The sequence below is a fragment of the Bradyrhizobium sp. HKCCYLRH3059 genome (assembly GCF_051168035.1).
Taxonomy (GTDB): Bacteria; Pseudomonadota; Alphaproteobacteria; order Rhizobiales; family Xanthobacteraceae; genus Bradyrhizobium.
The window spans coordinates 230,003-283,629 of record NZ_JBNPUF010000008.1; the positions used below are offsets into that span (position 1 = coordinate 230,003).

Below are 53,627 nucleotides of genomic sequence, written 5' to 3' on the forward strand. Positions count from 1 at the left end.
GGCGTCCGCACCCTGTTCCGCATGCCCGATTTGCTCTCGATCGGGCTCGGCGGCGGCAGCCATGTCGAGCAGGATCCGGTCCGCGTCGGCCCGCTCAGCGTCGGATACCGGCTGACATCCGACGCGCTGGTGTTTGGCGGCAACCGCCTGACCGCGACCGACATCGCGGTCGCGGCGGGGCTGATCGACATCGGCGACAGATCGCGCGTCGCGCATCTGCCGAAAAGCCTGATCGACGCCGCGCTCGCCGACGCCCACCGCAAGCTCGAGGGCGACATCGACCGCATGAAGACCGAGGCCGGCGACGTGCCGCTGCTCGCGGTGGGCGGCGGCGCCTTCCTGGTGCCGGAGCGCCTTGCCGGCATCTCCACCATCGTGCGCGTCGACCATGGCGACTGCGCCAACGCGGTCGGCGCCGCCATCGCCCAGGTCTCCGGCGAGGCCGACCAGGTCTTCCGCGACCTGACCCGCGACGAGGCCATCGCGGCGGCGCGGGCCATCGCCGAGGAGCGCGCGGTGCAGGCCGGCGCCGACCGCGACACGCTCAAGACGGTCGATGTCGAGGACATGCCGATCGCCTACCTCCCCGGCAACGCGCTGCGCGTCCGCGTCCGCGTCGCCGGCGCCATCGCCGAGCCGACCATCGGCGCGGCGGCGTAGTCCATCGTCGCTACGCCAGCTCGGCGATCCGCTCGACCCCGGCCTCCGCGCCCTGCGCCTTGGCCGCCGCCATCGAGCCGCCGAGGTCGATGCCGCGGCAGGCGTTGTCGATGACGATGGCCGCGAAGCCGAGCCGCCGCGCATCGACCGCCGAATAGTGCACGCAGAAATCGGTGGCGAGACCGACCAGGAAAACCCGCTTCAGGCCGCGCTCGCGCAGGTAGCCGGCGAGGCCCGTGGGCGTGGTCTTGTCGTTCTCGAAGAACGCCGAGTAGGAATCGATCGCGGCACGAAAGCCCTTGCGGATGATGAGCTGCGCCTTGTCGGTCGCAAGCTCGGCATGGAAGGCGGCGCCCGGCGTGCCCTGGATGCAGTGGTCCGGCCACAAGGTCTGCGGCCCGTAGGGCATCGTGACGCTCTCGAACGGCGCCTTGCCGGGGTGGCTCGAGGCGAACGAGCTGTGTCCCGCCGGGTGCCAGTCCTGGGTCAGGACGACGTGATCGAACATCCCGCTCAGCCGGTTGATCGCCGGCACCACGGCATCGCCGTCGGCCACGGCGAGCGCGCCGCCGGGACAAAAATCGTTCTGCACATCGATGATGAGCAGCAAATCCTCGTTGGCCCTGATCTGCATTCCGGTCTGCATCCGTTTCACTCAAACTCCATCAAGGATGGCCCCAGCGCGCCGCGATCTCAAGCCGGGCCGCCGAATAATCCGCGGCAAGCCAGCCCCTCCATTTTGGAATCCCTGCCCTGCAGGACGGGCCTGGATACGCCAGCCGATTCATGGATTCTCCCGGCGGGAGAGCGTGGCCGATGCAGACTGCCGTCACACACCATTCCGCGAGCCAGCGTCTCGAGCGCTGGGCGGTCGCCACCCTGCGCGAGGCCGGCGCGATCGTCGAATGCGAACAGCACGGCTGGATGCGCGAGCGCGGCGACCCGCATGCGCTGGCGCGGGCGCTTCGCATCGCACGCGACGATCCGCCACGCGGCTTGTGTAGTTCGGACGCGCTCGCGGCGATCGAGGCCGTCCTGGCCGCGACCGGCGACACCTGCCCTGATTGTTCACGGCACGGAGAGCCGGAATATCCGCCGTGATTCAAATAAGTGATTCCGTAGCTACCCCGAGATGCCCTAGCCTGAGGCCTCCACCGGGAGACGCAATCATGCCGAATCATCCGGTCCCGTGGCTGCTGCGCAAGCCATGCCCGACCTGCGGCCGTGCGCTCGCGGTTCGCGAGGGCAAGGGCGGGCGCCGCGAGCTTGCTTGTCCGACCTGCGATGGGCCCGATCCGCTGCACTCGCCCAAGGCGCTCCGCTGGGCGAGGGGATCGCTTCGGCCGCCGGAGCGGCCGAAGCAGCATTGACGTCACTGGCGCGTCAGCTTGCGCTCGACTTTCTTGCGGCTGTTGCCGACCTTCTTGACCGCCTTCTTCACCGCGGACGCCGAGCGGCCGCTCTTCTTGGCTTCGTAGCGGACTTCGTGGTCCTGTCCACCCGCGACGCGGGCGCGATCCTGGTTGCGTCCGCGCGCTGACTTTGCGGTCGAGGCTTTCTTCTTCGTTGCCATGGTGCATCTCCTTATCAGCGCGCAACGCACGACGCAGCGAAGCGGTTCCGCCGATGAGAGAGCCCCATCGCATCGATCAGCCGAGGTCGAACTTGACGCCCTGCGCCAGCGGCAGGCTGCGGCCGTAGTTCACGGTGTTGGTGGCCCGGCGCATATAGGCCTTCCATGAATCCGAGCCGGACTCACGGCCGCCGCCGGTCTCCTTCTCGCCGCCGAACGCGCCGCCGATCTCGGCGCCCGAGGGGCCGATATTGACGTTGGCGATGCCGCAATCGGAGCCGCGCGACGACACGAACAGTTCGGCCTCGCGCAGATCATTGGTGAAGATCGACGACGACAGCCCCTGCGGCACCGCATTGTGCAGCTCGATCGCGGCATCGAGATCGCGATACGGCATCACATAGAGAATCGGCGCGAACGTCTCGCGCTCGACCGGACCGGATTGCGATTCGATCTCGACCAGGGCCGGCCGCACGTAGTACGCCTCCGCAAAGCCGCCGACCGCGACGCGCTCGCCGCCGAACACGCGGCCGCCGTGATCCCGCGCGGCGCTCAGCGCGTCCTGCATGGCGTCGTAGGCGCCGCGATCGATCAGCGGGCCGATCAAGGTGCCCTGCTCCAGCGGATTGCCGATCGCCACCGAGGCGTAGGCCTGCTTCAGCCGCGGCACGAGCTGGGTGTAGACGTCGGCATGCACGAACAGGCGGCGCAGGCTGGTGCAGCGCTGGCCCGCGGTGCCCATCGCCGCGAACGCCACGGCGCGCAGGGTGAGATCGAGGTCGGCCGTGGGCGTGACGATCGCGGCATTGTTGCCGCCGAGCTCGAGGATCGCGCGGGCAAAGCGGCCGGCAAGACAAGCGCCGACGACGCGCCCCATGGCGGTCGATCCGGTCGCCGACACCAGCGGTACCCTGGCATCGTCGACCAGCATCTCGCCGACCGCGCGGCCGCCGAGCAGCAGGCCGGCGAGCCCCTCCGGCGCCTCGCCGCCCTCGCGGCGATAACGCTGCAGCGCACGCGCCAGCAGCGCGTCGGTCGCGAGCGCGGTGAGCGGCGTCTTCTCCGACGGCTTCCAGACGACGCTGTTGCCGCACACCAGCGCCAGCGCCGCATTCCAGGCCCACACCGCCACGGGGAAGTTGAAGGCGGAGATCACGCCGGTGACCCCCAGGGGATGCCAGGTCTCCATCATCCGGTGCTCGGCGCGCTCGGTGGCGATGGTCAGGCCATAGAGCTGGCGTGACAGGCCGACGGCGAAGTCGCAGATGTCGATCATCTCCTGGACCTCGCCGAGCCCCTCGGAGACGATCTTGCCGGCCTCGATCGAGACCAGGCGGCCGAGCGCGGCCTTGTGGGCGCGCAGCTCCTCGCCGAACAGCCGCACCAGTTCGCCGCGCTTCGGTGCCGGCTTGAGCCGCCACTGCAGGAACGCGGCATGCGCGCGCGCGATCACCGCGGTCGCATCCGCCCTGCTGTCGTCATGCACATGGGCCAACACCTCGCCGGTCACCGGCGAACGGGCGGCGCGCGTCCCACCGCGCAGCCGCTCCGGCGCGACGCCGAGCGAGGTCAGGATCTCGGCCGTTTCGACAACGAGTGTCAGGGGCGATGCTTGGCTGGGCGACATATGCAACTCCGGATTGTCCCACGCACCGGTGCACGCGAGACGTCATGAATGGTCCATCGTAAACGCCCCCGTGTAGATCAAATCCGGCTGCGGCGCGAGCACCCGCGCGCTGGGCAAACGGCCACTGGGCAGGTCGCTCGTCGGCGCACGGAGGCGTCCTCCCGCTCGTTCTGTTTCGCGCGCGCCGGCTCAGCCTTCTGGCGCGCATCGGCGAGATCCCGCGACGCAACGCGCCCGGGCTGATGGGATCGACGATCCCTCGCGAAACACGAGGGCGCGGGGAATGCCGGGAGCTGGCCGCCCCCATGGCCCGCCTGCGAAAAAAATGCAGGCGGCAGGAACCACAGGTTCAGCCGAGACATCCCGGCATTCCCCGCGCGATGGTCTTCACGCTTATACCGTGATCTCCCCGGTGTACGGCTCTTTAGCCACCGTCGCCCTCGGACTCATCGCCCGAAAGCTTAGCGCCAGCGTCGCGGCGCCAGGACCACACGACTTCACGTCCGCCAGCTGCCGTTCGTCCGCGTGCAAGCACGCTGCGGCAGATAAGCGGCCATCGCCTCCCCGCCTCACGTGTCGTGACGATCGCGATACGCCCCTCGTGGCGAAGCAGGATGGATGCAGTAGAGCACATTTTCTGGAAAAGCGAAAGCGCTTTCTTTTGGAGCGCCGCAGCGACCGAAGGTCGTTCATGACACGCCTTGCGTTGGCAGACGGATTGTGATCGTCGAGGAAAACAGCAAAGCGGCCCTCGCAACAAAGATCATTGAGGCCCTATCCGCCTCGATATACCAACGTCGCATATGTCCTCGCGAGAGACGATCAGCATGACGATCGAGACCTGGTTCGCGTTTGCGGGAACGTCCATCATCCTCCTGGTGATCCCGGGGCCGACGGTTCTGCTGGTGGTCTCCTATGCGCTGGGCCAGGGATGGCGAACCGCGCTGCCGACGGCCGTCGGCGTCGCGCTGGGCGACTTCACCGCCATGACCTTGTCCATGCTGGGCGTCGGTGCGTTGCTGGCGACCTCGGCGCTGCTGTTCACCGTGCTGAAATGGATCGGCGCGGCCTATCTCGTCTGGCTTGGGATCAAGCTGTGGCAGGCCGGCGGCGCGCTGAACGCCGTGCCGCGGACCGACAGGACCTCGGCGCTGAAGATGCTCGGTCACGCCTGGATCGTCACGGCGCTGAACCCGAAGAGCATCACCTTCTTCGTCGCGTTCCTGCCGCAGTTCCTCAGTCCGAACGGCAGCTTCCTCACGCAGATGGTGGTGTTCGAATCGACCTTCGTCGTGCTCGCCTTCGCCAACGCCGTCGGCTATGCGCTGATCGCCTCGCGCGCCCGCGCGCTCGTACGGAGCGCGAAGGTGATCAGCATCTTCAACAAGGCGGGCGGCACCCTTCTGATCGGTGCGGGCGTCGCCGCCGCGGCGGCGCGGACGGCTCAGAACTGAACGGACTGCGACCTTCGGCGTGGATCGTCGCCGGCCACATCGGATGACGACGCCCGCGAGGCGTCGTCCAGGTTTCTGCAACGCGCAGGTCAGGCTATATTGTCGCCGTCACCTGTTATCGAGCAGGCTTTGCCATGGCCGACACACACCCATCCAGTCCCGAGCTCTGGTCGTCGATCCAGCACGAGGCCCGGCGCATCGCCGCGGCCGATCCCGTGTTCAGCCGCGCCCTGTCGGCTGCAATCCTCGATCATTCTGATCTCGGCAGCGCCGTCGCGCAGCAGATTGGCATCCGCCTCGGCAGCGGCGATGCCGCGCGCGCCCGATTTGCCGCGGTCGCGCGCGAGGCGTATGCCGCCGCGCCTGAGCTCGTCGAGGCGGCGGGTCGCGACCTCGGGGCGATCGCGACGCAGGATCCAGCGACGACGGCGCTGCTGCCGCCGCTGCTGAACTACAAAGGCTACGTCGCGCTGCAGGCGCATCGCGTCGCGCACTGGCTCTGGAGCAACGGGCAACCCGACCTGGCGCTCCTGATGCAGGCGGACTCGTCAACATCCCTGCAGGTGAGCATCCATCCCTCGGCGCGGCTCGGGACCGCGGTGTTTCTCGATCATGCCACCGGCATCGTCATTGGCGCCCACAGCAGCATCGGCCACGACGTCACCATTCTGCAGAACGTTACGATCGGACGACACGACGCGCTGCCCGGCCGCGCCCCACGGATCGGCCGCGGCGTGCTGCTCGCCTCGGGCGCGACCGTGCTGGGCGACGTCGCGATCGGTGATTTTGCCAAGATCGGCGCCGGTGCCGTCGTCACCACCGATGTGCCGTCGGGCTGCACCGCCGTGGGCGCGCCGGCGCGGCTGACGAACTGCCCGGAGCAGCCGGTCCCAGCCTGACCACGACTCCTCGCGACCCCTGGGGCGGCCGGTTCTACAGCAATGTTTCAAGCTTGCCCGCGGTGACGGAGATCAGGTCGCGGATCTTGTCGCACTCGGCCGCAAGCGGTGCGAGGGCCGGATCCGACCTGATGCACCGGTCCAGATTGTCGACCGCGCTTCGCCAAGCCTCCAATTCGCGCCGCAGCCGTCCGACCTCGCCGGTGACCACCGCATCGCGCAGCCGTTCTGCTTTCGCGCCGATGATACGCAACGAGGCCCGGGCGGGAAATGCGAGGATATCAGCCACGGGTCGCCCCGATGAGAAAGGTGGAATTCGGCGAAGACGACAGGCGCATGACGTGCGGGGCGGCGGCATTGCCTGCACGGCGCGGCGGCCTGGATTGACAGGCCGCCGCGCGATCGGTGCTTTCCGATCCGACCTCAAGCCGCGGCGCGCTCGGCCAGAGCCTGAGCCTCGGCCGCGGCGCGCGCCATGCTGGACGACATCTCGCTCGTGACGGTGCTCTGCTCCTCGACGGCGGCGGCCGTCGACGTCACATACTCGCTGACGTTCTGGATCGCCTGCTTGATCGAGCCGAGAGACGTGACGACGCCCCCGGAAATATTGTTGAGACTGTCGATCTCGGTCGCGATCTTGTCGGTGGCGGTCTTTGCCTGGGTGGCAAGGTTCTTGACCTCGGAGGCAACGACGGCAAAGCCCCTGCCAGCTTCGCCGGCCCTGGCGGACTCGATGGTGGCATTCAGCGCCAGCAGATTGATCTGGCCGGTGATGTTGTGGATCATCTCGACGATGCCGCTCATCGACTGAGCGGCATCGGAGAGCCGCTGCGCCTGCGCGTCGGCTGAGGTGACACGGTCCACCGCGCCCATGGCGGTCTCGCGCGACTTCGTCATGGCTTCGGAAATCTCCCGCACGGACGCGTTGAGCTCCTCCGCGCCCGCCGCCACCGATTCCATCATGGCGCGCACGCGCTCGTTGCCCATGCGAACGAAGACCTGCCGGGTGACGTCGGTCGCGTATTTGACCACCTTGAACGGCTTGCCGTTGAGGTCGAGGATCGGATTGTAGGAGGCCTGGATATAGACCTCCCGGCCGCCCTTGCCGATGCGCTTGTATTCGGCCGACTGGTACTGACCACGGTTCAGGCTGGCCCAGAAGTCGCGGTAGGCGGCGCTCTCCCGCTCGGACGGTTCGACGAACATGCTGTGATGCTTGCCCCGGATCTCGGCCAGCGTGTAGCCGAGCGCATGCAGGAAATTGTCGTTCGCGGTGATGACCGTACCGTCCATGTTGAACTCGATCACGGCCTGGGACTTGCCGATGGCCTCGATCTGGCCGGCGAGGTCGGCGTTCGTCAGCTTCTGCGCGGTGACATCGGTTGCGAACTTGACGACCCCGATTGGCCTGCCCGTCGCATCCAGCACCGGATTGTAGGTGGCAAGGATCCACACTTCCTTGCCGCCCTTGCCGATGCGCTTGTATTCGCCGCCCTGATATTCGCCGCGATTGAGAGCTGCCCAGAACTCGCGGTAGGCCGCGCTGTCGCGCAGCGCGGGTTCGACGAACATGCTGTGATGCTTGCCCTGGATCTCGTCGAGGCGATAGCCCAGCGCGTCCAGGAAATTCTTGTTGGCACTGACGATGGTGCCGTCGAGCTTGAATTCGATCATGGCCTGCGCGCGATCGATGGCGGCAAGCTTGGAGCCGTCGGCCATGCTGCGCAGCTTCTTCTCGGTGATGTCGGTCGCGAACTTGACGACCTTCACCGGCTTGCCGGCGCTGTCGAGGACGGGATTATAGGACGCTTCGATCCAGATTTCGCGACCGCCCTTGCCGATGCGCTTGAACTCGGCGGCCTTGAGCTCGCCGCGGCTCAGCGCCGCCCAGAACTCGCGGTAGGCGGCACCGTCGCGTTCGGAAGGCTCCACGAACATGCTGTGATGCCTGCCCTGGATTTCCTCTAGCTGATAGCCGAGTGCGTTCAGGAAGTTCTTGTTCGCGGTGATGATCGTGCCGTCGAGCTGGAATTCGATCACGGCCATCGCGCGACTGATTGCTGCAAGCTGTGCTTCCGCGTCCGAGCGGCTGTTCGATCGAAACAACAAGGTAACCTCCAGATGAATAGTTCGTTTGCAGATGGTCGGCGGCGACGACGATCGTCCCGCGCGCCCGGCGACATGTCTGCGCAAAAATTGATGCAACTTGTTCCACTCTCGTTAAAGCGCGTTGAGAATTCCGGCTTTTCCGTAGTTCTACCGCTGTGACATGACGTCCGACATACAATGACGTCGCGCGGAAGCTGCGCTGCGGCCCCAGGATCGTCGACAATCGGGCGCGTGGCGCGGAGATCGTGGGGCGTCGCCTTGTTGGCGTGCAGCTCCTCTCCGAACAGCCGCACCAGCTCGCAGGACCTCGGCGCCGGGAGCAACCGCCACTGCAAGAACGCCTGATGCGCGCGGGCGATCACCGCGGTCCATCATCCCTGGTGTCGTCATGGACCTGGGCCGGCGATCCTCCGATCAGCGGTGGTCCCGTTGGACGGCAGAGCTACACCGCCTCGACCACCGCCTTCAAAGCGTCAGAGACCTTTGTGGCGAGCGTCGCGAGCGCCGCGTTCTCGATGGCCTGCATCGAGGCGACGGGATTCACGGCGGCGACCTCGACCCTCCCGCCGATCTCCTGGACGATGACGTTGCAGGGAAGCATGGTGCCGATCCGGCTCTCCGCCTGCAATGCCTCATGCGCCAGCTTCGGATTGCAGGCGCCCAGAATGGTGTAGGGCCGAAAGTCGGCGCCGATCTTCTCGCGCAGCGTCGCCTGCACATCGATGCGGGTCAGAACGCCGAAGCCGCGTGCCTTCAGCTCGGCCGTCACCCGCTCGATCGCCGCGTCGAACGATAGATTTACCGCTTTGGCAAAATAGTAGGTCATGCTCGCCTCTTTCCGGCTGGTCTGCCGCCGCGTCGACGCAGTTCGTCGCACGCGGCGATCGGATCTGACGGCGGCACTGTTGCGCGTCCGTGCGGCGGGCACTTGATCGAGATCAGCGAAATGGCCGCACTTGCCGGACTCGCGCCAGCGCAGGCCCGGCCATCACGCCGGTTTGACGCCGGTCATTGCGGCCCGTGCATGAACGCCTGCATCTCTTCCGGGGTCAACTTGCCGTCCTTGTTGCTGTCCATGGCCTTGAAGATGCGCTCATGCGCCGCCTGGAATTCCTGCAGCGAGATCGTGCCGTCGCCGTCGGTGTCGACAAGTGCGAACACCATGCGCATCAATGCCGGGCCCATGACGCCGCCGCCCATCCCGCCGCGTCCCATCGGGCCGGGCATATGCCCCATCATGCCGCCCATCGGCGAGCCGGTTGCCGGGGCCATCGCAGGCGGCTGCGTCTTCTGCTGATCCGGCGTGGTCTGGCTTTGCGCCAGAGCGGCGGCGGTGCCGCAGGCAAAAACCAGGGCTGATATCGTCAGTCGCAACATGGCTCGGCGCATGGAAGCCTCCTCGAATGCGTCATCACGCGCGACAAGTCCGCCGACCGGGCATCGATCCTATGAGGACTCTTCACGATTTCCTGTGTCCGCATGGCGGCACTGACGGCGCCGCGGATCACGCTGCGCTGATCCGCCCTACTCGTTTCGATCTACCGGCCGCAATGACAGTCTCGCGCGCCGCTTTCCTCATATTCATCGTGCAGGCGCACCCAATCGGAGAGATTGCCGCGGCCGGTCTCGTTGCGGCCCTTGGGCGTGAGATCGAGATAGTGATAGGCGCCGATCAGGGGATCGCCGCCGCGGGAGCGGACCTGGAACGTGCAGAAGATGTTGCCGGCGTCGTCCTTGGTGAACACGGTCAGGCCCGGGAGCTCGGGCGACCTGCTCGTCAAGGGTGCGAAATTGTAGGCGGCCTTGCCCGTCGCGATCTGCTCGTCCGAGAACGAGACCTGAAAGTCGAAGTTGAAATCACTGCCCTCGGATGACACCCAGTCGAACGCCCAGCCCATGCGCGCCTTGAACGGCGCGATCTCGGCGAGCGGCGCACGCGACACGACGACCAGGCTGACGTCGTGGTGGCGGAGGTGCTGGTTGGCGCCGTCGATGTGGTCGCACAGAAACGAGCAGCCGGGACAGCGGTGCGGATCGCCCGGCGCCATCATGAAATGATAGACGATCAGCTGGCTCCGTCCCTGAAACAGATCGCCCAGGCTGACGGGTCCGTCCGCCGCCTGGAAGACATAGTCCTTCTCGACCCGGACCCACGGCAGCGCCCGGCGGGCGGCAGCCAGCGCATCGCGCTGCCTGATGAAGGCCTTCTCCTGGGCGAGGTGGGCGCGATGCGCTTCGGTCCATTCGTCCGCGGTGACTATTCTGGGGGTCATGTCTGGAGTCCTCCGTGTCCTTCGCAGAGGACGATGCAAGGCTCGGCGGCCCGACACCGACGCCATCTATTTTCTCGGCGGGTCATCGCAGCGCGGCCGGGTGCGGGGAACCGCGGATCGACCAGAAAAGGCCAGCGTCGGGCGCCCCCACTCCCATCTCAGACCGGCGTGCGCGGTCGACCTGATCCACCGCCCGCTCTCGTCCGTTTCGGGGCAGCCATGGCAGACGTGTCGGATCAGAGCAGTGACTCCCACAGCGGTCGGACCGAGCCGGCGCGCTGCCGCGGCTGCGGCCAACCGGCGCGCGCGGTTCAGAGCATCCTGAACCCACGAACCGGCGAAGCGGCGCGTCTGTTCAATTGTACCGCCTGCGGATCTGTCAATTGGATGGACGACCGGCGGTGAGCACCGGCTCGGTCGCGGCTGGCTGCCGGCAAAAAACTGATCCGCGAGGAACAGACCTCGCATTCGGCCGTTTTCGATGATCGCCTCCGGTCCTGCAGACCCTGCCTCAAGCCGATGGTCTTGAGCTTCGCCATCGCGAGCGGGTCAGGCATCCCATGACGATCCTGACCCGCCGGTTGCGACGGCACGAGCTGAACACCATCGACACCGCGGCACCTCGGCGTTGGCTCGGCAGCGGCACGCGTGGCGCATCTCGTCGCTGAGCTGCGACAACGCCTGGCGGAGGTCGGTCTTGTCGCCGACAACGAGTATCAGTTCCCGATTACGAGCCTGCGCTCGCCGAAGCCCTCCGTCTCAGCACGGTGCATGTGAAGCGGGTGCTTCAGGAGTTCCGCGTTCAGGGTGTTCCGGACATCCGCAGGAACCTTGTCACAATGTTCGATTTTGAGATGGTCGTGGCTGCTGGAGGGTTCGATCCCGCATATCTCCACCAGATCGACGGCTCCCGCCTTCGGGTGACGGCAGATCAGGACGAACGAGATGCGCTTCTATGTGACAAGTCCTGGCGAAATGCGCGGCGATGGCGTCGATTTCGATGATGTCGAGACGGTGCTGATGCAGACGGCGGACACCGCGCTTGCAATCGCGCGCGACCGGCTCGATCCCTCCTCCACGAACGTCCGCCTCAAGGTCAGCTCCGATGACGGCGAGGTCGGGCATGTCACGGTTTCGGTGCTGATCGAGCGCGGTTGATCGCGAACTGGAGAGGTCCAAGGCCGCAGCTCGCTATCAGCAGCTCGCCATCAGCCCCCCGTATCACGAGATGCGCGCCTGCGACCAGACGTTGTCCATCTTCACCGCATCGAGTGCGGTCGCCAGTTCGTCGATGCGATATGGCTTCGACAGGATGCGGACGCCCGCCTCCTTGGCGGCGTGAACGGCAGCGCCCGAATAGCCGCTCGTCAGCAGGATCGGCATGTCGCCGCGCCGTTTCTGAATCTCGCGCGCCAGCTCGACACCGTTCATGCCCCCCGGCATCATGACGTCGGAGAACACGAGATCGACGATTCGTCCGTCGGCCAGCGCACCGAGCGCCGCGGCGGCGCTTGAGGCGCGGGTCACCTCATAGCCAAGCTGCCGGAGCATCTCGCCGACGAGCGCAGCGACCTCATCGTCATCCTCGACCAGCAGCACGCGGCCTTCGTTGCGCTGGCGGGCCTGGGGCCGCTGCAGATCGATCAGATGGTGCGGCTCCCTGGACGCCGCGTGCTCGGACCTCGGAAGGTAGAGCGCAATCGTCGTCCCCTTGCCCGGCTCCGAGTCGATGCGGACGGTGCCGCGTGACTGGGTGACGAATCCATAGACCTGGGCCAGCCCGAGGCCGGACCCTTTGCCGACGTCCTTGGTCGTGAAGAACGGCTCGAACACCCGGACGCGAACCTCCTCCGTCATGCCGGTGCCGGTGTCGATCACCGACAGGCGGACGTAGTCGCCGGCGATCTGATCGTCTTGCACATTGCGGAGGTTCTCGGCCCGAACCACGATCGTGCCGCCGGTCGGCATCGCGTCGCGAGCGTTGACGGCGAGATTCAGCACGACGAGCTCGAGCTCGCCGGGGTCGACCTCGACGGGCCAGAGCGCATCGGGGAAATCGAACTCGACATGCACGTCGCCGCGCAGGCTGCGGTCGAGCAGCTCGCGCATGCCGCCGATCTGGCGGGCGATGTCGACCGGCTCGGGCCGCAGCTCCTGCCGGCGCGAGAACGCGAGCAGCTGGCGGGTCAGGCTGGCGCCCCGCTGCGCCGCCTGGATCATGCCGTCCATCAGGCGGCGACGCCGCGCCGGATCGCTCTGGCGGTCGAGCATGTCGAGCCCGCCGGAGATCACCATCAGCAGATTGTTGAAGTCGTGCGCGACGCCGCCGGTCAGCCGGCCGATGGCCTCGATCTTCTGCGTCTGGCGCAGGGTCTCCTCGACCCGCGCGCGCTCGGCCATCTCGATGCGAAGATGCTCGTTCGACTCCGCGAGCGCCCGCGTCCGCTCGACGACGAGTTGCTCGAGCTGCTGCGCCGCCTGCTCGCGCGCCTGGATGAGAGCGCGAATCTCGTATTGACGACGTCGCGCCCGCAGCGCGGATTGAACGGCGCTGGTGAGCGTGATCGGCTGGATCGGCCGTTCGAGCAGCGAGACATTGCGCAGCGCGCTTACCAGATTGCGCCGCCACGTGACGACGGCACTCTGCTCGCGGTGACTCGTGAGCACGATGAAGGGCAAATCGGACCAGGCCGGCTGCCGCTCGACCCATTGCGTGAGGGCGGCGGTGTCCTTTGCGAACAACCCTTCCTCGGCCACGAAGACCGTGCCCACGCCTGCGCTCAACTCACTGAGCAGCTGCGTGAGGTCAGAGCAGACGGTCGTCTCGATTCTTGCACTGCGGAGCAGCTCTGCCGATGCCGGCCCGTCCCGCCCGATCGGCGCGAAGACGAGGACGCGGTGATCTCGCTCAATGCCCATCCCGCACGTCCATGTCGGGGATATCCGTTCCGGTGAAGCGCGGATTGCCGGAAAATATTCCGCTGAATTCCCTGAGCGGCGGGCCGAGGGTGATGCCGGAGCTGCTCAGGCGAAACTCGCGGATGCTGTGCTCGTGGTGACCGCTGCGCTTCTTGACCACCGACAATGCGCGTCGCACCGCCCCTCCCACCTCGAAATAGCGCAGCATCAGCACGGCATCGCTGAGATAGCTGATGTCCAGCGGCGTATCCATCGGCCCGACCAGACCGTGCTGCGCGAGCACGAGGATGGTCAGCACACCCTGCTGGCCGAGATAGGTCAGCAGCTCATGCATCTGCAGGATGAGAAAGCGCTCGTCGGGCATCGCGTTGAGATAGCCGTTGAGACTGTCGATGACGATCAGGCGGGCGCCGTCCTGCTCGACGCTCTGCCGAACGATGGCGCCGAATTCGCCCGGCGACAGCTCGGCCGGGTCGATCTGCTGGAAATGGATGCGCCCGGATTCCATATGGCGCTCGAGCGGCAGGCCGAGCGTCCGGGCACGGGCTTCCACGGTGCCGCGGCCCTCGTCGAACGCGAAGAAGACGGCGTGCTCGCCGCGCTGGGCCGCCGCGATCGCGTAGATCAGCGCCACCGAGGATTTGCCGACACCGGCCCCACCGATGAGAAGCGCATTGGTGCCGCGCTCCAGCCCGCCGCCCAGAAGCTGATCGAGCTCGGCGTTGCCGCTCGAGGTGAAATCGCCGGCGAAGGATCGGTGATGCTCCGCGGCGACCAGGCGCGGAAAGATCCTGAGCCCGCCCGAGGCGATCGTGAAATCATGGAAGCCGCCCCGAAACGAGATGCCGCGCATCTTGATCACGCGCAGCCGGCGGCGCTCCGCGCCATATTCGATCGCGAGCTGCTCCAGCATCACGACACCATGCGCGACCGAGTGGAGCTGCAGGTCGTCCTGCGAGGATGACAGGTCGTCGAGCAGGACGACGGTGCAGTTGCGCTTGGTGAAGAAGTGCTTCAGCGCGAGTACCTGGCGGCGATAGCGCAGCGGGCTCTGGGCCAGCAGCCGGAGCTCCGACAGGCTGTCGATCACAACACGGCTGGGATTGATGCGCTCGACCTCGTTGAACATCAGACCGGTGGTCTCGCTGAGCTCCACCTCCGCCGGATGGAACACGGTGAGCTCGCGCTCCGGGTCGAGCGTCGTTTCCGGCGGCACCAGCTCGAACATGTCGACGCCGGCGAGCGACCAGCCATGGCGCCGCGCCACGACCTCCAGCTCGCGCCGGGTTTCCGACAGCGTGATGTACAGCACGCGCTCGCCACAACTTGCGCCCTTCAGCAGGAACTGCAGCGCGATGGTGGTTTTCCCGGTGCCGGGACGGCCTTCATACAGATACAGGCGATTGGGATCGAAGCCGCCGCCGAGAATGTCGTCGAGGCCTTCACTTCCGGTGGAAATGCGCGGCAGATCCCTGGGCCCACCCTCGTCGCTTCCGCGAACAGGCTGCTCCGTCATGCATAAGCTCCGTCGTGACAATCGAGACGACGCCGCAGCGAACCCGACAATTCGGGGCTTCGCGACGACCCGATAGGAACACGGCGGATCCGCCTCGGGTTCCCCGGTTCCGTCTCAGGCGGGCGGTTCCACGAGATCGCCGTGGCGCGGGCCCCGTGCGTTGCGATGCCCGTGCGGCATCTCGCACGGCCGAGCCGATCGCACCTGCATTCTCAGCCGACGGCAGATCAGCTCCCACGGCCCACCGTGTCAGCCATCGTGGCGCCGCGGGTGCCAAGTGGCTGTGCGGCGCCGGTGGTGGTGTCGCGCCGGGTCTGATGCTCCAATTCGGCATCGAGCTCGGCACCGATCAGGATCACGATGGCGGAGATCCAGATCCAGGTCATGAAGCCGATGGCGGCGCCGAGCGAGCCGTAGGTCGCGTTGAAGCTGCCGAAATTCGCCGCATACCAGGAAAACAGCGCCGAGCCCGCGAGCCACAGCGCCGCCGCCAGCGCGCTGCCCCAACTGATCCAGCGCCATCTAGGCTCCTCGCGGTCCGGCCCGTAGCGATAGATCAGGGCCAGTCCGAGCGCGACGCAGATGAAGATCGCCGGCCAGCGGCCGATCCGCAGCACCAGGTCGCCGGCCCCGGACATGCCGAGATAGTTCAGCAGCACCGGGAGCACGACGACGGCGCCGATCGCAAGCAGCGCGAACAGGATCGCGCCGCCGGTGAACAGCAGCGAAATCGCGTTCAGCTTGATGAAGCCGCGCCTCTCGGGCTCGCGATAGACGATGTTGAGTGTGTCGAACAGCGACTTCATCGCCGCATTGGCGCTCCACAGCGAGATCGCCAGGCTGACGAGGAAGGTGATGCCGAGCGCCTGACGGCCGTTGGCAGAGACGCGCGTCAACTGGTCGCGCGCGATGTCGATGGCGCCGCCGGGCATCACGCCCTGCAACTGTTCCAGATGTCCGGTGATTTTGGCCGGATCGGAGAACAGGCCGTAGATCGCCACCAACGCGGCCAGCGCCGGAAAGATCGCCAGCAGAGTGTAGAACGTCATGCCTGCGGCGAGCGCAACGATCCTGTGCTCGGTGACGTTTTCATAGACCCGGAACAGGACGTCCTTCCAGCCGCGCGCGGGAAGCTCCGCGGGCGAACGCGCCAGCCGGCCGTGTCCAGCGCCGGACCGGCTCGCGCCTCCCGAGCCTTCCGTCTGTTCGGGCCGCTGATCGAAATAGTGGATCAGGAACGCGAACCCGAGCAGAGCCAGCATCCCGCCGGTGCCAGGTGTGCGCGGGCGGCTCGCGAAAACGCTCGAAGAGTCGCGATGTGCGGCGTCTGACGTCTTGGATCGGCGAAACATGGGATCGGTCCATCACCAGCGGCCAAAAGCAACCGGAGCGGTGGACGAATGTTCCGGCATCACGCCATGACGCGCGTTGCCGAGCTCCGCAATGGTGGGCTCCTCCGATCTTCAAAAGGCCAACTCGGGCAAGCGCCAACATGCCGACAATTTCGTCGGCCTGTGAACGCGTCGCAGCGCCGCCGACACAAAACAGTTGATGTTGCGCGCGAGGAACGGGCCTGCGCCCCCTTGCGTTGCAACGGTACTTTTCAACGCAAGGATAAACGCATGCGCCGCCTGTTATTTGCCTCGCTGTCTGCCACCGCCGTCCTCGCGAGCTTCGCCGCGATCTCACCGGCTTCCGCCGCGCAAGACCGCTTCTGCCTGCAGGGCAGGATGTGGGGCTATCCGGGCAACTGTCAGTTCTCCACCTATCGTCAGTGCCAGGCGGCGGCCTCGGGTACCGATGCGGGCTGCGGCATCAACCCCGCTTACGCCTATGCCCGGCAGCGCGGCTACGACCCACGCTATTGACCGCGGGTCATTGCGTCAGCCCTCGCGCGAGGAATGAGCCGCGCGATCCATCCAAACCTGGCAACAATTGAAACATGGCTGGCGGCGACATCTCTGGCCGCCACGCCCCCCTGGCCCTGCTCTATTGCATCGCGCAACGGCACCATGATCCTCTGGCTCATGATCCGTTAGCTGTTGCGGCAAGTCCCATCTGAGGCCGGCGGCCACGCGTTCTCTCCTCCTCCGCTGATACGTGCACGGAACATTGCGCCTCGCTGTTGCTTATACGGCGACCAATGTCGAACCGGAGGAGGACCATCATGGACGGACTGATTTATCTCGTGGGATTGATCGTGGTCATCATGGCCGTTCTGTCGTTCTTCGGTCTGCGCTGAGACGACATCATGGCCATGGAAACTGCGCCGGTCGTCACCTCACCCCTTTCAAGCGCGACGGCCGATAGCTGGACCCTGCAATGGACGCCGGTCGTTGCAGGAGCCCTGACCGCCGCCGCGGTCTCTTCGATCCTGATCGGCTTTGCCATGTCGGTCGGCCTCGGTGTCAGCTCCACCGCGCCGACATGGCGCGACGCCTCGGTGGCGCTCTGGCTCCTGTCCGGCCTCTATCTGGTGCTGCAGGCGCTGATCAGCTTCGGCTGCGGCGGCTACATGGCGGGCCGCTTGCGCGCAACGCACGGGCTTGCCGAAAGCGAAGAGATCGAAAAGCGCGACGGCCTGCATGGCATCTCAGCCTGGGCGCTGGCCGTCGTGCTCGGCGCTACCCTGGCCGTGCTCGGCGCGTCCGCGGCGACGCGGACCAATCCGCTGACTGCGCCCGCGACGGCCAATGAACCGTCGATCCTGAGCTATGAGCTCGACCATCTGTTCCGCGCGCCCCGGCGAGCACCCAGCCCGGATCTCGCCCCCGCACGCAGCGAGGCCGGCCGCATCCTGCTCACGGCGTCGAGCCACAATGGCGTCAGCCCGGAGGATCGCAGCTATCTCGTGCAGCTCGTCGGCGGCACGACCGGTCTCGCTGCTCCCGATGCCGAGCGGCGGGTGGACAGCGTGATCGCGGAAGCCAAGACCGCCATCTCGCGCACGCGCGCCGGCACCGTCATCCTGGCGTTCTCGGTGGCCACCGCGCTGCTGCTCGGCGCCGTCGCCGCCTGGGCGGCTGCGGAGAGCGGTGGCCGTCACCGCGACGGCAAGCCTGTCACCGGATGGATGCTGCACGCCAACCGCTTCAGCCGGCGGCGCGACATGTGGCGGCGGCCGATGTCGATGCCGGAATAGAGCACGTCAAGAACAGCGAGCGGCCCGGCCCATCGCCGGGCCGCTACGCATTTGTACCCCCGCCGCGAAAGACGCTCGCGCAATTCAGGCGAGCCGCAGGATCATCAGGTTCGCGTCGCTGCCATAGCTGCCGGTCGGATCCGCGGCGGCCGCCTTGTCGACCGCAAATCCTTGCCTCTCCCAGAATGGCGTCGAGCCGTTGACGGCGATCAGCGACAGCGACTCCAGGCCGAGCGCACGCGCGTGTCGGATCAGTTCCTCGACGATCACGGTCGCCGAGCCGCTGCCGCGAACCGCGGGCAGCAAAGCGAGATCGTGGATGTAGTAGGTCGATGCAGCCGACGGAATGCTTCCGATCAGCCGGTTCAAGGCCGGCGGCCGGCCGAGATGCCAGGGATGGCTGAGCACATAGCCGGCGATGCCGGCGCCGGTCCCACGCAGCACGCGGCATCCATCAGGGTGGAGACGCAGACGCTCCGCGAAAACACTCTTGTCCTCGGGATAGTCCGGGTGCACGCGGGCTGCGATTCCATCGACGTCAGCAAGATCGCTTGGCGCCATGGCACGCCAACTCATGCGGTCCGCACCGGTCTGGCTCGTCCTCACTCGCCCTTGCTCACTTGGCAAGCGCCAGCCAGCGTTCGCTGGCCGACAGCGCCGTCGGCCACAGCGCCTCCGTCGGCTGCCCGCGATGCAGTGCCTTGCCGACCTCGCAGATCGACATGAAGGCCGCGGAGCGCGCCTCCTCCACCTCGAGCGACTGCTCCGCGCTCGGGCTGCGGACGAGGCCCATCAGGCCGTTCAACGTCTGCAGTGCCGCTTCCGGCGGGCTCGCCTCCGCCGCCCTCAGCGCAGCCACGATCTGCTGCGCCTTTTCCGATTCGGTCATCACGTCGGTCATCGTCTTATCGCTTGCCCGTGCCTCATGGGAGAACGCTAGCAGCCGGACGAAGGTCGGGCAATGCTGGGGCGGACGACACTCCGATGCCGAACACGCAGTGCCGACGTGCGATTTCCGCCGGTCCCGGCTCGGCCATCTTGCGAGGCTGCTTCGCCAGCGTCTCAGCCAGCGTTGCATTGGCCTCGTGGTCGGCAAACTTGTTCTTCAGATGGCGCTATCATTGGCGATCACGACGCCCGGACAAGGCTGAGGCATCGTGGTCGCTCTGGCCCATGTCATTTCGCCAATGATTTCGCCATGTCGAGGTGCTTCTGCAGCACCGGCACGGTCTGCTGGGCGAAGTCCGACAGCGGTGAGTTTGCCGCGGCCTGCTTCTGATACTTCTTGATATCCTCCTGGTGATCGCGAACCATCGCCTGCGCGAACGCCTGGTCGAACCGACCGCCGGACATGCCTTCCAACCGGCTGTAGATGGCCTTCTGCTTCTTGCTCGGCTCGGACGGCACCTTCATCCCGTTCTGGCTCGCAAGCTGCTGCGCCTTCTGCAGATGCTCGCTATGGTCCTGCTGCAAGGCCTGCCCGAACTGCTTGACCTGATCGCTCTGCCCCTTCTGCTGCGCCAGCTTGCCCATGTTCACCTCGGACATGTCGCCCTCGATCGCCTCGGTCATGAAATGCTGATCCTTGGCGGGCGACTGACCTTTCGGAGCGGCGACCGCGCCGCCGGCCACCAACACGGTCACGGCAGAGGCGGCCATGGCAATTCGGATCGCTTTCGTCTGATGGTTGTGGATCATCCTGCTCATCGTTGATCTCCGAGGGGTTGGCTCTTGATCGTCCCGACGGCAAGAGCCTCGCCCGACGATCGTTCCTAAGCCCCGCGTGGCGGCCCTGCAGAATGCTTCCGCGCGCAACTACGCGGCGGGTTCCAAATGCTGCGGCACAACCGCCCCTGCAGCACGACGTCGATGACTTCTCGGTATCGGACCCGCGCCAGGCAGCGCTCAGTGAGGACCTGCATCCCCTCCGAGCGCCCGAGCCAGCACGCGTCGAAGCAGGCCGGCCTGCGCCGCGCTCCCGCGCCAGGCCACGATCTGATCGGGACGGATCAACGCGAGGTCGGCCTCGTAGAGATCGCGCAGGGCCCGCGGCAAGGTGACGATCTCGACGTCGGCACGCAGCGGCCCCATGGCCTCACGTAGTTGATCCTCATCGAGGCCGCTGCCCTCACACCGCAGCAGCGTCCATTCGAAGCCGAAGCGGTCGTACAGCGAGATACCTTGCTCCAGCCAGGCGTGCGGCGCGCGGCCGCCGGGACAGGCGCTCGGCACGTAGGCGTTGGCCGCATCCGGCGGCGGCCGGGTGCCATCGGGGACGATGATCGGTGAGCCATCATAGCGGCCGCCGAAGGTGACGCCGGGGATGTTGAACTCGGCGCGCGCATGCTGATCGAGATAGGCGCTGGCGATGCGCCGTGCCTCGTCGCCGGCCGCGGTCGCGTCCTCGATCTCGGGCACCGCGGCAAACAGGCCGAGCGAATCCGCAAAGCCGCGCGCGTAGCCGGTGTTGCGCAGCGCCACCGGACGGCGCTCGGCCTCGTAGCTGTCGAGCAGCGAGACGGGGCTCGTTCCCTTGACGACGCTCGCGAGCTTCCAGCCCAGATTGACCGCGTCCTCGATCGCGGTGTTGTAGCCGAGTCCGCCGGTCGGCGTGAACAGATGCGCCGCATCGCCGCCAAGGAAGACCCGGCCGCGCTGCAGGCGCTCGGCGACCAGCGCATGACCCGCGGTCCAGGTGAGGTGCGAAAGCACCTCGCAGGGAATGGGCGCACCGCAGGCGCGCTGGAACGCTGTCCTAGCATCATCGGCAGTGATCGCGCTTTCGTCCTCGCCGGGCCGCAGCTGGGTGTGGAAGGCAAACTCGTCGCGTCCGTTCACTGCGGCCATGAAGGCGCGGCGGTCTCGATTGAAGCAGACATACATCCAGGCCCTCGCATGCGGGACACTGGCGTAGAACTCCGGCGAGCGGAGATAGACCGCGAGCATGCGGCCGCCCATGAAATCGCGCCGGATTCCCGTCGTTCCGCCGTAGGAGATCCCGAGCGATTGTCGCACCGGGGAGCGCGGACCGTCGGCGCCGATCAGGAAATCGGCCGCGACCTCGCAGCGCGCGCCGTCGCTGACACGCTCGATGTCGGCGGCAATGCCGCCGTTATCCGCGACGTAGCCGATCAACCGATGACCGTAGCGCAACTGAATGCCCGCAAGCTGCGCCGCGTGCCTACGCAGGATCGCCTCGACGAATTTCTGCGACACCCGGTGCGGCAGCTCTGCTGCGCTCCACGAGCCGGACAGACCCTTCACCAGTTCCGTCGCGCGTGCAGCGGACGGCAATTGAAAACGTGCCAGCTCATGCGCCGTGTAGCGCGTGAAATAGGCGACGTCGGTCGGGTAGTCCGCGGGCAGGCCGGCGCGCCGGACCTCGTCGGCGAAGCCGAGCCGGCGGAAATGCTCCATCGTCCGCGCCTGCGTCGCGTTGGCCTGCGGGTTGAAGGCCGTTCCCGGCTTCTCGTCGACCAGGATTGCGGACACGCCGCGGCGGCCAAGCTCGTTGGCCAGCATCAGCCCGCACGGACCGCCGCCCACGATCAGCACCGAGGCGCTCAGACGTTCGATCACGGCGCTTCTCCTCGCAACGGAGGAATGCTAGCGCGCCCGGCAAATTAGTCAAGCAACCTGACTATCTGGTGTCGTCGAGCGTATCGAAGCGGGCGCCGTAGGCCGACAGTCCTTGCAGGATCGCGTCCATCACGGCCTTGCCGAGCTCCTTGCGCATCTCGGCTTCGGCCACATCGACGGCATCGCCGAACGCCTCCAGCCATTTCAGTCCGGCCGCCGTGAAGCGGACCAGGCGCGCGCGCCGGTCGCTCGGATCGGCCTCGCGCGACACCAGACCCAGCTCGACGCATTGATCGACCAGCTCGCCCATCGCCTGCTTGCTCATCGAGGCCCGCCGCGCGAGCTCGGTCAGCCGGGTGCCCTCGACATCGAGATTGCGGGTGAGGCTGACATGGGCGATCCGCGTCCCGCCATGACCGCTCTCGGCCATCAATTGGAGGACCCGGGATTCGAACCGGCGCACCGCATTGTTGAGCAGCCGGCCGACATTGGCGTGCCGCCATGCTGTTCCGGTTCGTCGCGCAAGCGGCGCCTCGCGTGGAGATCGCGCTGTCATCTGGAAAACACCTCGTCGAATCCGGCTACGCTGGGCCAGGGTAGCAAGCGCACGCTCGTTTCACCCGATTCGTGGCGATTCGTTGCGGCGTTTCGGTAAGAGCAGCTCCAACTTTTCCGATGATCTCGGCTTGAGGGCATACGCTCGCGAAGCCACCCTGGAGAACAAAGTCGTTCAAGATGGCCGGCCTGGCTGTCTGCTTCTGAAATCGATCGATGCTTCGTCATTACCTGATCAGCGCACCAGCCGCTTGCCGGAGGCCTCGCAGAAAGCCAGCCCGAAGCGGATGCCCTGAACCGCGCCGCGACGATCGAGGCCAAGGGTCCGCGGAGTCCATGCCGTCGTGGCATGCAAATGCACGTCGTCGTGCTTCGGAGCGACCATGCGCGCGGCAGGAACGCCCGATCGAGCAGCGCGACTTCGATCGCTGACGGCGTGCCCGTACGTTAGTCCGGCTGACGCAGGCGGCCCGCACGGCGCGTTCATGCATTGCCGCGCATCGCGTCTTCCGCCGCAAGCAGTTCGTCGAGAAGATCCCATGCACTCGCCGCTTCGGCTTCAGACATCTTCCGGATGGCGTAACCGACATGAACCACGACGTGATCGCCGGGACCGATCGTTTCATGCTGTAGCAAAAACAGACTCACCATGCGCTCGATGCCTTTGGCCTCGCATCGCGCCATGACTCCGTCACACTCCACGACCCGCATCGGGATGCCAAGGCACATGTCGGTTCCACGCAATTACTTGGATGCTAAATCATAGCCCGATCGATGAACTCGATTTGACGTGGATCAAGATAAGGGCATCATATTCGCTGCATAGAATATGAGGCGCCTGATCTCGCAGGAGTTCTCCTATGCGAACGCATGTCGCGGCGACCTACACGCTGGTGCTCGGAATCGGCAACATCCTGCTGAGCGATGACGGCATCGGTGTGCACGTCGTTCGGGCCCTCGATGCACTGGAATGTGCGGGCGAGCTACCGGATCGTGTTGCTCTGCGGGATGGCGGGACGCTCGGGCTGTCCCTGTTTTCGGAGATCGAAGATTTCGGCTCGCTCATCGCCGTCGACGCCGTGGAATTGGGCGCGAAGCCCGGCACCGTAAGAATCTTTCAAGGTCCGGAGATGGACCGGCAGCTGACGGGAAAGAAGCGGACGGCTCATGAGGTCGCGCTTGCCGACCTGATGTCGGCGGCGCGGCTGACCGGCTGCGAGCCGGCGCGTCGGGCGCTCGTCGCGGTTCAACCTGAATCCACGCAATGGGGCCTGTCGCTGACGCCCGCGGTTGGCGCGGCCATTCCCACCGCATGTCAGCAGATCAGAGCGCTACTCAGCAGGTGGCACCATGACAGTTGAAGCGGATGCCGCAGCGGGGTTCCGCACCGGGATGATCGACAGCCTGCTCCGCGAGATCGCCCATCACCTCGATGCGCTTGCCAAAACCGGCGCTTGCGCGGCGATCGATCTGTGCAGCCTGCCTCTCACGGTTGCGGACCGCAGCGAATTGGAGGAGCGGTTGGGCCATGGTGACCTGGAGGCCGTTTTGACCGCAGCCGGCATCAGCGAAATCTGGGAGACGCGCTATGCCGGCGTGTGGTGGGTTCGCCATTTGGGCGCCGGAGACAAACTCGCCGCCGAACGCATCGAAATCACGGCGTCGCCGGAGATCCTGACAAGCCATGCGGCCGACATCGCTGCGGCCAGCAACAAACTGTCTGAAGATCTGATCGACCGCGTCTCTTCAGAGGATGCCGAAGATGCATGAAACCCAGACGATCGGCGAGCTCTTGACGCACCGGGGCGTCTCCCGCCGCGCCCTGCTGAAATATACCGCCTATCTTGCCAGCCTTCTGGCGTTGCCCCCGATGGCCGCGAGGGGCATGGCGGAGGCGTTGGCGAATACGCGGCGCCAATCCGTGATCTGGCTCTCGTTTCAGGAATGCACGGGCTGTACGGAATCGCTGACACGTTCTTTCGGTCCAACCATCGAGGACATGATCTTCAATCTCATCTCGCTCGACTATCACGAAACGCTCATGGCGGTGTCGGGTGCTGCCGCGGAAGCGGCCCGCCTCGCTGCCATGCAGGAGAACAAGGGCAAATATGTCGTCGTGGTCGACGGCTCCGTTTCGACGAAAGATGGCGGGGTCTACTCCACCAACGCCGGCAAGACCAACCTCGAGGTGCTGAAGGAGACGGCCGCAGATGCAGCCGCGGTGATCTCCGTCGGGACCTGCGCGGCCTTTGGCGGCATTCCGCACGCAAATCCCAACCCCACCGGCGCAGTTCCTGTCAGCGACATCATCACCGACAAACCGGTGATCAATGTCTCCGGTTGCCCACCCATTCCGGAAGCCATCGCTGGCACGATTGCGTACTTCGTGACGTTCAACAAGCTTCCCGAGCTCGACGACAAGGGCAGGCCGAAAGCGTTTTTCGGCGATACGATTCATGACCGCTGCTATCGCCGACCGTTCTACGACAAGGGGCAGTTCGCCAAGCAGTTCGACGACGAGGGAGCACGCAAGGGCTGGTGCCTCTATGAAGTCGGTTGCAAGGGGCCCGTGACTTACAATGCGTGCGCGACCGTAAAATGGAATGGTGGCGTCTCCTTCCCGATCCAGTCGGGGCACGGCTGTCTGGGGTGTTCCGAACCGAATTTCTGGGATCGCGGCAGCTTCTACCAGCCGCTTTCCTCAAACACGTTGAATGATCCGGAGATCATCGGCGGCGCCGCGGCTGCGGGCGCGGCGGTCGGGATTGCCAGCGCATGGCTGGCGCGCCGACGCAAACAACGAGCGGAGAGGGAGACCCAGCCATGAGCCTGCTGGATTTCGTGCGCGGGCCCGCGATCGAGATTGCAATCGCGATATTCGTGGGCGGCGTGGTGTGGCGGCTCGCGTCACTGTTGCTCCTGCCCTGGACCAACGACAGATCGGCGAAGCGAGCCGGTGCACCGCACGCCGTGGTTGGCGCGTTCCGGGGCTTCGTGCGTCACCTATGGCCCGCGAACACCTATCTGCGCGCGTCGCTGTTCAGCACGGTGAACGGCTATGTCTTTCACGTCGGCCTTGCCATCGTCGTGTTCGGACTGGCGCAGCACATTCTATTCCTGCGCGGATTGTTCGGCTTTTCATGGCCGAATTTGCCCACCGGCGTGATCTCGGCCGCGTCGGTGCTCACGCTGGCGTCGCTGCTGGCTGCGCTGGCGCGGCGGATGACGAATCCGGTCCTGAGACTGCTTTCGACGCTTGACGACTACTTCAGCTGGCTGGTGACGTTCCTTCCGGTCGTGACAGGGCTGATCGCGGTGAGCCACCTATGGGCGCCGTATGAAACGCTCCTGTCCGTGCACATCCTGACCGTGTGCCTGTTCCTGATCTGGTTCCCGTTCGGAAAGCTCATGCATGCCTTCCTCGTCTTCCTGACCAGAAGCGAGACCGGGATCTTCTACAGCCGCCGGGGAGTTGAGATATGAACCAGCGCATCGTGGTCGATCCCATCACGCGCATCGAAGGGCACCTGCGGATCGAGGCGGAAACAGATCCCCAGGGCGCCATCACCGGTGCGTACAGTTCCGGCACGATGGTGCGCGGCATCGAACTGATCCTCAAAGGACGCGATCCGCGCGAGGCCTGGGCTTTCGCGCAGCGCATATGCGGCGTGTGTACGCTGGTCCACGGCATCGCCAGCGTCCGTGCCGTGGAGAATGCGCTGGGATACGCCATTCCGCCGAACGCGCAACTCATCCGCAACCTGATGATTGCCGCACAATATGTGCACGACCATGTCATGCACTTCTATCATCTGCACGCGCTCGACTGGGTCGACGTGGTGTCGGCGTTGAAGGCCGATCCGGCGGCGACGTCGCAACTGGCGCAATCGATCTCGAGCTTTCCGAAGTCGAGTCCGGGCTATTTCGCAGACACGCAGAAGAGACTGAAAGCCTTCGTCGAAGGCGGCCAGCTCGGCATCTTTGCAGGTGGATTCTGGGGACATCCCGGATTCAAGCTGCCGGCCGAAGCAAACCTGATGGCGGTCGCGCACTATTTGGAAGCGCTCGCCTGGCAGCGCGAGGTGGTGCAGCTCCATACCGTCTTCGGCGGCAAGAATCCGCATCCGAATTTCCTGGTCGGCGGCGCCCCGTCGGCGATCAGCCTGAACACCGGCGGCACCGCCATCGGCATCGACGGTCTGCAGACGGTGAAGACCGTGATCGGCCGAATGAAGGATTTTGTCGAGCAGGTCTATCTGCCGGACACGCTGGCCATCGCATCCTTCTACAAGGACTGGTTCGCGCGCGGCGAAGGCGTGGGCAACTTCCTGACCTACGGCGACTTTCCCGAAAAGGGCATGGACGACCCGGCCAGTTGGCTGATCCCGGCGGGCGCCATCCTCAATCGCGACCTGACCACGATCCATCCCGTCGACATGAACAATTCGGAGGAAATCCAGGAGTTCGTCTCCCATTCCTGGTACGACTATGCAACCGGCAAGGACAAAGGCCTGCATCCCTACGAGGGCGAGACCAATCTGCATTACACCGGTCCCAAGCCTCCCTTCGAGCAGCTCGATGTCGGTGCGAGCTATTCCTGGCTGAAGGCGCCTCGCTGGAAGGGCCATGTCATGGAGGTCGGCCCGCTCGCGCGCGTGCTGATGCTCCATGCCAAAGGTCACGAGCCGACGCGCGAACTGGCCGGTTACGCGCTGGGCAAGCTCGAGCTGCCGCTGACGGCGATGTTCTCGACCATGGGACGCACTGCGGCGCGCGCCCTGGAAAGCAAGATCGTCGTCGACCAGATGTCGACCTGGTACGACCGTCTTCTTTCCAACATCCGCGCGGGTGATCTGAACGTTCACAATTCGAACAAGTGGGATCCCTCAACCTGGCCCGCCGAAGCCAAGGGTGTCGGCTTCATGGAAGCGCCGCGTGGGGCGCTGGCGCATTGGGTGGTGATCAAGAACAAGCGCATCGATAATTATCAGGCCGTGGTGCCCTCGACCTGGAACGCGGGACCGCGCGATTCCAAGGGCCAGCCCGGACCTTACGAAGCGGCATTGATGGATCGCCACACCCTCCACGATCCTCGGCAGCCGCTCGAGATCCAGCGCACGATACACAGCTTCGATCCGTGCATTGCGTGCGCGGTGCATGTGATCGATCCGGAAGGCGAAGAGCTGATACAATTGCGGGTGAGGTAAGGCGATGGGCGGCGAAATCGACGTCGAAGCAGCCAGCAGAACGTTCCTGGCGCGAACCGAGGGACATCTGGTCAGCTATCTCGAGGCCTGCGTCCATTGCGGGAACTGTGCCGAAGCCTGCCACTTCTATCAGGCCTCCGGAGATCCGCGGCACACGCCCGCCTACAAGCTGTTTCCGATTGCCAAGGCCTATCGCCGGCAGAAATTCCCGCTCTCGCTCTTCGCCCCCCGCGTCACGGAAGAGGACCTCAGGGAATGGGAGGAACTGCTGTTCGATACCTGCACCATGTGCGGTCGCTGCACCACGATCTGTCCGATGGGGATCGACATCGCTTCCATCGTGGGCGGCGCACGGCAGGCCTTCGTCAAGGCGGGACTTGGACCGAAAGACCTTCTGCAGGCCGCCGACAATTCGCGCGATCATGGAAGCCCGCTGGGCGTGACGGCCGAAAAGCTGCGCGATCGTATCGAATGGCTCGAAGATGAGCACGACGTGCCCATCGCGCTCGACAAGGACAAGGCCGACATTCTGCTGACGCTCTCGTCCGTCGAGACGATGAAATACCCCGATTCCGTGGTGGCCATGGCCAAGCTGCTCAACCACGCGGGCGTTGACTGGACGCTGAGCACGAAGGGCTATGAAGCCACGAATTTTGGCTATCTGGCCGGCAAGGCGGACGTCGCCAGGATCATGGTTCAGCGGATCACCGAGGCCGCCGAGGCGGTGGGAGCCAAGACGGTGGTGATTCCGGAGTGCGGCCACGCGTTCGGTGCGCTGCGCTGGTCGGGCGCCAACATTCTCGGCCGCCCCCTGCCCTTCGCAGTCGTGCACATTTCGGAATTCATGGCGCAACTCAAGCGGGACGGCAGGCTGAGGCTGAAGCCGATCGAGGAGTCGATCACCTATCACGATCCCTGTCAGATCTCCCGTCGTGGCGGCGCGACCGAAGATGCGCGATTCCTCCTGCAGGATTTCGCGAAGGACTTCCGCGAGATGACCCCGACCGGAAATCTCAACTGGTGCTGCGGTGGCGGGGGCGGCGTGCAGGCGATCGCGCGCGCTGCCGATCTTCGCCACAAGGTATTCAAGATCAAAATGGATCAGGTCGAGAAGACCGGTGCAAAGACGATGGTCTCGGCATGCTCGAACTGCCGGCTGACCATGGACGAGAGCAAGGCCCACTGGAAGTGGGAAGGCGGGCTCGCGAGCCTTGTGGAGATCATTGCGGACCATCTGATCGAGGACGCCCCAGCGAAGACGCAAGGGTGACGTTTCACAGTCGTACGCCTTGCAGCGTGGGCAAACGGCGGCGAAACGCCGGCGGCGGAGCGCGCAGACTGCACCGGTCCCCCTCCGTTGGTTGCGGTTCCGCTCTCGGTCAAACCGAAAGGCACTCCGGCGTGGCAGAGATTGCGTAGCGTCAGGACGTTCGCCTGATCAGGAATTCGAACTGCTTGCCTTCCGACTTGGATTCCAAGAGATCATTTCCGGTCGTGCGACAAAACGCCTCGAAGTCCTTCACAGCGCCGGGATCGGTGGCGAGCACTTGAAGCGTCCCACCGATCGGCACGTCCTTGAGTGCCTTCTTCGCGCGCAAGATCGGCAGCGGGCAGTTCAGTCCCTTGGCATCGAGAACCTGGTCAGCCATCCTGTCTCTCCGTAATTTCTGGTGCTGGCTTCGTGATACATTCAAATGAACAGGTTGATGTCGCTCTTGGTCGCCGTCTCGATGTAGGTCGCAGCGCCGCCGAGCACCGGCCCCTCGATCATGTCGTCCTTAGTGTACTCGAATAGATCCATGGTCATCTGGCAGGCGATCATCTTGACTTCGGCTTCGATGGCCATTGTGCGCAACTCCTCTATCGATGCGACCCCCTTTTTCTTGATCAGGTTCTTCATCATTGTCGTCGCCGCCGCGTCGACGCCGGGGATGGCCGATACGAGATTCGGCATGCCGATGTGCATTCCAAACATCGGCATCTCCATGGCCGGATTGCCGAGCGTCGAAATCTTCAGGTCGAGATTCTTCTTGAGCAGCGTCAAGCCGTAGAAGGTGAAGAACATGGTCACTTCGAGGCCCATGGCCGCCGCTGTCGTGGCCAGGATAAAGGGCGGATAGGCCCAATCCAGCGTGCCCTTGGTGACAATCATCGACATGCGCTTGGTATTGTTATCATCGGCCATTGCATCTCTCCGTTTGGTCTCTCGCAGGCGCAACCGCGCGCATCATTGGATTCCTGCTTTCCAACGCACGACCATCAGCACGAGGACTGCGAGGAACAACGTCTCGGCGACGATCAGCGCGATCGCCCGGCCGCCGACATCGGCCATCGCCTTGAGCGACGTCTTCATCCCGAGCGCTGCGATCGCCGTCACCAGGCACCACCTTGAAACGTCCTTGATGAGGGCAAGCAGGAATGCGGGAATGACGCCGGCGCTGTTGAGCATCACCAGAACGGCGAACACCACCAGGAACCCCGGCAATTGTCGCCCGGCCTTACCGACGTGATGGGCGCGGAACACGTAGGACAGCATCACCACGACAGGCAGCAGCATGGCAACCCGGAGCAGCTTGGTGAAGGTCGCGACGTTTCCGGTCTCCTCCGACACGCTGAAGCCGGCGCCAACCACTTGCGCAACGTCGTGAATGGTGCCGCCAAGAAACATGCCGACTGCAGCGTGATCGAGATGGAATCCTGCGATCACCAGCGGATAGACGATCATCGCGATCGTGCTGAGCGCGGTCACGCCGATCACGGTAAAGACCGTGTCGCGTTCGTGCTGCTCCCCCTTGGGCAACACCGACGAGATCGCGAGCGCCGCCGACGCTCCGCAAATCGCCACAGCCCCGGAGGTGAGGATTCCGAACCGCCGGCTCAAACCCATGGCACGGGAGGCCAGCGCGCCGAACAGGATGGTCAGGATCACCGCGCCGACGACCGTGATCACGGGCGTCGGACCAAGCTTCATGATCTCGGCAATCGTGATCTGCGCCCCGAGCAGGCCGACGGCGACGCGCAGGATGCGCTTCGAGGCGAGTTCGATGCCGGCGACGCAGCGCCCCTCCTGCGACAGGAAATAGAAGGCCATCCCAAGCAGCAAGGCGAACAGCATGACCGGCCCGCCATAGTGCTCGGACAGGAAGGTTGCCGCGATCGCGATGATCAAGCTGGCCAGCACGCCCGGGAAATAGGTCGGCAGCGACATGAAGGCCGCGAGGCCGCGACTTATCATCGATGTCCTGATTGCGACGGTCTCAGTCACGGCCTATCCACTTCCTTACGCGCAGCCAGCGAAATTCTCGGCAGCCATCTTCGCTTCATAAGGGGCGGCGGCCGCCGTGCCCGGCACGAGGCCGGCCTTGGCAGCAGCCCAGTCCTTCGGGCGCACCTTGACCATCCATCCCTCGCCATATGGGTCGGTGTTGGCGAGCTTGGGCGCTGCGCTCATTGCATCGTTGACCTCGACGATCTCCGCATTGAAGGCGACCTTTGCCGGGCCGACCCACTTGCCGGATTCGATCGTGGCGCAGGACTTGCCCGCATCGACCGACCGGCCGGCCTTCTTTGGTGTGAAGGCGACAAGCTGACCGGCCATGGCCGCTGCCACAGCGGTCATCCCGAGCGTCACGGTGCCGTCGGCGTTCTCGCGATACCAGATGTTGTTTTCGACGTCGTAGAGGAGGTCGTCGGGAAGGTTGCAGCCGCGGACGATGGGCATCGTCTTCTCCTTGTCTCAAACAGTTTCGTTGGTCTGCATCGATGCATCGAGTTGACGTAGCGGCCGGGACGCGCAGCAGAAGTCGCCGAGCCCGGCCACCTCCAGCTTGCCTCCGATGAACAGCAAAAGGTGCCGCGCGACCATGGCGCCCAGCCGCAGCCGCCGGGCGACCTCCGCGTGGCCTGGCTCGAGGCGCACCAGATTATAGTGATAGACGAGCTCGCGGCATGTTTCGCGGCAGGCGTTGAAGCTTGCATCGCCGCGCGCACCCTGCCGATGCAGCGCCAGCAGGCGAAACGTCTCGACCTTGCGATCGGTCGCGATCTCGCCGTGCGCAGCGAGCCATGTTTCGAGAATCGTTTCGCCGAGCTGCAGCAACTCCTCGGCAAGTGGCGCGGCGGCCGCCGAGAGTGCAGCATCGGACGCGGCCAACATGCCGTCGAGCCGCATCACGACGTTGTCGAGGCTCGTGATACCGATATCCGCCATCAGCCGAGCCCCCGCGCACGCAACAGACCGGTCGAATCCGAGAAGTTCTCCTGCACGCCGACCCTGCGCGCCGACAGCCCGAGCGCCATGCCGAGGAGCTGGGTGAAGTACAGGATCTTGACGCTCGTCTTGCGGCCGAAGACCTTTTCGGCGCGCACCTGATGCATTTCGAGCCCGGTGTGGCAGGTCGGGCATTCGGTGGCGATCACGTCCGCGCCGCAGGCCTCGGCCGTCGTGAGCAGGTTGAGAACGAGCTTGGTCGAGGTGTCACTGTCGGACAACGTGTGAGCGCCGCCACAGCATGCCGTCTTGAGGGGGTACTCGACATTTTCGGCCCCCGCCGCGGCCAGCAGGTCGTCCATGAAATGGGGCTTGGAGGTCGATTCCGAGCCGGGCCCCTTGTCCTTTTCAGGAAAGATGTGACGCGGCCGCGTGTACATGCAACCATAGTAGTTGGCGACCTTCAAGCCGTTGAGCGAGTTCTTCACGCGTGCCTTGAGGCCTTGTTCGCCGACCGATTCCTTGATCCAGTCGAGCGCGTGAATGGTCGTGACCTTGCCCGCTTCGTAGGTCGCGTGGCCGGCCTTGCGCGACAGTCGGTCCGTCACCTCGCGCGACGCGGGATCCTTGGCGAGGTCGTATTCGGCCTTCTTGAGATTGTGATAGCAGCCATTGCACGGCGCCATCACGGTATCGAACCCCATCGCATCGGCGATCGAGAGGTTGCGGGCCGACAGATAGGTCTGCAGCTTGGGATCGATGTTCTTGACCTCCATGGCCCCGCAGCAGTTCCAGTTCTTGAGCTCGACCAGGTCGAGGCCGAGTGCCTTGCCGACCTCCTTGGTCGAGCGGTTGTAGGCGTGCCCGGTGCCTTCGAGCGCGCAGCCCGGATAGTAGGCGACCTGCTTGTGTTTGTCGCTCATCACTCAGCTCCCTGAACGTCCAGCCGAAGCGCCTTGCGGGCAGCTGCTTCGCACTCACGGACATACTCGTCGATCGCGAGGCTGGCGCCCCGCCATCCGCGCGTGCGGGGACGGATCACGCTGGCAAGTCCCAACTTCACCAGGAGGCCGACCGGCAATCGGCTGGCGAGACTGCGTATCAGTTCGACAAGCCAGCCCTGCGACAGGGACTGCCCGGTCCGCGCGAAGAACCGGCGCAACACGCGGCCTTCCTCGATCTTGCCGGTGGCGAAGACCTGCTCGGAGAAGACCTCATCGAACGCGGTGGACGGCTTCTTCTCCGTATAGCCCTTCAGCTCCAGCCAATGTGCCGTGGCCTTCATCACGCCTTCGGGACTGACGTCGCGCGGACAGGCATAGGTGCACTTGTTGCAGGAGACGCACTGCCAGATGATGTCCTTGTCACGCAGCAGCTCGCTTTCGAAGCCCATGCGGATCAGGTAGATCCAATAGCGCGGGTTGAAGTCGGGATTCACGGCGTTGATCGTGCAGGCGTTGGTGCATGAGCCGCATTGCCAGCAGCGGTGGATGAACTCGCCCCCCGGGAGCGCCGCGATCTCCTCCTGCATCTGCTCGTTGTAGTCGGTGATGGCGCGCGAGGTGATGAACGTGCTCCAGTGCCCGGAGACATCGACGCCATCGATTTCCAGGTGCTCATGCGTGACGAGATTCTCGGGCCGGATCAGCGATTTTTCGTGAATCGGCATGGATGTTCCCTCATTCGCTCAGCAGGCGAGGCTGCCCGAGCACATAGGCCCTGCCATCGATCAGCTTCAGGCGGGTGCGCCCCGACTCGGTATCGACCGCATCGAGTCCCAGGAGACGCCGAGTATGCGCCATCGCGTCTGCTTTGAAGCCGCCGCAGAAGTCCGCGTGCAGGAACTGGCCGCCCTTGTCGTTGATATAGTTTGCATAGGTGTGGGCGCAGAGCAGATCGACGTAGAAGGCCAGATCGCGGAAGACACCGTTCGCCTGCAGGAATCCTTCGAGCTCCTCGCGTAGCATCGTGAAAGTGGCGAGGCCGTCGCCGACGGCGATCGTACCGGCCTCGGCATCCTCGTCGTACCATATCTCGCGCAACACGCCGGTATTGACCCTGGCGTCCCACATCCAGCGCGTCATCAGCGGATAGCGGTCGGGCGCGGTGAAATGAAGGAGCTCGGCGGCAAGATCGCGCGACCAGCGGTGCTCGCGATCGGCTGGAAAGCTCGTGACGAACGCGGCGACGCGCTGGTCGGTGGTGCCGAGATCGGACCATCCGCACAGCAGGACCTCGAGCCTGCTGCGCATCGCCGCGAATCCGTTGCGGCCGAGCCACGCACCCACACGCCGGCGCACCGGCGTGATGAACGTGGCGAGGTCGCAGAATTCGGCCTCCGTCAGCTCGCTGACCCGCCCCTTGCCCAGCACCTCCTCGAACAGCGAGGCCTTGAGCGCGAGCGCTCCGACATAACGCTCGACGCCACCGGCGTCGTCGGCGGATTCCACGAGGTTCTCGAACGCCCGCCGCAGCCTGGGGCCGGACAGATCAAGCACCGGCCGCGTCGGCTCGGCCACCGCCTTGCCTCTATGGCTGGTGATCGGCCACATCACTCGGCCGCTTCCATCATGGCGCCGCGGACCAGGGTCAGCGCGGCCATCGCTGCCGACTGGCCCTGTGCGATGGAATCGTCGATGGTCTCGGGCCCGGTCGCCGCGCCGGCGACGAAGACGCCGGGCCGCGAGGTCGCCGATGTGTTGGAATAGACCGATGCCTTCTGGATATGGCCGTGCTTCTGCAGTTTGACGTCGAACACCGCCGACAACGTCATGTTGTCAACATTGGGATCCATGCCGATGGCGTGCACCACCATGTCGAACGGAATCGAGATCGGCCGCTTCACCAGCGTGTCCTCGCCCTTCACGATCAGCCGCCTGCCGTCCGATGTCACTTCGGCGATCCGCGCCTTGATGTATTTGACCCGATGCTTCTCCTGGCTTTCCCAGTAGTAGAGATCTTCGTAGAGGCCGAAGGTGCGGATATCCATGTAGTAGATATACACGTTGCACCGTGGCACCGCCTCGCGGATCTCCATGGCAATGTTGGCGGAGACCGTGCAGCAGATCTTCGAGCACCACTCGCGACCGATCTGGCGGTCGCGCGAGCCGACGCATAGCAGGATCGCGACCCGCTCCGGCTCGCGTCCGTCGGACGGACGGCGCACGCCCCTGCCGGAGGAGAGCATCTGCTCGACCTGGGTCGTCGTGACCACATCAGGGTAGGTACCGAAACCCCATTCCGGCTTGTTGACGGAATCGAAATGCGTGAAGCCGGTGCACAGGATCGCCGCCCCCGCCTCCAGCACCGTGCCATCCGACAGCGTCACGCGAAAGTCGCCTGGGCTGCCCGAGAAGCCCTTCACCGTGACGCGCCTTCGGATCTCGATACGGCTGTCGGTTTCGACCCGGCGCACCATGCCACCGATGGCGTCCTTGGCCCATTCGCCGGACGGCACCAGCTTGGCATAGCCCGACTGGATCGGCGCGCCGCCGAGCTGCTCCGCCTTCTCGACGAGAACGACGCGCTGGCCGGCCGCGGCCAGCGCATGTGCGGCGGAAAGCCCCGACGGCCCACCGCCAACGATGAGAACGGGACAGGTCATGATGCGGCTCCTGACAAGGTCGCCGTCGGCTTGACATAGCCTGGGCCCGACGTAATCGCGCGTTTGGGGTCGTAGAGCGTCTCGATGCGGCCGGCCTTCACTTCATCGAGGTAGGCCTCGAATTCGGCTTTGGCTTTCTGCCAGTCGATGCCGAGCTTCTCGAGCATCCCCTCGAACGGCGAGGCGTGCCAATGAAGCTGCGCGAGCTTGTATGGATGCGCACCGAGGGCGAGCGCCGCGAACTGGCAATCGGCCATGACTGGCAGCGCGTAGACCTTGTCGACGGCTTTGCCGATCCACTGGTTCTTGTCGAGCGTGGTGATGCAACCCGTATCGTGGCCGATCATGACGTCCGCCCGCGCCTCCTCGACCGCGACCCTGATCTTGCGGTCGATGGCGAAGGAGCGGGTGAACTCACGCTCGCCAATGATATGACGAAAACCGAAGCCGCAGCAGTCGTACCAAGTGGAGTAGTCGATCACCTGTGCACCCAGCGCCTGCATCAGGCCGGTCGATACCGCGACGCGATTGCCATCCATGACGGTGTCGTCATAGATCACGTCTTCCGGAACCATCTTGTAGACGTGACAAGCCGGATGAACGGTGGCGCGAAGGCTGCTCACGTCTATGACCTGCCGCTCCCGGATGCGGTGACGCATGACGTGCAGCCATTCGGAATAGTGCACGATCTCCTCGGGGATCAGCAGCTTGCCGTCGACCAGGCGGCCCAGCTTGCCGAGAATCTTCTTCACCTGCTCGCGCAGTTCAGCCGAATGCATCAAGAAGATGCGCATCTCCTTGTAATTGCCGAACGACGTGCCACAGTGGACCAGCGGGAAGTAGGTTCCGACCGGCAGCCCCTGCGCCTTGGCCGACATGTATGCCTGGTGGAAGTTGCGCAGGAAGACGGCGGCCAGACTGACGACATTGCCGACCCCGGAGCCGTGATAATTCCAGGCGGTGCAAGAGGTTTGATCGGTCTCGTCGAGATAGCGCACGCCGAGCTGGTTCATCAGCCACATCACGCTCGACGGATAGCCGGGGATATTGCCGCACTGTCCGCAGGACTTGTGCTGCCAGAGGTTGGTGGTGGGAATGCGCTTGTCCCAGCCGTACAGCGTGCGCGCCACCACCGGCTCGTGGCGCTCGTCGATCCGATGGACGACGATTTCGCCGTCCTTCTCCAACTCCCACATCGCGTCGCGGATGTCGTGGACACGCTCCTTGTTGGTCAGCATCGAGCGACGGTCGATCCGGGTTTCCACCCAGGCCGTCGCTGTCTGCGCCTCGCCCGGCGTCAGATTGGAAGGGCGCCACTCCGCGCCAAAGCCGGCGTAAGCCGACTGACTGTCACTGCGCTTTTCGTCCATCGTTTCCTCCGTCGTCCACCGCAGCGATTGATCTCGCCGTCTGTTGTGGTCATCTCAGCGGCCTATTCTTCCTGATGCTCTTCTAGCCACTCGTTGTACTCCTCGCGCTTCTCATCCATCACGTCACTGACGACATCGAACAAATTCTCGTCGATCGTCTCGAGCTGATCGAGCACGCCGGTCGCCTCCCAAATGGTGTAGAGTTCGACGGACGTCTTCAGGTTGACCTCCCAGGCCGTGTCCATGGTGTGCATGGTCGGGACCGGAATGGCCTTGCGCAGGATATTGAGCGGGGCGTCGACCTTGGCGACGTTCGGGCCCCAGTCGGGAAACGCATCGCGCGTGATCATGTTCGGCGCGAGCTGGTTTCCCGTGGAAATGACCTTCAGAAGCACCCGCGAGAACGGTCGCAGTACATCCTTCGCCGACTGCATGCCGTGCTTGATCGCGACCTCACGCATGATCATGACGAGCCCGCCCGGCGAATTTTCGAACGGACAGCGGGCCGCACAGGTGTAGCACTGCGCGCAGGACCAGATCTTCTCCTGCATCGCGTCGTAGATGCCTTCGAGATTTTCGGTCCACAGCAGCTGGACGATCTCGCGGGGTGAATAATCGTAGTAGTGCGCCGAGGGACAGGTCGCGGTGCAGATGCCGCAATTGAGACAGCCATGCAGCTCATGATCGTAGAGGACGTGCGAGCGAATGTCGTCGAACACCTCTTCCAGCTTCTCGTAGGGAACGACCGGCGCCTCGGAGACCGGGTCGCCGATAGAGGTCAGCTCCATTGAAGCTCCGCTCGTCATCTGGCGGCTCTCCTCAGTAGGTCAGCACCTTGGCATTATCGTTTTCCATCACCTCTTCGATGACCTTTGCACCCCCGACGATACCCTCGCATTCAGGGATCAGGTCCTGCTCGGTCATGTCGAACAGATCGAGGTTCGGAGAGCAGCAATAGAACTTCACTCCCGCTCCGTGCGCGTCCTTGATGAAGTCATAGACGGTTTTCGGAGACCCGGGCTTGACCACGAGCTTCTCTGCCACGCCCTTTTTCATGAGCTGCCCCGACGTCGCGGTACAGACGACCTCCACCTCGTAGTCCATCGCCGCGGCAACGGTGGCCTGGAAGAACGGCGCGCCCAGTTCCTCGCCGTTGCGAGGATCGGTATTGACCATGATGATGATGAGCTTTTTGGCCATTCTTACGATGTCCTCCCGATCATCTGCTATTGAGCGTGCGCAACGCACATCGACACACGAGCGTGCACAATAAGTTTATCTTGAGGCGCATCACCTTGGAGTTGATGAAGATCAACATGCCCAAGAACCGAAGTCCTGGGTGAACAACAAGCTCACATCGAATTCATCCAATCCGTCGGACGAACGCACAAAACATATTCCATTTTTTGAATGACATCTATAGGCTGAAGAAAATAATTCGTTGCTCGGGAGAACGGTCCTACGGGAGCGGCCGCATCAAATGCGTCGACTCGATCAAACCAATCATCAGCGGTCCGAGCGCCGTAGCGATCTCGCGCTGCACCACGCGCAGGTCGGCGAGCGTTTCCGCCGTGCGATCAGGACATTCTTCGGATTCCATGATCAGATCCTCGATCATGGCCGACTTGATTCCGGGATGGCCGAGGAACCCGAAGCAGTTATCACGAAGCTGAAACACCGCCGGCTCCCCCGCAGCGTCGATCGCGAGAACACGGGCATCGGCCGGCAGCACCGGGCGATCGCGCATGTAGATCGCGACGGGAAAGGATTGCGGCAGATGACCGCCGAGCGCCGCGGGATCGACCCGTCGGGCCGTCTCCACAACGAAGCGGAGCGGAGCTTCCTGAGTGCCGCCGCCGCACGCGGTTGCAACTATGCAGCTGCCAGCTCCGATGCCGATGACGGGCAGGTCGCGCGCCAGGAAATCCTGTACCAACCGCAACTCGGGCCCAAGGCTCGGAAGCAGGTTGCCGCTGACGACTCCGAGCGGTCCGGCGCCAAGAACAACGAGGCCGTCAAAATCCCCGGCCGTCGCAGGTATCGATCCTCCGGCCGTAAACGGCCGGCAATAGCGAAAGCCGACGTTGCGGCCTTCGAACTGGTCTTCCATCAAGCCGAGATAGTCCGCCTCAAAATGCTGCAAGACGCAGAGTGTCTTCATGGCGAACCGCGACAACTGATGAGGCATCAATGACGGCCGAAGCCGACGGCGGACCTACAATATATATGTTTTTTCGCATATGAAAAGCGAGGAACGCAATGGCGTGGTATGAGAAGCTGCAGGAGATCGAACCGCTCGACGACCTGCGTTTTGATCATGGGCTCGTCGATGCACTCGAGGCGGCAGCCCGTGAGCGCGCACTCGGACCGATGCGGTTCTACACGCCGACGTTCCGCGCCTATGCCAGCGAGGAACTCAAGGGCTGCGGCAAGGCGAGTTTTCCCGCCTTTTCCATCACCGGCGGCGCCTGTGCGCTGAATTGCGATCACTGTCAGGCGAAGATCCTCGAACCGATGATCGCGGCAACGACACCGGACGAACTCGACCGCAAGGTGCGCGATCTCATTCTGCTCAAGGATCTGCGCGGGTTCCTGCTCTCAGGCGGATCCAACCGGCGCAACGAGGTTCCGTACGATCGCTTCTATCCGACCATCGAAAGGCTCAAGCGCGACTTTCCCCATCTGCGCATCGCCGTCCATTCCGCGTTGCTCGACGAACGGCGCGCCAGATCCATGGAGGCCGCCGGGGTCGACGTCGCGATGCTCGACGTGATCGGCTCGGAGCAGACGATCCGCGAAGTCTATCACCTCGACCGTCCTGTCGCGGATTTCGAGGCGACGCTCGCCGCGCTCTCAGGCACCAAGATGCAGGTCGTGCCACACATCGTCATCGGTCTGCACTATGGCCGGCTACTCGGCGAAGCAACCGCGCTGGACATCGTTTCGCGCCACCCGGTTGCCGCCTTGATCCTGGTGGTGGTGACCCCGATCTATGCGCCGCCGGATCGGCCCTTCGCCACGATATCCACCGACGACGTGGCGAAGGTGCTGGTCGCCGCGCGGCAACGGATCAATCACGCGCCGGTTCAACTTGGCTGTATCCGCCCCGCGGGCCGCCATAAGCTGATGACCGACGCATACGCCGTCATGGCGGGATTTGACGGTATCGCCTATCCCGCGGACGGCATCGTAGCTCTCGCCCGCGCCATCGGCCGGCCGGTCGAGCAGGAGCATGCCTGCTGCTCGATCGCGCTTGACGGCCTCGCCGGACGGCGGGCTTGCGCAGCCTGAGGTGCACGATGAACGCCGAGGCAGCGGATATCGTCGTCGTCGGACTAGGACCGGCCGGGAGCCGTGCGGCTGCGATTGCCGCGAAAGCCGGCTACCGCGTCGTCGCCGTCGATCGCCGGCTCGAGGCGGGTCGCCCGGTCCAATGTGCCGAGTTCGTGCCCGCCATGATCGAGCGGGACATTCCGAACATCACGGCCGTCGCCGAACAGAAGATCACGCGCATGCTGACCTTCACCGAAGCGACGGATTGCGAGGAAACGCCGGACTTCCGCGGCTGGATGATCGATCGCGCCGCCTTCGATCGAATGCTCGCTGATGAGGCGGCGAATGCGGGAACCGCGTGCCGATACGGCACCTCCGTGGTTGCCATCGATATCGACGGCACAGTTCATACGTCCGATGGTCTTGCCCTGAAACCGCGCGTCCTCATCGGCTGCGACGGCCCTCGCTCGCGGGTCGGCGCGGCCATCGGCCAGACCAATCGCGCGCTTGTCGATACGAGGCAACTGACCGCGCCGCTGATCGTGCCGCACGATGCCACGGATATCTTCCTGAGCGCCGACTACCGCGGCGGCTATGGCTGGCTGTTTCCCAAGGGCGCCGTGGCCAATATCGGCGTCGGCATCATGATAGAGGACCGGCGGCGACTGAAACCGATGCTCGCCGCGCTCTTCGCCTCGCTGTCGGCATCGCGCCGCATCGGAACGCGCCCGTTCGCGTTGACGGGCGGGGCGATACCCGTGGGCGGCAGGGTGGGTTCGACAGGCCGGCTCGGCGCAACCCAGGTGTTGCTGGCCGGCGATGCGGCAGGCCTGACCAACCCCGTGACCGGCGCCGGCATCGCCTCCGCCGTGCAATCGGGGGCACTCGCCGGGCACGCCGCGGCAGACATGCTGTCCGGCCGCAGCGGCGCCCTCGATGACTATGACGAAGAGCTCGGCGACATTTTCGATGCAGCCTTGAGCCGGGCATTGCTGCGACGACGGCAAGTGCTGGCGCACTATGGCGACGGCCGCCGCCCCGACGCGACTGCGCTCGCCGAGGGGTGGATCGGTTCGCCGAACTATTGGGCGTGAAGATGCAGGACCAGGGGAGGACGTCATGAGCTGTCTCGAAGGACCGACGCATCCGGTGCCGGATTTCCTCACCGGGGAGACGCGCACCTTCAACGCGGCCGAAGCCATGCAGCCGCGCGCGCCCGGCGCCGTGCCGGCGGAAGCGCGCAACGGCGGGCGCGTGAGAGCGCAGGATGTGCGGCCGGTCGGCACGTACCTGCCGAACGACAATGTTCTGACGCCGAACATGCGGTCGCCCGAGTACGTGCAAATGTCGACGGCAGCGGCGATCACCCTCGGCGTCATGAACGGCTACATGCATCGCACCAGTTGCACCCGTTGCCTGAACCTGCTGCTGACCTATCCGGAAGGTTGTCGCGCCAACTGCGCCTATTGCGGGCTTGCGCGCCATCGCGAAGCGGAGCGCAACTATGCCGACCGCAACTTCATTCGGGTCGACTGGCCTGCGGTGCCCTACGACCAGGTGATTGACATCGTCGCGTCGGGCGGCGACGGCGGGCGCTTCCATCGCATGTGCATCAGCATGATCACGCATCCGCGGTCGGACCAGGACACCCGCATCGTCCTGCGGAAATGGGTTGAACGCATCAGGCACGTACCCGTGTCCATCCTGTCCAATCCGACGACGATGACCCGACTGGATGTGCAGGAGCTCAAGGATCTCGGCGCCGAGATATTTACGGTCGCGCTCGATGCAGCCAACCCGGTCATCTTTGACCGCACCCGCGGCCACGGGGTTCAATCGCCGCATAGCTGGGACAAATATTGGGAGATCCTGCTCGCCGCCGCCGAGATATTTGGCCCGGAACGTTTCGGCGCCCATCTCATCGTCGGGATGGGCGAGAGCGACCACGACGTTCTCTCGCAGGTGCAGAGAATTCGCGACCTCGGCGGCCACAGCCACCTGTTCGCGTTCTTTCCCGAACAGGGCTCGTTGATGGATCATCTCCCGCCGGCGCCGCGCCCGCAATGGCGACGCATCCAGCTCGCCCGCTATCTCATCGACTATCGAAGCCATTCCCTGCAGCGCATGCGTTTCGACGAGCGCGGTCAGCTCGTCGATTTCGGTCTGCCGCAGGACGAAGTCGACGCGATCATCGACGCGGGCGTGGCCTTCCGCACGTCCGGCTGCCCGGGCAAGGAGGCCGCCGATGTGTCCGCCTGCGACCGCCCCTATGGCGACTCGCCGCCGCGCGACATTGCTTCCTACCCTTTCAAGCTCGATCGCCGCGACATTCGCCACGTGCGCAGCCAACTCCGGCGCGGACTACCCAAATAACCGGGAGGAAGATGCGATGGCCAGCAGCGACAAGTCATTTCGGGTCATCGACACCGGGATTCGCGGCGGACGCGCCAATATCGCCTTCGACCAGGCGCTCATCGACGCTCATAAGGCACGGCAGATTCCCGATACCATCCGCTTCCTGCGGTTTCGTCCGTCGGCGCTGGTCGGATTCCACCAGATCCTGAGCCATGAGGTCCGGCTCGACTATTGCCGGAGCAAGGGAATCGAGATCGGCCGGCGGATCACGGGAGGCGGAGGTCTTTATCTCGACGAGGGTCAGATCGGATGGGAGCTCGTGTTCGGCCGCTCCAGCCTCGGCGCCATGGATCTCACCGAAACGACGCGCCGGATCTGCGAAAGCGTCGCACTCGGGCTCAACAAGCTCGGCGTCCCCGCGCGCTACCGCCCGCGCAACGACATCGACGTCGACGGCCGCAAGATCAGCGGCACCGGCGGCTTCTTTGACGGCGATACGCTGTTCTACCAGGGAACACTGCTGATCGACTTCGACCCCGAGCAGATGATCGCTGCGCTCAAAGTGCCGGTGGAAAAGCTCGCCAAGCGCGACCTCGCCTCGGCCCACCAGCGCGTCGTCAGCATGCGCGAGATCCTCGGCGACAAGCTCCCTGATCTGGCCACCATCCAGCGAGGCTTGCTCGACGGCCTGGCGGAAGGCCTCGGCATTGTTCCGCAATGGGGCCAGGCGTCGATGCACGAAGAAGAGCTCGCCGACCAGTTGTATCGCGACGAGATCGGCCGCGACGACTTCGTCGAGATGGTCGACGCTCCCGAGGTGGACGGCTCGCTGGTCAGTGCCACTCTGACGCGGCGCGGCGGCAGCCTGCGCGCCGATATCCGCCTCGAGGGGCCAGACCGCAGGCGAATTCGCGAAGCCCTGATCACGGGCGATTTCTTCGTTACACCGCCACGCGTCATCTTTGATCTCGAGGCGGCGCTGCGCGGCGCCGAACTGGCCGATGCCGGATCCCTCGTTGAGGACTTCTTCTCGCGCACGTCGGCCGACTTCGTCAATCTCGGCCCGTCGGACATTCGCGACGTGGTCGTCGCGGCGGCGCGGCAGCTGAGCTTCGTTGCGGCCGGCCGGAGGCTTCGCGGCCATTGGCTCGTGGCGACGCGACCGGAACGTCCGCCGATCGTCCTGCTGCATGACGCCTTGGGCTGCGCCCGGCTCTGGCGCGATTTTCCCGAGCGGCTTGCGGCCGCGACCGGCTGCTCCGTCCTGGTGTTCGACCGCTGGGGCTCGGGTGACTCGGAGCCGCTCGAGCCGCCCCATTCGCGGCAATATCTGCTCGCCGAGGCTCTGGATGCCCTGCCCGAAGTGCTACGGACGACCGGAGCGCGGCGCCCGATCCTGGTCGGACACTCCGACGGTGCTGCGATCGCGTTGACGTTTGCCGGCGCGTTTCCCGATGAGGTCAGCGGGGTCGTCGCGATCGCCCCTCACCTCTTCCGCGAACAGCGGACGGTTGACGGCATCGCAGCCCAGATCAGGGACTTCGAGCACGGCGACCTGAGGGCGCGGCTCGCACGGTATCATGGCAGCAGAACCGATCATCTTTTTGGCCGGCTGGTCGATGCTTGGACTGGGGAAGAAGCGCGCGACTGGGGGATCAAGCCCTACGTTGGACGGGTTCGCGCCCCGGTGCTGGCTGTTCAGGGCAGCGAAGACGAGTTCTTCACGCATATTCAGCTTGAGACGCTCCGCGCCCTCGTGCCAGCCCGGATCGAGACCTGCGTGCTGGAAGGCTGTGGACATGCGCCCCACCAACAGGCGACCTCCGCGGTGATAGCCGCGGCAGCCGGGTTCATCGATCGAGTGACCGCAGGAAACACAGTCGCCGCCGTCCCCGGCTCCGCCTGACGGACGATCTCCGCGGGCAGCGAGACTCCATCAGCACCACTTAGCAGAAAGCGCGATAGAGAGCGGACATGACCTCGATCACTTCCGGCCGCGAGACCGAATAATACACGTTCCTGCCGTCCCGGCGCACCTTGACGAGATCGTCCGCGCGCAGCCGGGCAAGTTGCTGCGACACCGTCGGCTGGCGGAGCTGCAGCGAATCCTCAATGCTGCTGACGGACTTCTCTCCGTCAAGCAGCAGACACAGAATGGCAAGCCGCGCTTCGTGCGACAGCGCCTTGAGGAATTCGCTTGCCTTGTGAGCCTTCTCGAGCAACGCGTCAGGCTCGAGCGAAGACCTGCTGCGTGCGCGCTTGGTTGCCATATTCGTCCGCATATTCCTCAATCGACCAATTCGGTCCGTTACATCGGCGGCCACGGCGCCATGCCGCAAGGCCGCCCCGTGTTGCTATCACTTTGGCGAGACGATAACAAACAGGCGGTCGAGCCTGTCCCAGCGCGGTTCGTGCGAGACGGTATCGAGCCGCCGGAGCGATCGTCCCCTGCTCACGCGCCTGCCGCGTCTGACGGGCTGATGAACTACGATCCGGCTTCCAGTTCACCTAACTTGCGATCAAGGGTTCGCAGGCTGATACCGAGGAGCTCGCAAGCTCCTTGCGGCTGCCAGCAAACACGCTTGTCATCTTCAAAGTGGGACCGCCGATGGTCACGAACGTACCGCCAGACACCGGCGCCGGCCGCTGGAACCGACGATTCGAAGGCGATGATTTCGTTTTCGGAACCGAACCCAATCAATGGCTGCGCCGCCATGTCGGCACGTTCCCGTACCGCAGTCGCATTCTCTGCGTCGCCGACGGAGAAGGCCGCAGCAGCGTCTGGCTCGCCCGGCAGGGATTCAGGTCGACGCCTTCGACATCTCGGAGGTGGGTCTGGCGAAAGCGAGCAAACTTGCCGCGTCAGCCGGAGTCAGCGTGAACTACCAGCTTGCCGATTGCGACGGCTTCGCGTGGCCAAGTGCGGCGTATGACGGCATCGCAGCGATTTTTGTGCAGTTCGCCGCCCCAGATTTGAGGAAACGGCTGTTCGCGCGCATGATCGCAAGCCTGAAGCCGGGCGGGACGCTGATCCTGCAGGGCTATACGCCCAAGCAGTTGGAGTACAAGACGGGCGGCCCTTCCGCCCTCTCGCACCTCTATACGGAAACCATGCTCCGAGAGGCGTTCCGTGAGTTGGAGATCATCGAACTGCGCGAATACGAGACGGAGCTCAGCGAAGGCAGCGGCCATCACGGCCGCTCTGCGCTGATCGGAATGGTCGCGCACCGGCCTTCCTGATCGCGCTCTGCTGGTCCACGGAATTGATCGCGCGCATGCGTCGCGCATTGTCGAGAAACGATCTCTACGACCGACTGTCGACCTTTCCGATCCTTCTGCCGGCATTGCGCGAGCGCGCCGCTGATCTACCGCTTCTCGCCGCAGCGCTGCTTGCCCGCGTGGCGCCGGAGAAGGCCCACCTTGTCCCAGCCGGCACTCGAGCGGCTCGAGGGCTACGCCTTTCCGGGCAATGTTCGCGAGTTGCGCAACGTGTTGGAGCGCGCGGCCCTGCTCTGCGATGACGATGTCATCTCAGCCGCGACGATCGAGCGTGCTCTGACGCTGCGATCGCCGGACATTGAGGGACGCGACCGGGTGCAGCGAACCGCAACAAAGCTGGCGCCTGCTGACGGTGAGAACCCGCCGTCATCGAAGGAGCGCGAGGCGCGAGCGCTTCGGACCGCCCTGTTGACGCATCGCGGCAATCGAGAATCGCTTGCAGAATCCCTCGGCATCAGCCTGCGCACGCTTTACCGGAAGCTGAAGGAATTGGACGCTTGATGAAGCGCTGTCGCCTGCCGCGGCGAAATGCTCACGAATAGCCGGATGGTGCAGGGTGGCGCCGTGTGATTTCGTTGCGCTTCTCGGGAGATGAAAAGCTAGGCGCCTGAAAAAATGGTCGGAGCGGCAGGATTCGAACCTGCGACCCCTGCGTCCCGAACGCAGTGCTCTACCGGGCTGAGCCACGCTCCGACTTGGGAAGCCGGCTTATAGCGTCGGGTTTCCGTCTTCGCAAGGACACAAGGCAGGAAATCGCATCGAAATCGTCGATCGTCGGCGGAGGGGTTAACTGCTTGAGGCCGTGGGGCTTTGTCCGGCGGCCATGGCGCGAGCGCAAGGCGACAGGCGATTTGCGCGCTTCATTCGGACGTCCGCGCCCGCTATAGCCGAGCGCGGAAGCCACCGCCGTCCCGTACCATCGATGCCCGCCCCAGACATGCAAGCGATCGAGACCAGGATCCTGCCCGCCGACGCAGCTGGAATCGCGCAAGCCGCGGCGACGTTCGCGCGCGGCGGACTGGTCGCGTTCCCGACCGAGACCGTCTACGGCCTCGGCGCCGATGCGGCCAATGCCGCGGCCATCGCACGCCTCTATCAGGCCAAGGGCCGGCCCGCCTTCAATCCGTTGATCGCCCATGTCGCCGATATCGCAGCGGCGCAGCGTATCGGCCGCTTCAATGCCACCGCCGAGCGTCTGGCCGCTGCGTTCTGGCCGGGACCGCTGACCCTCGTGGTGCCGCAGAGCGACGGCTGTCCCGTCGCCGACCTCGCCACCGCCGGCCTCGATACGGTGGCGATCCGCGTGCCGGCGCATCCGACCGCACAAGCTCTGCTCATGGCGTTCGGCGGCGCCGTCGTGGCGCCCTCCGCCAACATCTCCGGCCACGTGTCGCCGACCACGGCGGCGCATGTCGCGGCCGATCTCACCGGGCGAATCGACCTCATCCTGGACGGCGGGCCGGTCGAGGTCGGCGTCGAATCGACCATCGTCGGCTGCTTCGATGCGCCGACGCTGCTGCGCCCGGGCGGAGTTCCGAGCGAGGCGATCGAGGCCGTGCTCGGCCGTGTGCTGGCGCGGCCCGCCGCAGAGACCGAGACGTCCGAGCAGCCTCTGGCACCGGGCATGCTGGCCTCCCACTATGCCCCGTGCGCCCGCGTACGCCTCGACGCCAGCGAGGTCGCGCCCGGCGAGGCGCTGCTCGCCTTCGGACCCACCACCTTGCCCGGAGCCCACGAGGCCGCCGCGATCCTGAACCTGTCGCCCTCCGGCGATCCGGCAGAGGCGGCGACGCATCTTTTCGGCTATCTTCGCAGCCTCGATGCCAAGGGAGCGCGCAGCATCGCGGTGATGCCGATCCCGAACGACGGACTGGGCGAGGCCATCAACGACCGGCTGCGCCGCGCCGCCGCGCCGAGATAACACTGGAAGCGACTAAGCATGAACATCAGCCAGCCTGCCCTGCCGCCGCTGCCGCCCGATTTGATCGCGCAATTCGCTGCCATCGTCGGCGAGCGCCAGGCGCTGACCGCGGAGACCGACGTCGCGCCTTACGTCACCGAGGAGCGCAACCTGTTCCACGGCCGCTCGCCGCTGGTGCTGCGCCCAGGCTCGACGGCCGAGGTCGCCGCAATCTGCAAGCTTGCCAGCCAGCATCGCATCGCGCTGGTGCCGCAAGGCGGCAACACCGGCCTCGTCGGCGGCCAGACGCCGCACAATGGCGAGGTGGTGGTGTCGCTGAGGCGCATGGACAAGATCCGCGACGTCGACACCGCCTCCAACACGATGATCGCCGAGGCCGGCGTCGTGCTGCAGGTGGCGCAGCAGAAGGCTGCCGAGGTCGACCGCCTGTTTCCGCTGTCGCTCGGCGCCGAGGGCAGTTGCACCATCGGCGGCAATCTCTCGACCAACGCCGGCGGCACCGCCGCGCTCGCCTATGGCGTGGCGCGTGAGATGGCGTTGGGGGTCGAGGTGGTGCTGGCCGACGGGCGGGTGCTCAATGCGCTGTCCAAGCTCAAGAAAGACAACACCGGCTACGACCTGCGCAACCTGTTCATCGGCGCCGAGGGCACGCTCGGCATCATCACCGCGGCGAGCCTGAAGCTGTTCCCGAAACCGCGCGCGATCGAGACCGCCTTCGTCGGCCTCAAGTCGCCGGAGGACGCGCTCAAGCTGCTGGCGATCGCGCAGCGCGAGGCCGCCGGCAGCCTCACGAGCTTCGAGCTGATCGCCGCGATCGCGCTCGACTTCTCGATCCGCCACGCCGCCGGCAACCGCGCGCCGCTGTCGGGCGCCCATCCCTGGTTCGTGCTGATGGAATTGTCGTCGTCGCGCGACGATGCCCGCGCCACGCTGGAGACGATCCTGGAGAAAGGCCTCGAGGACGGCATCGTCGACGATGCCGCGATCGCCGGCAGCCTCGCCCAGCGCATGGCGTTCTGGAAGCTGCGCGAGGACATCTCTGCGGCGCAGAAGCCGGAGGGTGGCTCGATCAAGCACGACATCTCGGTGCCGGTCGCCGCAGTGCCCGCCTTCATTGCCGAGGCCAATGCCGCCGTGGTGAAGCTGATGCCCGGCGCGCGTCCGGTGCCGTTCGGCCATCTCGGCGACGGCAACATCCACTACAACGTCAGCCAGCCGATCGGCGCCAACACCGCCGACTATCTCGCGCGCTGGCACGAGGTCAACGCGGTCGTGTTCGAGATCGTGCTGCGCATGGGTGGGTCGATCTCGGCCGAGCACGGCATCGGCGTGCTCAAGCGCGACGAGCTGCCTGACGTCAAGGATCCGACCGCCATCGCGCTGATGCGCGCGATCAAGGCACAATTCGATCCGCTCGGGATCATGAATCCCGGCAAGGTGCTCTAGGCTGCCGACGCTCCCATGGATTCTGCTCCCGCTCTCGCCATTTCCGACATCACCGATGCCGACGTGCCCGCGATCATTTCGCTGTGGCAGCGCTGCGGCCTGACGCGGCCCTGGAACGATCCGGCCGCCGACATCGCGCTCGCCCGCCGCGGCGACAGCTCCACCGTGCTGGTCGGCCGCAGCGGCGGCGCCATCGCAGCCTCCGTCATGGTGGGCCATGACGGCCATCGCGGCTGGGTCTACTATGTCAGCGTCGATCCCGAGCATCGCGGCCGCGACCATGGCCGCGGCATCATGGCCGCCGCCGAAGACTGGCTGCGGGCGCGCGGCATCGCCAAGCTGATGCTGATGGTGCGCGGCGACAACACCAAGGTGCAGGAATTCTACCAGGCGCTCGACTATGCCGTGCAGGACAGCGTCGTGTTCTCGAAATGGCTCGACGGGCGCCCGCCGACGCCCGGCATGAAATAGAGGCGAGCGATGAGCATCTCCGACCGCATCCGCGTCCACGAGACGCGCGTGCTCTCCGACCATTACGGGACGCTGACCTCGACGAAGTTCGAGTGGCGGCGCGACGACGGCACGTGGCAGATGCAGAGCCGCGACGTGTTCGACCGCGACAACGCGGCGGCGATCCTGCCCTACAACCTCGCCCAGCGCAGCGTCATCCTGGTCAAGCAGTTCCGCTATCCCGCGTTCGTCAACGGCCATGACGATCTGCTGATCGAGGCCGCGGCCGGCCTGCTCGACGACGCCTCGCCGGAGGAGCGCATCCGGCTCGAAGCCGAGGAGGAGACCGGGTTCCGGCTGCACGACGTCAAGTTCGTGTTCGAGGCGTTCATGAGCCCGGGCGTCGTCACCGAGAAGATCCATTTCTTCGTCGCCGAATACGAGCCTCACATGCGCGTCGGCGCCGGCGGCGGGCTCGCACATGAGGGCGAGGAGATCGAGGTGCTGGAACTCTCGATCGACGACGCGCTCGCGATGATCGCCGACGGCCGCATCCAGGACGCCAAGACCATCATGCTGCTGCAGCACGCCGCGCTGAGGATCTTTGCCTGAGCGCGGCCAACGCTCGGTCGCGGGTCTTGCTCCTCTGTCGTCCTCCGCGAAGGCGGGGGACCCAGTATTCCACCAGCAGCCGTTTCGGCACGAGAGGCCCCGGCGCACTGGATCCCGCTTTCGCGGTACTGACGATCTTCTCTGTCGAGATATCCCGCCTCAGAACAAACTCCCCTGCCCGTCATCCACAGGCGCAGGCGAAACTTTGCGGGATGCAACCTTCTTCGCCGGCTTGCGCTGCGCGTCCTCGGCGGCACGCAGCTCCGCGGTCATCGGCAGCAGCAGCTGTTCGTCGTCGTTGGCCACCGTGTTGACGCGCGTGGACACCTCATACCACGCGAACTCGCCCTCGCGAGGCGCGACCAGCAGCCTCATGGCCTCGTCAGGATCATCGGAACGGCAGTCGAGCCACAGCGCGAAATCATCCGGCCTGATCGTCACGGGAACACGATGATGCAGCGTGGCGAGATCGCGGCTCGCAGCCGCGGTGACGATCGCCACCGTATCGACCTCCTCGCCGTTCGGCCCGCACCAGGTCTCGGCGAGGGCCGCGAAGCCGAGCGGCGCGCCGTCACTGCGGTGGATGAAGAACGGCCGCTTGCGACCATCGATCACCTGCCACTCGTAATATCCATCAGCGGGCACCAGCACGCGGCGCCGCCGGATCGCATTCTTGAACGCCGGCTTCTCGCGTACGGTCTCCGAACGCGCATTGATCAGCAGCGTGAAATTACGGGGATCCTTGACCCAGGCCGGAATGAATCCCCAGCGCATGAGCCGAAAATGCCTGATGTCCTGATCCAGAAGAACTACGGGAATCGGCTGCGTCGGAGCAATATTGTGCCGCGGCGGAAAGTTCGGCTGTTCCTCGTAGCCGAAAATCTGCCTGAGAGCCGCGGGTGGTGAAGTGATCACGAAGCGTCCACACATAATCTCACTCAAATCGTCGTGTGTTCAGCACCTTTTAACTTGGGTTGCCAACACTGCAGCGGATGACCGCAGCGGCGACCCATTCCGTGCCTACCGATCGCACGACCCAACGACCGGCGGGCAGCGCCATTGACCCGGCGCGGGCCGCGATGCTGCGCGCCGCCAACATCAATCCGCGCACCGGGCTCGCCACCGACTATCTGAATCATTTCAACGAAGCCGTGATGCTGCTCGAAATGATTCCCGATATTCCGGAATGCGCCGAGGATTTTCTGGCGTGGTCGCCGCTGACCTATCCAGAACATTTCACGCACACCAATTTCAAGGCCCGCGATCTCGTCATCGAGGCCTATGAGCAGGCCGACCCGGCGATTCGCGACAAGTTCGATCATCTCACGAAGACCATGACCGACATCCTGCTCGCGGTCGGCAGCGCGATGCGCGCTGCCAAGCAGGACGCCACCAAGGCCAAGCTCGCCGAGCAGGCTGCGGCGTGGGTCAAGCCGCTGGTGACGCAGGCCGGCGGCATCATCAATGGCGACATCGAGGTCGACCCTGACCCGGTCGACGAGGTCGACACCGTCGATGCCATCATGGCAAGCTTCTGAGCAGCACGGGCTACCGGCCCGGTCGTCTTCACGCTACGGCGCAGACCACGCCTGGAGCCATTGGCATGACCGCCCCGACGCCGCCCCGCCACCCCCAACTCGCCGTCAGCGCCGCCATCTTCCGCGACGGCAAGCTCCTGCTGGTGCGCCGGGCGCGTTCCCCTGCCAAGGGCGTCTACACGCTGCCCGGCGGCCGGGTGGAGCTCGGCGAGACCCTGCACGAGGCCGTCGCGCGCGAGGTCATGGAGGAAACCGCACTCTCGATCGCAATTGTCGGGCTGGCCGGCTGGCGCGAGGTCCTGCCGGCCCAGGGCGGCGGCGGCCACTATGTGATCCTTCCCTTTGCGGCCCGCTGGCAGGCCGGAGAGCCCCGGCTCAACCCGGAACTGGACGACTTTCAGTGGCGCCTCCCCGATGCGCTCGAGGGCCTCACGCTGACTGACGGACTGCCGGAGATCATCGCCGCCGCACGGACCCTGGTGTAGGCGCCTTGCGTCCGCCGTCCGGCAAAGGCATATGACGTCGGTGTTCCCCATGATCCCCAAGCGCCTCCTGGCCGCCCTCATGCTCGTTGCCGCCTGCGCCATTGTGCCCGCGCGCGCGCAGGATGCGGCCGCGCCGTTCGATGGCGATCTGCAGCGGCTGGCCGAGATCCTTGGAACCCTGCATTACCTCCGCGGCATCTGCGGCAGCAATGAAGGCGCCAAATGGCGCAACCAGATGCAGGCTCTGATCGATGCCGAGACGCCGTCGGGCGAACGCCGCGCCCGGATGATCGCCGGCTTCAACCGCGGCTATAACGGCTTTCAGCAGACCTACCGGACCTGCACGCCGGCGGCGATGGTGGCGATCCGCCGCTACATCGACGAGGGCTCGAAGATCTCGCGCGACCTCACGGCGCGCTACGCCAACTGACGGCCAATGGTTGACGGCGCGCGGGCGTTATCCACGTTTGCGTTAACCTTGTTAACCTTTCCTAAAGAACTGGCCTAGGCGTCTGCCGCCTGCGTGGTAAACCTCACTGGTCCGGCGCGTCCGCGTTCGGAATTCAACGCGCCTCGCGGCCTCGCCAGACTGAATTCAATGAGCTTTCCCGTCACTTTCAGCGCCCTCCCCGCCGTCCTGCCCGACCACGAGCAGAAGCAGGCCGCGCTCAGCTACCTCAACGAAGCCTGGGCGGAAGCGCGCCATGACGGCGTCGACGGCGACTGCCTGGCGCAGGCCAGCCTGTTCGCGGCGCTGGCCGAACTCGTCACCACCTATGGCGAGGACGCGGTGGCGACCTTCGTCGAAGGCCTGCCGGAGCGCGTCCGCAACGGCGAGTTCTCGCTGTCGCGCGCGACGCAGTAGGGTCTCCCGCTCCTCGCGCGTAGCCCGGATGCGCGCAGCGACATCCGGGGTCTCATCCGCAGCCTCGTTGAACCCGGATATCGCTGCGCTCGTCCAGGCTACGACAACTACGTCGACAAACTCCGCGTCATTGCGAGCGCAATGACGGAGCCAAAACGGAGAGCGCCCATCGGGCCGAGATCCGTCTCCACATCTCAAACAGCATCGAGACACGCCTCATCGTCCTCGCGGCGCGATGCGTCCGAGCGATGACCGACGTTCGGCCCTCATTCAATCGAGGGCGCAGGGAAGGCTGGGCGTCGGCTGACGCCCATGGCCCCCGTGCGAACAAAAGTGCACGGGGCAGGAACCACAGGTGCAGCCGGATGAGCCCAGCCTTCCCTGCGCGATGGTTTTAACGCTTCTTTCGCGCTCTCCCTGGGGACCGGCTTGATTGCCCCCATCGCCTGCGCCGATGCTCTCGCATCACGCTCAGGCTTGACCTCGGCATCGGGAGGCCAGGACCACGCGACTTCACGTCCGCATCGGGATTGTTCGTCCGCGCAGCCAAAGCCACGCTGCAACCCGACGCGTCCACCGCCTGCCCGCCTCGCGTCTCGTGACGACCGCGCGTACGCCCCTCTCGTTGAGGCGGGATGGGTGGAGGATAGACACGTATTCTGGAAAAACGAAAGTGAAATCTTTCGCCCGGAAGAGGCTGCGGGCG

Annotated in this window: 61 protein-coding genes, 1 tRNA gene and 1 pseudogene (1 of these 63 cut by a window edge); 28 read left to right on the forward strand and 35 right to left on the reverse strand. The window is 65.1% G+C overall.

Translation table 11 applies throughout. The features are described from left to right. A protein-coding gene (locus tag ACQR13_RS25130; RefSeq protein WP_316202488.1) for a hydantoinase/oxoprolinase family protein crosses the window boundary here: on the forward strand, positions 1–660 show its 3' portion. 894 nt of this gene lie to the left of the window's left edge; the window shows 660 of its 1,554 coding nt (coding positions 895–1,554); the start codon falls outside the window, past its left edge; the stop codon is at positions 658–660. A gap of 10 nt (positions 661–670) precedes the next feature. Here ACQR13_RS25130 and pncA read toward each other — a convergent pair whose 3' ends face one another. Next, complete coding sequence (pncA, locus tag ACQR13_RS25135) at positions 671–1,306, reverse strand: bifunctional nicotinamidase/pyrazinamidase (RefSeq protein WP_315752148.1); 636 nt, start codon at positions 1,304–1,306, stop codon at positions 671–673. 170 nt (positions 1,307–1,476) lie between these two features. Between pncA and ACQR13_RS25140 the strand changes: the two genes are divergently transcribed. Both ACQR13_RS25140 and ACQR13_RS25145 read left to right on the forward strand, forming a co-directional pair. Further along, complete coding sequence (locus ACQR13_RS25140) at positions 1,477–1,761, forward strand: hypothetical protein (protein ID WP_315715490.1); 285 nt, start codon at positions 1,477–1,479, stop codon at positions 1,759–1,761. A gap of 68 nt (positions 1,762–1,829) precedes the next feature. Next, the gene (locus ACQR13_RS25145) at positions 1,830–2,030 is read left to right on the forward strand and encodes a hypothetical protein (RefSeq protein ID WP_315715489.1); all 201 of its coding nucleotides are present in this window, start codon (positions 1,830–1,832) and stop codon (positions 2,028–2,030) included. 2 nt (positions 2,031–2,032) lie between these two features. Here ACQR13_RS25145 and ACQR13_RS25150 read toward each other — a convergent pair whose 3' ends face one another. Then, positions 2,033–2,233, reverse strand: a complete 201-nt coding sequence (locus tag ACQR13_RS25150; RefSeq protein WP_315715488.1) for a DUF3606 domain-containing protein — start codon at positions 2,231–2,233, stop codon at positions 2,033–2,035. Between the two features lie 76 nt (positions 2,234–2,309). Further along, positions 2,310–3,860: an L-piperidine-6-carboxylate dehydrogenase gene (gene amaB / locus ACQR13_RS25155; RefSeq protein ID WP_315752091.1), complete on the reverse strand. Its 1,551-nt coding sequence runs from the start codon at positions 3,858–3,860 to the stop codon at positions 2,310–2,312. A gap of 827 nt (positions 3,861–4,687) precedes the next feature. On the opposite strand from amaB, the gene ACQR13_RS25160 reads away from it, so the two are divergent. Together ACQR13_RS25160 and ACQR13_RS25165 are read left to right on the forward strand one after the other, a co-directional pair. Next, positions 4,688–5,314: a LysE family translocator gene (locus ACQR13_RS25160; protein WP_315715486.1), complete on the forward strand. Its 627-nt coding sequence runs from the start codon at positions 4,688–4,690 to the stop codon at positions 5,312–5,314. Between the two features lie 134 nt (positions 5,315–5,448). Next, complete coding sequence (locus ACQR13_RS25165) at positions 5,449–6,213, forward strand: serine O-acetyltransferase (protein ID WP_316202487.1); 765 nt, start codon at positions 5,449–5,451, stop codon at positions 6,211–6,213. 34 nt (positions 6,214–6,247) lie between these two features. Here the strand turns inward: ACQR13_RS25165 and ACQR13_RS25170 are convergent, their stop codons facing one another. From ACQR13_RS25170 to ACQR13_RS25190, 5 genes are all read right to left on the reverse strand, one after another. Further along, on the reverse strand, positions 6,248–6,466 hold the full coding sequence (locus tag ACQR13_RS25170) for a hypothetical protein (protein WP_316171942.1): 219 nt from the start codon (positions 6,464–6,466) through the stop codon (positions 6,248–6,250). 170 nt (positions 6,467–6,636) lie between these two features. Continuing rightward, positions 6,637–8,259, reverse strand: coding sequence for a methyl-accepting chemotaxis protein (locus tag ACQR13_RS25175; RefSeq protein ID WP_315715483.1), 1,623 nt, complete (start codon positions 8,257–8,259; stop codon positions 6,637–6,639). 505 nt (positions 8,260–8,764) lie between these two features. Beyond that, positions 8,765–9,148: a DUF302 domain-containing protein gene (locus ACQR13_RS25180; RefSeq protein WP_316171943.1), complete on the reverse strand. Its 384-nt coding sequence runs from the start codon at positions 9,146–9,148 to the stop codon at positions 8,765–8,767. A 182-nt stretch (positions 9,149–9,330) separates the two neighbouring features. Continuing rightward, entirely contained in the window at positions 9,331–9,711 is a 381-nt protein-coding gene (locus ACQR13_RS25185) for an EF-hand domain-containing protein (protein WP_316202485.1), read from the reverse strand. Between the two features lie 149 nt (positions 9,712–9,860). After that, entirely contained in the window at positions 9,861–10,595 is a 735-nt protein-coding gene (locus ACQR13_RS25190; RefSeq protein WP_315715480.1) for a DUF899 domain-containing protein, read from the reverse strand. Positions 10,596–11,540: 945 nt separating this feature from the next. On the opposite strand from ACQR13_RS25190, the gene ACQR13_RS25195 reads away from it, so the two are divergent. Beyond that, entirely contained in the window at positions 11,541–11,753 is a 213-nt protein-coding gene (locus ACQR13_RS25195) for a hypothetical protein (RefSeq protein WP_315752098.1), read from the forward strand. A gap of 63 nt (positions 11,754–11,816) precedes the next feature. Here ACQR13_RS25195 and ACQR13_RS25200 read toward each other — a convergent pair whose 3' ends face one another. The 3 genes from ACQR13_RS25200 to ACQR13_RS25210 all read right to left on the reverse strand — a co-directional run bounded on the left by ACQR13_RS25200 (position 11,817) and on the right by ACQR13_RS25210 (position 16,292). Then, positions 11,817–13,514 (reverse strand): response regulator, encoded by a 1,698-nt coding sequence (locus tag ACQR13_RS25200; RefSeq protein WP_316202484.1) that lies wholly within the window; start codon positions 13,512–13,514, stop codon positions 11,817–11,819. Next, complete coding sequence (locus ACQR13_RS25205; RefSeq protein WP_316171948.1) at positions 13,504–15,030, reverse strand: ATPase domain-containing protein; 1,527 nt, start codon at positions 15,028–15,030, stop codon at positions 13,504–13,506. Before ACQR13_RS25205 ends, ACQR13_RS25200 begins: the two co-directional genes overlap by 11 nt. A gap of 227 nt (positions 15,031–15,257) precedes the next feature. Next, positions 15,258–16,292, reverse strand: a complete 1,035-nt coding sequence (locus tag ACQR13_RS25210; protein ID WP_434863340.1) for a YihY/virulence factor BrkB family protein — start codon at positions 16,290–16,292, stop codon at positions 15,258–15,260. Between the two features lie 360 nt (positions 16,293–16,652). On the opposite strand from ACQR13_RS25210, the gene ACQR13_RS25215 reads away from it, so the two are divergent. Next, entirely contained in the window at positions 16,653–16,898 is a 246-nt protein-coding gene (locus ACQR13_RS25215) for a DUF3551 domain-containing protein (RefSeq protein ID WP_315715474.1), read from the forward strand. A gap of 383 nt (positions 16,899–17,281) precedes the next feature. Continuing rightward, the gene (locus ACQR13_RS25220; protein WP_434863341.1) at positions 17,282–18,172 is read left to right on the forward strand and encodes a hypothetical protein; all 891 of its coding nucleotides are present in this window, start codon (positions 17,282–17,284) and stop codon (positions 18,170–18,172) included. 84 nt (positions 18,173–18,256) lie between these two features. On the opposite strand, the gene ACQR13_RS25225 is transcribed toward ACQR13_RS25220, so the two are convergent. The 7 genes and pseudogenes from ACQR13_RS25225 to ACQR13_RS25255 form a co-directional block, all read right to left on the reverse strand. Then, the gene (locus ACQR13_RS25225) at positions 18,257–18,748 is read right to left on the reverse strand and encodes a GNAT family N-acetyltransferase (protein WP_316174777.1); all 492 of its coding nucleotides are present in this window, start codon (positions 18,746–18,748) and stop codon (positions 18,257–18,259) included. 40 nt (positions 18,749–18,788) lie between these two features. Next, a complete protein-coding gene (locus ACQR13_RS25230; protein WP_316186026.1) occupies positions 18,789–19,061 on the reverse strand; it encodes a hypothetical protein in 273 nt (90 codons plus the stop codon). A 287-nt stretch (positions 19,062–19,348) separates the two neighbouring features. After that, positions 19,349–19,879, reverse strand: coding sequence for a DUF4142 domain-containing protein (locus tag ACQR13_RS25235; RefSeq protein ID WP_410052232.1), 531 nt, complete (start codon positions 19,877–19,879; stop codon positions 19,349–19,351). Positions 19,880–20,077: 198 nt separating this feature from the next. After that, a complete protein-coding gene (locus ACQR13_RS25240; RefSeq protein ID WP_434863342.1) occupies positions 20,078–21,751 on the reverse strand; it encodes an FAD-dependent oxidoreductase in 1,674 nt (557 codons plus the stop codon). 61 nt (positions 21,752–21,812) lie between these two features. Continuing rightward, entirely contained in the window at positions 21,813–22,307 is a 495-nt protein-coding gene (locus ACQR13_RS25245; RefSeq protein ID WP_434863343.1) for a MarR family winged helix-turn-helix transcriptional regulator, read from the reverse strand. Between the two features lie 237 nt (positions 22,308–22,544). Beyond that, a pseudogene (locus tag ACQR13_RS25250) lies at positions 22,545–22,610 on the reverse strand (adenosine-specific kinase); the annotation flags it as partial. A gap of 179 nt (positions 22,611–22,789) precedes the next feature. After that, positions 22,790–23,035 carry a HypC/HybG/HupF family hydrogenase formation chaperone gene (locus ACQR13_RS25255; protein ID WP_434863344.1) on the reverse strand — a complete coding sequence of 82 codons (246 nt, stop codon included), beginning with the start codon at positions 23,033–23,035 and terminating at the stop codon, positions 22,790–22,792. Between the two features lie 131 nt (positions 23,036–23,166). Here ACQR13_RS25255 and ACQR13_RS25260 point away from each other — a divergent pair, with 131 nt between their 5' ends. From ACQR13_RS25260 to ACQR13_RS25285, 6 genes are read left to right on the forward strand one after another with little or no spacing between them, the layout of a single operon-like run. Further along, positions 23,167–23,667 carry a HyaD/HybD family hydrogenase maturation endopeptidase gene (locus ACQR13_RS25260; protein ID WP_434863345.1) on the forward strand — a complete coding sequence of 167 codons (501 nt, stop codon included), beginning with the start codon at positions 23,167–23,169 and terminating at the stop codon, positions 23,665–23,667. Then, positions 23,657–24,076: a hydrogenase expression/formation C-terminal domain-containing protein gene (locus ACQR13_RS25265; protein ID WP_434863346.1), complete on the forward strand. Its 420-nt coding sequence runs from the start codon at positions 23,657–23,659 to the stop codon at positions 24,074–24,076. Before ACQR13_RS25260 ends, ACQR13_RS25265 begins: the two co-directional genes overlap by 11 nt. Beyond that, positions 24,069–25,133, forward strand: coding sequence for a hydrogenase small subunit (locus ACQR13_RS25270; protein ID WP_434863347.1), 1,065 nt, complete (start codon positions 24,069–24,071; stop codon positions 25,131–25,133). Before ACQR13_RS25265 ends, ACQR13_RS25270 begins: the two co-directional genes overlap by 8 nt. Next, positions 25,130–25,789, forward strand: coding sequence for a hypothetical protein (locus ACQR13_RS25275; RefSeq protein WP_434863348.1), 660 nt, complete (start codon positions 25,130–25,132; stop codon positions 25,787–25,789). Before ACQR13_RS25270 ends, ACQR13_RS25275 begins: the two co-directional genes overlap by 4 nt. Then, entirely contained in the window at positions 25,786–27,513 is a 1,728-nt protein-coding gene (locus tag ACQR13_RS25280) for a nickel-dependent hydrogenase large subunit (protein WP_434863349.1), read from the forward strand. The genes ACQR13_RS25275 and ACQR13_RS25280 overlap by 4 nt, the downstream gene beginning before the upstream one ends. Before the next feature lie 4 nt (positions 27,514–27,517). Continuing rightward, the gene (locus tag ACQR13_RS25285) at positions 27,518–28,783 is read left to right on the forward strand and encodes a (Fe-S)-binding protein (RefSeq protein WP_434863350.1); all 1,266 of its coding nucleotides are present in this window, start codon (positions 27,518–27,520) and stop codon (positions 28,781–28,783) included. Between the two features lie 151 nt (positions 28,784–28,934). Here ACQR13_RS25285 and ACQR13_RS25290 read toward each other — a convergent pair whose 3' ends face one another. From ACQR13_RS25290 to ACQR13_RS25350, 13 genes are all read right to left on the reverse strand, one after another. After that, positions 28,935–29,162 carry a sulfurtransferase TusA family protein gene (locus ACQR13_RS25290; RefSeq protein WP_315715462.1) on the reverse strand — a complete coding sequence of 76 codons (228 nt, stop codon included), beginning with the start codon at positions 29,160–29,162 and terminating at the stop codon, positions 28,935–28,937. A 41-nt stretch (positions 29,163–29,203) separates the two neighbouring features. Beyond that, on the reverse strand, positions 29,204–29,698 hold the full coding sequence (gene dsrE2, locus ACQR13_RS25295) for a sulfur carrier protein DsrE2 (protein WP_315715461.1): 495 nt from the start codon (positions 29,696–29,698) through the stop codon (positions 29,204–29,206). A gap of 42 nt (positions 29,699–29,740) precedes the next feature. Further along, on the reverse strand, positions 29,741–30,748 hold the full coding sequence (locus tag ACQR13_RS25300; protein WP_316164816.1) for a YeiH family protein: 1,008 nt from the start codon (positions 30,746–30,748) through the stop codon (positions 29,741–29,743). Positions 30,749–30,793: 45 nt separating this feature from the next. Continuing rightward, on the reverse strand, positions 30,794–31,234 hold the full coding sequence (locus tag ACQR13_RS25305) for a glycine cleavage system protein H (protein WP_315715458.1): 441 nt from the start codon (positions 31,232–31,234) through the stop codon (positions 30,794–30,796). A gap of 15 nt (positions 31,235–31,249) precedes the next feature. Next, positions 31,250–31,687 (reverse strand): hypothetical protein, encoded by a 438-nt coding sequence (locus ACQR13_RS25310; RefSeq protein WP_434863351.1) that lies wholly within the window; start codon positions 31,685–31,687, stop codon positions 31,250–31,252. Between the two features lie 35 nt (positions 31,688–31,722). Then, positions 31,723–32,646 carry a CoB--CoM heterodisulfide reductase iron-sulfur subunit B family protein gene (locus ACQR13_RS25315; RefSeq protein WP_315715456.1) on the reverse strand — a complete coding sequence of 308 codons (924 nt, stop codon included), beginning with the start codon at positions 32,644–32,646 and terminating at the stop codon, positions 31,723–31,725. Next, complete coding sequence (locus tag ACQR13_RS25320; protein WP_315752118.1) at positions 32,646–33,392, reverse strand: 4Fe-4S dicluster domain-containing protein; 747 nt, start codon at positions 33,390–33,392, stop codon at positions 32,646–32,648. Before ACQR13_RS25320 ends, ACQR13_RS25315 begins: the two co-directional genes overlap by 1 nt. Before the next feature lie 10 nt (positions 33,393–33,402). Beyond that, a complete protein-coding gene (locus tag ACQR13_RS25325) occupies positions 33,403–34,278 on the reverse strand; it encodes a hypothetical protein (protein ID WP_315752119.1) in 876 nt (291 codons plus the stop codon). Further along, positions 34,275–35,327, reverse strand: a complete 1,053-nt coding sequence (locus ACQR13_RS25330) for an FAD-dependent oxidoreductase (protein ID WP_434863352.1) — start codon at positions 35,325–35,327, stop codon at positions 34,275–34,277. The genes ACQR13_RS25325 and ACQR13_RS25330 overlap by 4 nt, the downstream gene beginning before the upstream one ends. Next, positions 35,324–36,697 carry a heterodisulfide reductase-related iron-sulfur binding cluster gene (locus ACQR13_RS25335; protein WP_315752121.1) on the reverse strand — a complete coding sequence of 458 codons (1,374 nt, stop codon included), beginning with the start codon at positions 36,695–36,697 and terminating at the stop codon, positions 35,324–35,326. Before ACQR13_RS25335 ends, ACQR13_RS25330 begins: the two co-directional genes overlap by 4 nt. Before the next feature lie 62 nt (positions 36,698–36,759). Further along, the gene (locus tag ACQR13_RS25340) at positions 36,760–37,485 is read right to left on the reverse strand and encodes a 4Fe-4S dicluster domain-containing protein (RefSeq protein ID WP_315752122.1); all 726 of its coding nucleotides are present in this window, start codon (positions 37,483–37,485) and stop codon (positions 36,760–36,762) included. Between the two features lie 31 nt (positions 37,486–37,516). Further along, positions 37,517–37,897, reverse strand: coding sequence for a DsrE/DsrF/DrsH-like family protein (locus ACQR13_RS25345; protein WP_315752123.1), 381 nt, complete (start codon positions 37,895–37,897; stop codon positions 37,517–37,519). Positions 37,898–38,156: 259 nt separating this feature from the next. After that, positions 38,157–38,858 carry a hypothetical protein gene (locus tag ACQR13_RS25350; RefSeq protein ID WP_316172180.1) on the reverse strand — a complete coding sequence of 234 codons (702 nt, stop codon included), beginning with the start codon at positions 38,856–38,858 and terminating at the stop codon, positions 38,157–38,159. A 98-nt stretch (positions 38,859–38,956) separates the two neighbouring features. On the opposite strand from ACQR13_RS25350, the gene ACQR13_RS25355 reads away from it, so the two are divergent. Genes ACQR13_RS25355 through ACQR13_RS25370 form a run of 4 tightly spaced genes read left to right on the forward strand, consistent with a single transcriptional unit; the run spans position 38,957 to position 44,231 of the window. Next, a complete protein-coding gene (locus ACQR13_RS25355) occupies positions 38,957–39,988 on the forward strand; it encodes a radical SAM protein (protein ID WP_316164206.1) in 1,032 nt (343 codons plus the stop codon). Between the two features lie 8 nt (positions 39,989–39,996). After that, positions 39,997–41,064 (forward strand): geranylgeranyl reductase family protein, encoded by a 1,068-nt coding sequence (locus ACQR13_RS25360; protein WP_434863353.1) that lies wholly within the window; start codon positions 39,997–39,999, stop codon positions 41,062–41,064. A 55-nt stretch (positions 41,065–41,119) separates the two neighbouring features. Next, positions 41,120–42,343, forward strand: coding sequence for a radical SAM protein (locus tag ACQR13_RS25365; RefSeq protein WP_434863354.1), 1,224 nt, complete (start codon positions 41,120–41,122; stop codon positions 42,341–42,343). 16 nt (positions 42,344–42,359) lie between these two features. Further along, positions 42,360–44,231 carry an alpha/beta fold hydrolase gene (locus ACQR13_RS25370; protein ID WP_434863355.1) on the forward strand — a complete coding sequence of 624 codons (1,872 nt, stop codon included), beginning with the start codon at positions 42,360–42,362 and terminating at the stop codon, positions 44,229–44,231. 40 nt (positions 44,232–44,271) lie between these two features. Here the strand turns inward: ACQR13_RS25370 and ACQR13_RS25375 are convergent, their stop codons facing one another. Both ACQR13_RS25375 and ACQR13_RS25380 read right to left on the reverse strand, forming a co-directional pair. Beyond that, positions 44,272–44,595, reverse strand: a complete 324-nt coding sequence (locus ACQR13_RS25375) for an ArsR/SmtB family transcription factor (RefSeq protein ID WP_315715794.1) — start codon at positions 44,593–44,595, stop codon at positions 44,272–44,274. Between the two features lie 215 nt (positions 44,596–44,810). Continuing rightward, complete coding sequence (locus tag ACQR13_RS25380) at positions 44,811–45,041, reverse strand: hypothetical protein (protein WP_434863383.1); 231 nt, start codon at positions 45,039–45,041, stop codon at positions 44,811–44,813. Here ACQR13_RS25380 and ACQR13_RS25385 point away from each other — a divergent pair. Both ACQR13_RS25385 and ACQR13_RS25390 read left to right on the forward strand, forming a co-directional pair. Then, positions 45,026–45,565, forward strand: coding sequence for a class I SAM-dependent methyltransferase (locus ACQR13_RS25385; protein WP_434863356.1), 540 nt, complete (start codon positions 45,026–45,028; stop codon positions 45,563–45,565). The two genes, ACQR13_RS25380 and ACQR13_RS25385, sit on opposite strands and share 16 nt — an antisense overlap. Before the next feature lie 180 nt (positions 45,566–45,745). Then, positions 45,746–46,105, forward strand: a complete 360-nt coding sequence (locus tag ACQR13_RS25390) for a helix-turn-helix domain-containing protein (RefSeq protein ID WP_315752129.1) — start codon at positions 45,746–45,748, stop codon at positions 46,103–46,105. 115 nt (positions 46,106–46,220) lie between these two features. On the opposite strand, the gene ACQR13_RS25395 is transcribed toward ACQR13_RS25390, so the two are convergent. Further along, positions 46,221–46,297 (reverse strand) — tRNA-Pro (locus ACQR13_RS25395). A gap of 229 nt (positions 46,298–46,526) precedes the next feature. Here ACQR13_RS25395 and ACQR13_RS25400 point away from each other — a divergent pair. Genes ACQR13_RS25400 through ACQR13_RS25415 form a run of 4 tightly spaced genes read left to right on the forward strand, consistent with a single transcriptional unit; the run spans position 46,527 to position 50,033 of the window. Further along, positions 46,527–47,525: an L-threonylcarbamoyladenylate synthase gene (locus tag ACQR13_RS25400; RefSeq protein ID WP_315828346.1), complete on the forward strand. Its 999-nt coding sequence runs from the start codon at positions 46,527–46,529 to the stop codon at positions 47,523–47,525. Positions 47,526–47,543: 18 nt separating this feature from the next. After that, on the forward strand, positions 47,544–48,971 hold the full coding sequence (locus ACQR13_RS25405) for an FAD-binding oxidoreductase (protein ID WP_434863357.1): 1,428 nt from the start codon (positions 47,544–47,546) through the stop codon (positions 48,969–48,971). A 15-nt stretch (positions 48,972–48,986) separates the two neighbouring features. Continuing rightward, entirely contained in the window at positions 48,987–49,442 is a 456-nt protein-coding gene (locus ACQR13_RS25410) for a GNAT family acetyltransferase (protein ID WP_315717201.1), read from the forward strand. A gap of 9 nt (positions 49,443–49,451) precedes the next feature. Further along, complete coding sequence (locus ACQR13_RS25415) at positions 49,452–50,033, forward strand: NUDIX domain-containing protein (RefSeq protein WP_316193401.1); 582 nt, start codon at positions 49,452–49,454, stop codon at positions 50,031–50,033. A gap of 159 nt (positions 50,034–50,192) precedes the next feature. Here ACQR13_RS25415 and ACQR13_RS25420 read toward each other — a convergent pair whose 3' ends face one another. Further along, positions 50,193–50,963: an SOS response-associated peptidase gene (locus ACQR13_RS25420; protein WP_316167507.1), complete on the reverse strand. Its 771-nt coding sequence runs from the start codon at positions 50,961–50,963 to the stop codon at positions 50,193–50,195. 86 nt (positions 50,964–51,049) lie between these two features. Between ACQR13_RS25420 and ACQR13_RS25425 the strand changes: the two genes are divergently transcribed. The 4 genes from ACQR13_RS25425 to ACQR13_RS25440 all read left to right on the forward strand — a co-directional run bounded on the left by ACQR13_RS25425 (position 51,050) and on the right by ACQR13_RS25440 (position 52,921). Further along, entirely contained in the window at positions 51,050–51,571 is a 522-nt protein-coding gene (locus tag ACQR13_RS25425; protein ID WP_315828341.1) for a hypothetical protein, read from the forward strand. A gap of 65 nt (positions 51,572–51,636) precedes the next feature. Beyond that, positions 51,637–52,056: an NUDIX hydrolase gene (locus ACQR13_RS25430; RefSeq protein WP_315754043.1), complete on the forward strand. Its 420-nt coding sequence runs from the start codon at positions 51,637–51,639 to the stop codon at positions 52,054–52,056. Positions 52,057–52,087: 31 nt separating this feature from the next. Further along, positions 52,088–52,486 (forward strand): TIGR02301 family protein, encoded by a 399-nt coding sequence (locus ACQR13_RS25435; RefSeq protein WP_315782189.1) that lies wholly within the window; start codon positions 52,088–52,090, stop codon positions 52,484–52,486. Between the two features lie 168 nt (positions 52,487–52,654). Continuing rightward, a complete protein-coding gene (locus tag ACQR13_RS25440) occupies positions 52,655–52,921 on the forward strand; it encodes a hypothetical protein (RefSeq protein WP_315717207.1) in 267 nt (88 codons plus the stop codon). The last annotated feature ends 706 nt before the right edge of the window (positions 52,922–53,627 follow it).

What these genes read in the sequence shown, in the direction of transcription:
- ACQR13_RS25185 (WP_316202485.1), bottom strand. Translation starts at nt 9,711, where the DNA reads ATGCGCCGAGCCATGTTGCGACTGACGATATCAGCCCTGGTTTTTGCC.
- ACQR13_RS25355 (WP_316164206.1), top strand. Translation starts at nt 38,957, where the DNA reads ATGGCGTGGTATGAGAAGCTGCAGGAGATCGAACCGCTCGACGACCTG.
- ACQR13_RS25410 (WP_315717201.1), top strand. Translation starts at nt 48,987, where the DNA reads ATGGATTCTGCTCCCGCTCTCGCCATTTCCGACATCACCGATGCCGAC.
- ACQR13_RS25145 (WP_315715489.1), top strand. Translation starts at nt 1,830, where the DNA reads ATGCCGAATCATCCGGTCCCGTGGCTGCTGCGCAAGCCATGCCCGACC.
- ACQR13_RS25435 (WP_315782189.1), top strand. Translation starts at nt 52,088, where the DNA reads ATGACGTCGGTGTTCCCCATGATCCCCAAGCGCCTCCTGGCCGCCCTC.
- ACQR13_RS25180 (WP_316171943.1), bottom strand. Translation starts at nt 9,148, where the DNA reads ATGACCTACTATTTTGCCAAAGCGGTAAATCTATCGTTCGACGCGGCG.
- ACQR13_RS25150 (WP_315715488.1), bottom strand. Translation starts at nt 2,233, where the DNA reads ATGGCAACGAAGAAGAAAGCCTCGACCGCAAAGTCAGCGCGCGGACGC.
- ACQR13_RS25245 (WP_434863343.1), bottom strand. Translation starts at nt 22,307, where the DNA reads ATGACAGCGCGATCTCCACGCGAGGCGCCGCTTGCGCGACGAACCGGA.
- ACQR13_RS25275 (WP_434863348.1), top strand. Translation starts at nt 25,130, where the DNA reads ATGAGCCTGCTGGATTTCGTGCGCGGGCCCGCGATCGAGATTGCAATC.
- ACQR13_RS25315 (WP_315715456.1), bottom strand. Translation starts at nt 32,646, where the DNA reads ATGAGCGACAAACACAAGCAGGTCGCCTACTATCCGGGCTGCGCGCTC.
- ACQR13_RS25225 (WP_316174777.1), bottom strand. Translation starts at nt 18,748, where the DNA reads ATGAGTTGGCGTGCCATGGCGCCAAGCGATCTTGCTGACGTCGATGGA.
- ACQR13_RS25205 (WP_316171948.1), bottom strand. Translation starts at nt 15,030, where the DNA reads ATGACGGAGCAGCCTGTTCGCGGAAGCGACGAGGGTGGGCCCAGGGAT.
- ACQR13_RS25195 (WP_315752098.1), top strand. Translation starts at nt 11,541, where the DNA reads ATGCGCTTCTATGTGACAAGTCCTGGCGAAATGCGCGGCGATGGCGTC.
- ACQR13_RS25300 (WP_316164816.1), bottom strand. Translation starts at nt 30,748, where the DNA reads ATGATAAGTCGCGGCCTCGCGGCCTTCATGTCGCTGCCGACCTATTTC.
- ACQR13_RS25220 (WP_434863341.1), top strand. Translation starts at nt 17,282, where the DNA reads ATGGCCATGGAAACTGCGCCGGTCGTCACCTCACCCCTTTCAAGCGCG.
- ACQR13_RS25335 (WP_315752121.1), bottom strand. Translation starts at nt 36,697, where the DNA reads ATGGACGAAAAGCGCAGTGACAGTCAGTCGGCTTACGCCGGCTTTGGC.
- ACQR13_RS25370 (WP_434863355.1), top strand. Translation starts at nt 42,360, where the DNA reads ATGGCCAGCAGCGACAAGTCATTTCGGGTCATCGACACCGGGATTCGC.
- ACQR13_RS25270 (WP_434863347.1), top strand. Translation starts at nt 24,069, where the DNA reads ATGCATGAAACCCAGACGATCGGCGAGCTCTTGACGCACCGGGGCGTC.
- pncA (WP_315752148.1), bottom strand. Translation starts at nt 1,306, where the DNA reads ATGCAGACCGGAATGCAGATCAGGGCCAACGAGGATTTGCTGCTCATC.
- ACQR13_RS25400 (WP_315828346.1), top strand. Translation starts at nt 46,527, where the DNA reads ATGCCCGCCCCAGACATGCAAGCGATCGAGACCAGGATCCTGCCCGCC.
- ACQR13_RS25255 (WP_434863344.1), bottom strand. Translation starts at nt 23,035, where the DNA reads ATGTGCCTTGGCATCCCGATGCGGGTCGTGGAGTGTGACGGAGTCATG.
- ACQR13_RS25330 (WP_434863352.1), bottom strand. Translation starts at nt 35,327, where the DNA reads ATGACCTGTCCCGTTCTCATCGTTGGCGGTGGGCCGTCGGGGCTTTCC.
- ACQR13_RS25235 (WP_410052232.1), bottom strand. Translation starts at nt 19,879, where the DNA reads ATGAGCAGGATGATCCACAACCATCAGACGAAAGCGATCCGAATTGCC.
- ACQR13_RS25210 (WP_434863340.1), bottom strand. Translation starts at nt 16,292, where the DNA reads ATGCTGGCTCTGCTCGGGTTCGCGTTCCTGATCCACTATTTCGATCAG.
- ACQR13_RS25160 (WP_315715486.1), top strand. Translation starts at nt 4,688, where the DNA reads ATGACGATCGAGACCTGGTTCGCGTTTGCGGGAACGTCCATCATCCTC.
- ACQR13_RS25405 (WP_434863357.1), top strand. Translation starts at nt 47,544, where the DNA reads ATGAACATCAGCCAGCCTGCCCTGCCGCCGCTGCCGCCCGATTTGATC.
- dsrE2 (WP_315715461.1), bottom strand. Translation starts at nt 29,698, where the DNA reads ATGGCCGATGATAACAATACCAAGCGCATGTCGATGATTGTCACCAAG.
- ACQR13_RS25350 (WP_316172180.1), bottom strand. Translation starts at nt 38,858, where the DNA reads ATGAAGACACTCTGCGTCTTGCAGCATTTTGAGGCGGACTATCTCGGC.
- ACQR13_RS25375 (WP_315715794.1), bottom strand. Translation starts at nt 44,595, where the DNA reads ATGGCAACCAAGCGCGCACGCAGCAGGTCTTCGCTCGAGCCTGACGCG.
- ACQR13_RS25290 (WP_315715462.1), bottom strand. Translation starts at nt 29,162, where the DNA reads ATGGCTGACCAGGTTCTCGATGCCAAGGGACTGAACTGCCCGCTGCCG.
- ACQR13_RS25415 (WP_316193401.1), top strand. Translation starts at nt 49,452, where the DNA reads ATGAGCATCTCCGACCGCATCCGCGTCCACGAGACGCGCGTGCTCTCC.
- ACQR13_RS25215 (WP_315715474.1), top strand. Translation starts at nt 16,653, where the DNA reads ATGCGCCGCCTGTTATTTGCCTCGCTGTCTGCCACCGCCGTCCTCGCG.
- ACQR13_RS25190 (WP_315715480.1), bottom strand. Translation starts at nt 10,595, where the DNA reads ATGACCCCCAGAATAGTCACCGCGGACGAATGGACCGAAGCGCATCGC.
- ACQR13_RS25440 (WP_315717207.1), top strand. Translation starts at nt 52,655, where the DNA reads ATGAGCTTTCCCGTCACTTTCAGCGCCCTCCCCGCCGTCCTGCCCGAC.
- amaB (WP_315752091.1), bottom strand. Translation starts at nt 3,860, where the DNA reads ATGTCGCCCAGCCAAGCATCGCCCCTGACACTCGTTGTCGAAACGGCC.
- ACQR13_RS25260 (WP_434863345.1), top strand. Translation starts at nt 23,167, where the DNA reads ATGCGAACGCATGTCGCGGCGACCTACACGCTGGTGCTCGGAATCGGC.
- ACQR13_RS25305 (WP_315715458.1), bottom strand. Translation starts at nt 31,234, where the DNA reads ATGCCCATCGTCCGCGGCTGCAACCTTCCCGACGACCTCCTCTACGAC.
- ACQR13_RS25200 (WP_316202484.1), bottom strand. Translation starts at nt 13,514, where the DNA reads ATGGGCATTGAGCGAGATCACCGCGTCCTCGTCTTCGCGCCGATCGGG.
- ACQR13_RS25320 (WP_315752118.1), bottom strand. Translation starts at nt 33,392, where the DNA reads ATGCCGATTCACGAAAAATCGCTGATCCGGCCCGAGAATCTCGTCACG.
- ACQR13_RS25430 (WP_315754043.1), top strand. Translation starts at nt 51,637, where the DNA reads ATGACCGCCCCGACGCCGCCCCGCCACCCCCAACTCGCCGTCAGCGCC.
- ACQR13_RS25265 (WP_434863346.1), top strand. Translation starts at nt 23,657, where the DNA reads ATGACAGTTGAAGCGGATGCCGCAGCGGGGTTCCGCACCGGGATGATC.
- ACQR13_RS25175 (WP_315715483.1), bottom strand. Translation starts at nt 8,259, where the DNA reads ATGGCCGTGATCGAATTCCAGCTCGACGGCACGATCATCACCGCGAAC.
- ACQR13_RS25340 (WP_315752122.1), bottom strand. Translation starts at nt 37,485, where the DNA reads ATGGAGCTGACCTCTATCGGCGACCCGGTCTCCGAGGCGCCGGTCGTT.
- ACQR13_RS25345 (WP_315752123.1), bottom strand. Translation starts at nt 37,897, where the DNA reads ATGGCCAAAAAGCTCATCATCATCATGGTCAATACCGATCCTCGCAAC.
- ACQR13_RS25280 (WP_434863349.1), top strand. Translation starts at nt 25,786, where the DNA reads ATGAACCAGCGCATCGTGGTCGATCCCATCACGCGCATCGAAGGGCAC.
- ACQR13_RS25420 (WP_316167507.1), bottom strand. Translation starts at nt 50,963, where the DNA reads ATGTGTGGACGCTTCGTGATCACTTCACCACCCGCGGCTCTCAGGCAG.
- ACQR13_RS25165 (WP_316202487.1), top strand. Translation starts at nt 5,449, where the DNA reads ATGGCCGACACACACCCATCCAGTCCCGAGCTCTGGTCGTCGATCCAG.
- ACQR13_RS25285 (WP_434863350.1), top strand. Translation starts at nt 27,518, where the DNA reads ATGGGCGGCGAAATCGACGTCGAAGCAGCCAGCAGAACGTTCCTGGCG.
- ACQR13_RS25230 (WP_316186026.1), bottom strand. Translation starts at nt 19,061, where the DNA reads ATGACCGAATCGGAAAAGGCGCAGCAGATCGTGGCTGCGCTGAGGGCG.
- ACQR13_RS25380 (WP_434863383.1), bottom strand. Translation starts at nt 45,041, where the DNA reads ATGGCGGCGCAGCCATTGATTGGGTTCGGTTCCGAAAACGAAATCATC.
- ACQR13_RS25360 (WP_434863353.1), top strand. Translation starts at nt 39,997, where the DNA reads ATGAACGCCGAGGCAGCGGATATCGTCGTCGTCGGACTAGGACCGGCC.
- ACQR13_RS25140 (WP_315715490.1), top strand. Translation starts at nt 1,477, where the DNA reads ATGCAGACTGCCGTCACACACCATTCCGCGAGCCAGCGTCTCGAGCGC.
- ACQR13_RS25385 (WP_434863356.1), top strand. Translation starts at nt 45,026, where the DNA reads ATGGCTGCGCCGCCATGTCGGCACGTTCCCGTACCGCAGTCGCATTCT.